The sequence below is a fragment of the Campylobacter sp. MIT 12-8780 genome, assembly GCF_006864535.1.
In the GTDB taxonomy this organism is placed as follows: Bacteria; Campylobacterota; Campylobacteria; order Campylobacterales; family Campylobacteraceae; genus Campylobacter_D.
In genome coordinates this window covers 1-55,550 of record NZ_QHLL01000011.1, presented here as the reverse complement: position 1 = coordinate 55,550, position 55,550 = coordinate 1, and the positions used below count along the sequence as shown (strand labels likewise).

Here is a 55,550-nt window from a genome sequence, read left to right as displayed (position 1 = left end):
TTTTATAGTGTGTTTTGAGCTCTTCTGTATAGGCTAAAGCTCTTTTTTTATAGATATTCATACAAGCTCTACCCAAAAAGCTTCAAGGAGTTTAAATGCTGCATTTTGCAAATCCTCATCAAAACTTGCTGTAGCATTTTTGTGTAAGACTAACTTAGTATTTAATCCAGCATTAAAAGCTAAGATGATATTGTGAAAGACGCAAATATGTGAGACAAGTCCGCCAAATTCGATTTGTTCGTATTGCCCTTCTTTTAAAAACTGCGCAAGTTCTAAGGAGCCAAAAGTATGCTTTTCAAAGATTTTTTTTGATCTTTGTTTAAAAGGCTCACAAAAACTTGGCACATTATGTCCTTGAGTGCCTTTTAAGCAGTGTTTTATAGGTAAATTTATACCTTCTTTTGTGTTAAGATAATTTTCATCGTGCGTATCAAGCGTGATGAGTATATCTCCATCAAAATTTTCAAGCAAACGCTTGATCTCATCTTTTAGCTTAGCTGCTTTTTCAAAGCCTAAAGCCCCATCGATAAAGTCATTTTGATAATCCACTAAAACAAAGGCTTTTTTCATTTTTACTCCTTAGCCTGCCAAAAGCTTTGATAATGCACATTTTCAAAGGCTTTTTTAAGACTTACAAAAAGCTTAGGATTTTCTTGTTCAAGTTTTGCTAAAAGGACTTTTGCTTCTTCTCTAGCATGCGGGTATTTGACATTTTTTTCACTAAGTTTTAAGCCCGGACAAAACTCATTGCCTATAACTTGCAAATCATTCATTGTGGCATTATCACGAAGTTGTCTTTCACGCACAAAAATCAAAGGACGGATCACACTAATACCTCTTTGAGCCTTGTAAATAGGACTAAGTGTCCTTAAAGCCCCATTATACATAAAGCTCATAAAAAAACTTTCAGCCGCATCATCAAGATGATGCGCAAGAGCAAGCTTATTAAAGCCTCTTTCTAAAGCATAAGTGTAAAGTGCGCCCCTACGCATACGTGAAAAATAACTACAAAAGCTTGAGTTTTTGCGTATGCTCTCGCCTGAAATTTCATAAATATTGCTTTCAATAATGCTGTGTTTGATGTCATGTTCTAAACAATGAGCGTGTAAATGTGAATAATCCTCGCCCATACCATAGCTCAAAGTCGCTGTTTCAAACTCAAACTTAAAAGGAGCGTGTTTTTGCATACGAGCTAAAAGATGAGCTAGAGCTAAAGAATCCTTGCCTCCACTAAGTCCAAGTAAAACCTTATCGCCTTCCTCGATGAGCTTAAATTTAGCATTAGCTTGTCCGACTTGGCGAATGAGTCTTTTGCTAAGATTGATCATAATTTATCGCAGATTTTAAGCACAAACTCAGCTGAAGTTTGAGCTGATTTAACCACAAATTCATCAAAATCAAACTCAGCCTTTTCTCCAGCCTCATCACTCATCGCCCTTAAGATAAAGCAAGGCACTTTTAAAGCTTCACATACTAAAGCAACACTTGCTCCTTCCATCTCGCAAGCATCAGCATTGAAAATCTCTCTAATCTTGTTTTTTTTCACTTCATCGCAGATAAACTCATCTCCAGTGGCGATAATGCCTTCATGAAGCTTTATACCAAGCTCTTTTGCTACTTCTTTGGCTAAGGCATTTAGTTTTGCATCGGTTTTTACAAAGACTTCATTACCCGGCACAAAGCCTAAAGGATGTCCAAAAGCTGTGATGTCAAGATCGTATTGACAAAGCTTGTTTGCAACGAGCAAATCGCCTATTTTAAGCTCAGGATTAAAAGCTCCTGCAACGCCTGTAAAAAGCAAAGTTTCAGCCTTAAATTTTTCTATCATCACGCTTGCTGAAAGAGTGGAATTAACCTTGCCTATCTTTGAATACGCTAAAATGAGCTCATGATTTTTGTATTGTGCAAGATAGTAGCTATTGTTTGCATAATCAATCTTTTCATAATTTTGAAGTTTTTCTAAAAGCGGACTAATCTCTTCTGGCATAGCCCCTAAAATAGCAATTTTCATCGTCCTATCACCTTTATGATTTCATCAAGTTCGTTTAAATTTGTAAAAGAATACGTCTCTTTACTTGTATTTTTTTTGTTTAAGCCTTTTAAAATAGCGCTTGAAAACTCTATAAAAAAGTCCGTATTTGCCTCGACATTTTTTATACTTTGTTTATACAGCACCGGTTTTATAAGCTGCTCGCTCAGTAAAGTTGAAGCCTCATCTTCGCTTGTGTAAGGCTTGGCATTTGCATTTGAGATTACTGGTTTAAAGCTTGATGAAAGGCTATTTTCAAGCAAGGCTTTAAATTTCACACTAGCTTCTTTTAAAAGCGGACAATGACTTGCCACGCTCATATTTAAAAGCATAACCCTTTTTGCCCCAGCTTTTTTAAACTCAACCTCATAAGCTTGTAAATGTGCTTTCATACCAGCTACGACGATTTGTCCGTCGCAATTGTAATTTGCTGCATAAATTTGCTTGTTTTTTGCCAAGGCATCTTGACAAAGCTCTTCAACTTTTTCATCACTCAGCCCTAAAACTACAAGCATACCAGCTTCTATCTTATCACAATCTTCTTGCATAAATAAAGCTCTATTTCTTACCAAAGAAAGCGCATTAAGAAAATTAATGCCACCTTGAACGCTAAGGGCTGAAATTTCGCCCAAAGAATGCCCCAAAGCACATTCGCACTCTAAATCAAGTCTTTCTTTAAAAGCAAGATACGCCATTAAAGAGCTTAAAACTATAGCTGGCTGGGTAAATTCGCTTTTATTTAAATCCTCATTTGGCTCAAAAAGCAAGTGTTTAAAATCAAGCTTACAATGATCGCTTGCATTTTGCAAAAGCTCTTTAGCTTGAGCGCAATTTTCATAAAAATCCTTAGCCATGCCAAGAGTTTGTGAGCCTTGTCCTGCAAAGATAAAAACAGCTTTCATCAAACTACCTCAGTGGCAACCACAACCACCGCCATGTCCGCCGCAGCATCCTCCACCGCCGTGATGATGATCATGATCATGTCCCCCACAACCACAACTTCCGCTACCTGCTATAATACCAGTTAAAATTTCATCTTCGCTAGCTTCGCGCACATCAAGTATATTAAGACTAAAAAGCAAATCCCTGCCTGCATAAGCGTGATTATAATCAATCACAACCTCATCATCTTTAATATCTTTTACTATAACCCGCACGGTGCCACCATCTTCGCTTTCACCAAAAAGTTCCATACCTACTTTTAAATCAATGCCAGCAAATTGCTCTTTTGGTAAGGTTTGCACTGCACTTTGATCATACTCGCCTAAAGCCTTATCTTTTTTAATGATAACATCAGCCTCACTAGGACAATCAAGCTTAGCAATTTCTTCTTCTAAGCCCTCTAAAATTTGTCCCTTTCCAAGTATAAAAGAAACTGGGGCTGAATGTAAGTTTGACTCTAAAAGTTCTCCTGTGTTGGCGTCTTTAAGTTCATAAAACATTGAAACTACGCTATTTTTAGCTATTGACATTTTTTCTCCTTTTGATTTTATTTTCTATTTGGTGCGGCTTTAGCTTCTTTGCTTTGTGGATAGTCCTTTTTCAAAGCCTGATAAAAGCCATTTGCTGCTTTTGTATCGCCCACTTTATCAAGGCTAATGGCTGTATGATAAAGCAAGGTTGGCATATATTTTGCTTTTGAATATAACTGAGCACTTTTTTTATAATAATTTATCGCGTTTGCGTAACGTTTTTTCTTGTATTCTATCTCGCCTATATGAAAATTTGATAAGGCTGGCTTGTAATTTTTTTCGATTAAATACTCAAATTTTACTTTTGAGTTTTCATAATTGTTTTTATTGTTAAATTCTTTTAAAGCAAGTTCTAAAAGCTCGTCTAATTCTTTTTTCTTCCAAGATTCATCATCTTGTTTTTTTTGTGTAGTTGGTATTACTTGTTTGCTTTTATTTTCATCTGTTGATGAAGTTATTTGCGGTGTTTGACTTAAATTTTGATCCTGTGTGTTTTGGTTGATATAAGTATCCATAAGCTGACTGAGTTCGCTTAGAACTTGTTTGATTTGTTTGTTATTTGCTTCTTGAATTTTTCGGCTTTCTTCAGCATAAACTCGAAGTTTTTGGAGTTCTTTGCTGAGATTTTGTTCAAGTTGAGTGATTTTGGTATTTGTTTTGCTGTATTGTGAGTTAATACCTTCTAGAGTGCTTTGTATGCCTTCTATTTGTTCATTGACTGAATTTATCCTTGCGTTGTTTTGCAGATAATTGTTATTGAGTGTATCAAGCTTGTCTTTTAGAATTTTTTCGTTTTGTGTAAGTCCATAGCCAGAATTATTATTAATGTTTCCTGCGTCAAAAGCTGAAGTTTCAGCTAAGGCAGCACTAAAAAGAGCTGCCAAAGTTAGTAGTATTTTTTTCATTGTGGTTTAAAGATTAGAGTCCAACTTTAATCTCTGCACGACGATTTAGTGCGTCACATTCTGCTGTTCTTTCAGTACAAACTGGGTTAGTTTCGCCATAGCTTTTTACTGCAATTTGTTTTGAATCAAGACCTAGAGTAACTAAAGCTCTTTTTACAGCATTTGCTCTTCTTAAACCAAGAGCTTGGTTGTATTCATCAGTTCCCCACTCATCGCAGTTTCCTTCAACTGTAATTTGAGCACCACCTGCTTGACCTTTAAGTAAATCAGCACCTGCATTTACAACAGCTTGCATATCTGATCTGATGTTGTATTTGTCAAAATCAAAATAGATTTTTCCAAGTCCGCTCGCAAGAGAACCAACACCACCAAAAGTATCGTTACCACCAGAAGCAGCACCGCTAGTACCTTGTGTGCTACCTGTTTGGGTAACTGAAGGTGATTTTTTAGTTGCTTGGCAACCACTAAGAATCATTGCAAAAACTGCAACTGAGATTAAGAGAATTTTCTTCATCTTTTACCTTTCATAAAGTTTTGTTAAGTGCGTTAATTATAACTAAAAAATATTAAATTTGAATAAAATTTACCAATCAATCGATTGAATTTTCCCAACCTTGAGTGGAAAATGAAAGGATTTGTTGGCATTTACGCGGATTATCCCTAAAGCTGTTTGATTACCAAGATATTTGATAAACACTATACTTCCACCATCGCTTGAAAAACGAGGGAATAAATTCTTGCCATTTGCTGTAAGTTGGCGGATATAATCACTTTCTGTACTCATTAAATAGATATTAAACACGCCTCTTTGTTCCATCTCACGACTTGAATACACGATATAGTTTTTGTAGGTTGAAACAGCTGTATTGTTACGCCCGTGAAAAACAACTTGCTCGGCATTTGATCCGCCTATTTTTTGCATAAAAAGGTTTGGATAACCCAAGCGATCGCTTACAAAAATTACTTTTTGATCATTTTCGATGAAATTTCCATTTACATCAACGCCTGAATAATTTGTGATTTTAATCAAACTCTTTTTTTTAAGATCGTAAAGATATACATCGGGCTGATCTTGTGGTGCCATAGTAACAAGGATTTTATTTTCATCTTCACTCACATCGCTTGCGACGATCATACCTCCGCTTGAAAGTATCCTTGTGGCTTTGTTTGTGTTAAGATCATAACGATAAAGTGTAGGGATATTATGATCATAAGCAGTGTAGTAAAATGCAGTTTGAGCTTTGTTTGCCCATTTTGGAAAGAGGTTTAATCCGCCTGCTACAACGACTTTTTGATAAGTAAGTGTATAATCAGCCATGATGATTTGGCTTCTTTTTGAGCTTGAAGTTTTAGCAATCAAAATTTTATGATCCATCCATTCAACCGGAGCTAAGCCTAAGGTATTAACCGAGTCTTTAATGCTTGTGTGAGCTAGGAAAGGATAGAGCTCAAGACTTGGCACTGAGTAGCTTTTGTTACTTTTTTCTGTGCCATCAGCTTTAATCTTTACTCTTAAATTTAAAGTATTGCCACCTTCTTTGTTTAGTTCGTATTCAAGCAGGTAATTGCCTTGTTCATTACCTCTTTCAAGTACTTCAAAATTTGAGCTGATTTTTAAATCATTTAAGATGAGATTGTAAAAATTTCTTTTTAAGCTTGTGTCACTAAGTGTTGAGTTATCTTTGATGATGATTTTTGGTAAAACAGTGCCTTTATTGACGATAGAAATAGAGGCTTCATCAGCTGCAAAAAGAGCTGATAAGATCAAAAAGAAAAGTCCAAAGATTTTTTTCATTTTTTCTCCTTAATGTTGCTGCATACTGATTTCATCGCTTATAGAAGCTGTATCTTCGTATCTTTTTGAATTTGGTGGATACGCGATAAACTTACCTTTTAAATCTTCTAAAAAAAGTTCAACCTTTGCGTCAAATTCAGCATTGCCACTTTTTGAAACTGAAGTATATCCAAAAATTCCGTTACTATCTATAAAAAAATGCACGATCACGCTAAAATTTCCGCTCCTTGGATAAAGTAACCAATTTTCTTGCATTCTTCTTGCGATCTTACCCAAAAACTCATCATATACTCCTGTCATCTGCTTTTGTGAGCTTTGTCCTATCTTGTCGCTTTGATTGATGAGTGAGTCATTGAGTTGCTTTACGATATTTGAAGCGCTTGTGCTTGTAGTGGTTGTCTTGCTTTGAGATTTGCTAGATGATTGCACCTTAGAGCTTTGCTCTTCTTGATAATCTTTGACATTGCCAAACAAAGAGCTAATATCACTTGCTTTTTGGGTATCTTCTTTTGTCTCAACGGCTTTATTTGTCGTTTCTTTAAGTTGTTCTTCTTCTATTTTGGCTTGTTTCTCGGGATTTGATTGTGTGTTTTGTGCGGGTGTAGCTTGGTATTCGCCAAGTTCTACATCAACAAAGCTATTTGCTATATCAGTGTATTTTACACTTTGTTTGGCTTCTTCACTGAGTTTAAAAGCGATAAAAAAAACAAGAGCCATATAAACGATTAAAGCGAGCAAAAAAGCGTTAAATGATCCTACACCATAATCTTTCAAAAGCTACTCCGTTTGTAAAGAAACCTTGTTAAAGCCTAAATTTTTTACCACCCTTAAAACAAAAATCACATCATCGTATTTAAGTTCTTTATCAGCTCGTATAAAAACAGGCTCATCAAGTTTAAATTGTGGTTTGAGTATGGCTAGGTTATCTGCAAAACTTACAAAGTTAAATTTTTTTTCATTGATAAAAATTTCTCTTTTGCTATTTACAGCGATGATAAGACTTTTAAGCGTTGCTGTTGAATTTGTCTTTTGCGAGCCTTTTGGGAGATTGATGTTTTCTTCATAAGTAATACTTGGTGCAGTTACCATTAAAATGGCAAGTAAAACAAGCATAATATCAACCAAAGGCGTGATATTGAGTTCTGGTTTTTCATCAAGAAATGACAAAGTTATGCCTTCGTAAGAATTTTTATTTCGCTATCAATGACACTCATAAGTTCAAATGCTTTTCTTTTTATGCTTAAGTGAAAGCTATAAGCTGGTATAGCCACGAGTATCCCGCAACCTGTAGCAACGAGTGCTTCGCTTATCTTTGGAGCGATGATACTTAAAGAGTTTTGAGTGCCAAGTCCACCAAAGGTTTCAAGTATAGATACAACCGTTCCAAAAAGCCCTATAAAAGGAGAAGTTGAAGCGATGATAGAAAGCCAAGTTAGTCCTACACTTGCTCTTTTTTCAGCTAAATTTTTATAAATTTCAAGGCGATTTTTTTCATTTTCCGGACATTTTCTGAGTATAGATTCGGTTTGAGAAATATCTTTGTTTCCCATAAGTAAGTATTCTAAACTTCCTTTTTCTTTGTTGATCCAAACGCCTAAAAAAGTCGATCGAGCAAATAAAATAGCAAAGCTTAAAATAAAATAAAAAGAAAGCCAAATTAATACTATGTAAGTGATAAGGCTTGATTCATTAAAAAAATGTATGATGGACGCCGTATTGATCACTTACTTTATCCCTGCTTTGCTGTCTATATTTGCAAAAGTAGAAGCTAGAGCCACGCTATCAGAACTTGCTGATCGAAGAAGTTCTTTAGCTGCATTTAAATTTTGTGCGATTTCGCTGTTTTCATCTGCATTAATGGCTACTGCACCTTTGGCTAAAACAGTGGTTTTAAACTCATTCACTTCTGCATAACCTGAATCAACAGCGATTAATTCATGCTTAGAATCAGCTTTTTCTATATCAATCACCCCAGCTTTTAAAGATGAAATGAGTGAAGCATGCCCTTTAAGCACGCCAAACTCACCCTCGCTTCCGGGCAAAACTACACAACGCACTTCACCCTCATAAATCATACCCATAGGTGTTACCACCTCTAAATGCATTAAATCACTCATGCTTAGCCTTTAGCTTTTTCAGCCTTTTCAATGGCTTCATTGATGTTACCTACCATGTAAAATGCATTTTCTGGTAAGTGATCGTATTTACCTTCTAAAATTCCTTTAAAGCCAGCTATAGTATCTTCAAGGCTGATATATTTACCAGGGCTACCTGTGAACACTTCAGCCACAAAGAAAGGTTGAGAAAGGAATTTTTCTATCTTTCTTGCTCTTTCAACCACAAGTTTATCTTCTTCGCTAAGCTCGTCCATACCTAAGATAGCGATGATATCTTGCAAGTCCTTATACTTTTGAAGCACAGATTGCACTCCACGAGCGACTTTATAATGTTCTTCACCGATGATATGTGGATCAAGCACACGAGAAGTTGAATCAAGTGGATCAACAGCTGGATAAATTCCTTTTTCAGCTATAGCTCTATTAAGAACAGTTGTAGCATCAAGGTGAGCAAAAACGGTTGCTGGGGCTGGGTCAGTTAAGTCATCAGCTGGCACATAAACAGCTTGAACTGAAGTGATAGAGCCCTTTTTGGTTGAAGTAATTCTTTCTTGGAATTTACCCATTTCACTTGCTAAGGTTGGTTGATAACCCACAGCTGAAGGGATACGTCCAAGAAGCGCTGACATTTCAGAGCCTGATTGAGAAAATCTAAAGATATTATCGATAAACATAAGCACATCAAGTCCCATTTCATCTCTAAAATACTCCGCCATAGTAAGCCCTGTTAAAGCGATACGATTTCTAGCTCCTGGTGGTTCATTCATTTGTCCGTAGCAAAGGGCAACCTTATCTAAAACATTACTTTCTTTCATTTCATTATAAAGGTCATTTCCCTCACGAGTTCGCTCACCCACGCCTGCAAATACTGAATATCCACTATGCTTAAACGCAACATTATGGATAAGCTCCATGATAATAACGGTCTTTCCAACACCAGCACCACCAAAAAGTCCGACTTTTCCACCCTTAGCGTAAGGAGCGAGCAAATCCACAACCTTAATGCCTGTTTCAAAAATTTCACTTTTTGTGCTTTGTTCTTCAAAAGGAGGTGGGTCTCTATGTATGCTCCAATGCTTATCAAAGCTTAATTCTTCGCCCTCATCTATAAGATCACCAGTTACATTGAAAATTCTGCCTAAAACTTTTTCACCAACTGGCACGCTAATAGGTGCTCCTGTAGCTTCTACTTCAAGTCCTCTTACAAGCCCTTCTGTCATATCCATAGCGATGGTTCTTACCCTTTCATCACCAAGATGAGCAGCGACTTCTAAGACGAGTTTGTGTTTTTTGCCACCTAATTCATAATTTACAATCAAAGCTTCATTAAGCTGTGGCAGATAATCACTAAAATCAACATCAACCACCGGTCCTAAAATTTGTGAAATCAATCCTTGCTTACTCATTCATTTCTCCTTATTTCATTGATTCAACACCACTGATAATTTCTATAAGTTCAGTAGTGATACTTTCTTGTCTTGCTTTATTATAGGCTAAATTTAAGTTTTTAACCATTTCTTTGGCATTTTTACTCGCATTATCCATAGCCTGCATTCTTGCACTATGCTCAGCGGCTAAAGAGTCAATTAAGGCAAAATACATATTGTATTCAAAATAGGTTTTCATCAACTCTTGCATTAATTCATCACCTTCTGGCTCAAGCTCTAGGGCTGAGTTTGAAATTTGACTTTCATCTTGCACTTTTAAAGGCTCAACTGGAAGCAAATGAAGCTCTTTAAGCTCTTGAGAGATCATATTTTTATAGCCATTATGCACGATGATGACTTGATCGGTTTCTTTGTTTAAGAAGTCATTTACCGCTTCATTAATCACCTCGCAAGCCCTTTCATAACTTGGATTTGAGCTTAAATGTTCATAAGTTTTTAAAAGTTCAATGCCTTGAAAGCGAAAAAATTCAATACCTGTTTTTCCAACAGCTCGCAAACGAACTTCTACACCTTTAGCGCTGTATTCTTTCATCAGCTCATTCACACTTTTAATGGTTCTTGAATTAAAGCCACCACAAAGCCCTTTATCTGCTGTGATAAAGATGATATCCAGCTTTTTCACAGCCCTTTCTTGAAAGAATATAAAACGTTCATCATCTTTTGAAATTTTGCTGAAATTTAAAGAAATTTCAGCTAAAACTTCATCGATTTTTTGTGCATAAAACTTACTGCGTCTAGCCGCTTCTTCTGCTCTTTTAAGCTTAGCTGAAGAAACAAGCTTCATCGCTTTAGTTGTTTTTTGCGTGTTATTGACGCTTTTTATCTTTCTTTTTATCTCTTTAAGACTAGCCATAAAATGCCTTTATATATGACTTGATTTGTATTCATTAAGTGCTGTGCTAATCTTTTCTTCAAGTTCTTTATCCAAAGCTTTTTTAGAGCGAATTTGCTCAAAAATTTCAGGATATTTTGCCTCTATGAAAGAATAAAGCCCAGCCTCAAATTCATTGATTTTGTTTACCGGAATAGAATCAAGTATGCCTCTTGTTCCAGCAAAAATTAATACTACTTGTTTTTCAACAGCCAAAGGAGAATATGGAGCTTGCTTAAGAATTTCAACCATTCTTTGCCCTCTTTCAAGCTGTTTGCGGCTTGATTCATCCAAATCACTTGCAAACTGAGCAAAAGCTTGAAGCTCTCTATATTGAGCTAGATCAAGTCTTAAGGTTCCTGCAACTTGCTTGATAGCCTTAATCTGAGCTGCCCCACCCACACGAGAAACTGATAAGCCTACATTTATCGCCGGACGCACACCTGAATTAAAGAGGTCTGTTTCAAGGAAAATTTGTCCATCAGTGATTGAAATAACATTGGTAGGAATATAGGCTGAAACATCTCCGGCTTGAGTTTCAATGATAGGTAAAGCTGTTAAACTACCAGCACCAAGTGCGTCACTAAGCTTTGAAGCCCTTTCAAGCAATCTTGAATGTAGGTAAAAAACATCGCCTGGATACGCTTCACGACCTGGAGGACGGCGTAAAATCAAAGACATTTCACGATAAGCCACAGCGTGTTTTGAAAGATCATCATAAATGATTAAAGCATGACGAGCATTATCTCTAAAATACTCACCCATAGTCACACCAGCATAAGGAGCGATGTATTGTAAAGCCGCAGAATCAGAAGCACCAGCACTTACAACTATAGTATAATCCATAGCCCCATGCTCTTCTAAACGTTTTACCACTTGAGCAACATTGCTTTGTTTTTGTCCTATAGCAACATAGATACAAATAACATCTTGTCCTTTTTGGTTGATGATGGTGTCAATGGCAACGGTTGTTTTTCCAGTTTGTCTATCACCGATGATAAGCTCTCTTTGTCCTCTACCGATTGGCACAAGAGCATCTATAGCTTTAAGTCCAGTTTGTAAAGGCTCATGAACGCTTTTTCTTGCCATAATGCCTTTGGCTTTTTCTTCGATAAAGCGGAACTCACTTGCTCCAATCGCGCCTTTTGCGTCTATTGGCTCGCCTAAAGCATTCACTACGCGTCCTATCATCGCATCGCCAACTGGCACACTTAAAAGTTTTTTAAGACGTTTTACAGAAGAACCTTCTTTTAAGCCCTCGCCCTTACCAAGTATAACCACACCAACGCTTGCTTCTTCAAGATTAAGTGCCATACCTTTTTCGCCATTTTCAAATTCAACCATTTCGCTTGCCATGACATTTTTAAGTCCATATACTTTTGCCACACCATCGGCTATTGAAATGATCTTACCTGTTTCTTCAATTTCAAGATTTAAATCAAAATTCTCAATCTTTTCTTTGATGATAGAGCTAATTTCATCAGCTTTAAGTTTCATACACATTCTCCTTTATAGTGTTTTGAGTATATAATCACTCATTTTTGTTTGCAAACTCTGTATAGAAAAAGAAATTTCATATCCTAATTCTTCAAGACTTATTTTTATCCCTTGAGTTTTAGTGATTTGATTTTCTAGTTTTATACTTACCTTAAATTTTTCGCTTAATTTTTTTTCCAAATCGTTAATTTTGTTTTGTTCTAAAGCTTGTTCAGAATACACTATACCTGTATAAATTTGAGCTTTCAAAGCTTCTTGTTTTCGCAGTTCTTCAACTATTTTTGGGATAAGTGTAAGTCTTGAATTTTGTGTTAAAAGGCGGATAAAATTTTCAAAACTTGGTTTCACGCTTTGAAAAAAAGACATTATAATTTCTAGCTTTTGACCTTTTTTATATTCGCTTGATTCTAAAATCATTTTAAATTTAGGTAGAGCAAAAGCTGGACTAAGCTGTGATAAAAGCTCGTAAAATTCCTTAGAATCTTTTCGTTCTAATATGGCTTTGGCGTATTTTTTTGCAATTAGATTTTCCATTGTTAAGACACCTTTTTAAGCATGATATCTAAAATTTCATCTTGCTTTAGTTTGCATTCGCTAAACATTTGATTTAAAGTTTTAGCAATAACTTCTTTTTGCATTCTTCTTTGCTCATACACTTTTTGTTCTTCAAAATGCTTTTCAAGCAAAGCTATATCATTTTTTGTATCATTTTTTAGTTTGATTGCTAAAAGTTCGGCTTCTTTTTTAGCTGTGTTAATAGCCACAATAGCTTCTTTTTTTGCATCTTCAAGTTTTTTGATCGTTTCAAGCTTTTTGTTTTTACTTTCTAGAACTTTGTTTTGAATTTCTTCTAGTCTTGTTGCGATTTTAGCGATTCTATTGTTATAAAATTCTTTTGCTGGGCGAGCGAGAAAATAAAACAAAATAGCCGCAAAGATCAAAAAGTTAATTGTTCGAGGAATTATATCATATTCCCCACTTCCGCTTGGCGCAGCAAAAAGGGCAAGGGGTAAAAAAGCCAATGCAAAACCTATCTTTTTCATCATTTTTCCTTAGTGTTTATATATTTTTTAAATTATTCTTCAAAGCTTCTTGCCATGCTGGAAGACTAATTTTTAACTCTTGTTCGAAATTTGCTCTATCTTGAGCAAGCTGAGCGTAAAAAATTTGCATTTTTTGTTCAAGTTCTTGCTTTTTATTTTCAAGTTCTTTTTCAGCTTCTTGCTTTGCTTCATTGAGTGCTTTTTGTTTTATAGCATTAATTTCTTCTCGTGTGCTTTGTTTGATTTTATCAAATTCATCGTTGAAATTTGACATTTCTTCTGAGTTTTGCTTGACTTTTTTTTCATCGCTTTCTATAGACTTATTTCTTTGATCAATAAATTCAAGCAAAGGCTTATAAAGTAGGCTGTTGAGTATTATAATCATAGCCAAAAAAATGATAAAAGTAGCGAGCATTATGGATAAACGAACATCATCAAACATCTTTTGCCTTTTTAAAATTTTGAGTTAATTTTAACATTGTATCTAAAAAATATTAAATTTTATGTAAATTTATTGTAATAATTTGTTTAATTGTTTAATTTTTTCAAGATCGCTTAAATAAAGTGTGATTTGTTCGTGCTTTGCTTTGTGTGAGATATTTAGCTTTTTAAGTTTGATTTTGAATTTTTCAAGTTCTTGGTTAAGCTCTTGATCTATTTCGTGATTTGTTTCATTTTTTTTCATTTTTTGTGCTATTTTTTCAGCATCTCTTACGCTTAATTTTTGTCCTAAAATTGTATCAATAAGTAGTTTCTCGTCTTTATTATCAAGTCCAACCATGATTTTGGCATGTCCTTGAGAAATTTTGCCTTCAGCGATAAGCTTTTGAGTATCTTTACTAAGCTGAAGCAATCTCAAAGTGTTTGTGATCTGTGAGCGTGATTTATGCACCTTATTTGAAAGCTCTTCTTGGGTGATCTTATAATGTTCGATTAAATCTTTGTAAGAATTTGCGAGTTCTATAGGATTTAAATCTTCTCTTTGTATGTTTTCGATTAAGGCAAGTTCTCTTAATTTTTCTTCTTCTACTTCAGCAACCAAAGCCTTAATTGTAGGCATTTTTAGTCTTTGACATGCCCTAAAACGGCGCTCTCCAGCGATTAAAACATAGTTTTCGTTTTCTTTTTTAAAAACGATGATGGGTTGAAGCAGCCCGTAAGTTTGTATGGATTTGGCTAAATCATCTAAGGCATCTTCATCAAAATGCTTTCTTGGCTGGTAAGGATTTGCGCTGATAAGTTCAAGGCTGATTTCTTCAACTCTGCTACGATCAAGTCCGAGTTCTTTGCTATAAGCTTCATCAACATCACCTAAAATACTGCTTAAACCTCTACCTAAAGCACTTCTTTTTGCCATTTTTTATCCTAATATAGAATACGCTAAGTTTTGATACGCAAGCGAGCCGGGTGATTTGATATCATAAAGTATGATAGGTTTGCCAAAACTTGGGCTTTCAGCTAATTTAACATTGCGTGGAATGATGATAAAATCATTCTCATCACCATTAATCGTAAAAAGCTGCTCTTTGAAATTTTGTTTTAAGTCCTCAACTGTATCCTTAGAAAGGTTGTTTTGAGAGCTATACATAGTCGGTAAAAAGCCTCTGATTTTAAGCTTTGGATTGATACTTTTTTTGATGATTTTAATGGTATTAAGCACCATAGCCACGCCCTCAAGAGCATAAAATTCACATTGTATAGGTATGATCACGCTATCACTTGCTGCAAAAGCATTCACGGTGATGCTTCCAAGTGCCGGGGGAGAGTCAATGATGATAAAATCATACGCATCAACGACTTCTTTAAGTTGATTTTTAAGCACGATTTTACGTTCTATGCTTTCATCTTTGGCAAGTTCTTGTTCTATGCCTACAAGTCCTATATTTGAAGGAGCTAGATCAAGTTTTGGAAGTTCAGTTTTTAAGATAATATCACTGATTTTTTTGCGTCCTGTAAAAACATGATAAATATTGTATTCGTAATTATTTCTATTAAATCCAAGTCCTGTTGTAGCATTTGCTTGAGGATCAACATCAACTAAAAGCACCTTTTTTTCGGCTACTGCTAAACTTGCTGCTAAATTTATCGCTGTTGTGGTTTTGCCTACGCCACCTTTTTGATTGGCTATGGTAATGATCTCACTCATCTTAAACTATATATCCTTTTATTGTCAAGTAAAATGCTTCCGTCTTCATAAAGCAAAGCCTCTTTTAAAGGGAGTTTTTTGCCTTCATGATGAACGCTAAATGGTTTTGATTTTTCAAATTCTATCACATACTTGCTAAAAATTTGCTTCCATAAAATTTTTTTTTGAATTTCTTTGATAAAAAGTTCTATAAAGTCCTTTAAATCAATATCTATATCCAAAAGTCCAGCCCCAGCTGGAGCAGTTTTGATATTTATACCCACACCAACAACGATGAAGTCTCTTATCCTTGCACTCATCATACCGCCGATTTTTTTATCAGCTATATAAAGATCATTTGGCCACTTCAGCCAAATTTTTGAGCCTTGCTCGCTTAAAAGCTCTTTTAAAATAAAGCTAAAATAAATACTTACTGAAGATAAAGGCAAATCCTGAGGTAAATCCTCTAAGCTCAAGCAAAAATTTAAGTGCAAATTGCCTTTTGTGCTATGCCATTCATTTTCCCTGCTGCCTATGCCTCCGGTTTGCTCTAAAGCATAAAGGGCTAAGTTTTTATTGATTGTAGCATTTCGCACCGCTTCACACATATAAAGATGTGTTGAAGCTATACTTTCAATACAAATAATCTCCACTTTTCAACCTTTTTCCATTAAGATAAGTTCTTGCATCAAGCACTTTTTTACCAGCTTCTTGAAGTTTTTTTATCCTTAAAACTCCATTTTTACATGCTAATAAAAAAGCATCTTTTTCTAGGCTTAAAATTTGAGCGCCTTGGTGCTTTTCATCTTCGCTAACAAGCTCTATTTCAACGAGCTTTAAGCCATTGTTTAAAAAAATTTGAGGCCAGTTATAAAAGGCAAGATATTGTTGATAAATATCCCTTGCTGTTTGCTCTTTTATATCAATAAGTCCATCTTCTTTTTTGATTTTCGTGCAAAAGCTAGCCTTGCTTTCATCTTGAATTTGTGGGTGAAGGCTTTGAAATTCATTTAAGGTTTTTACACAAAGCTTTGCGGCAAGTTCGCCTAGCTCTTCAAAGACAAGCAAGGCATTTTTATCTTTAATATCACACTCAAGGCTTTGTAAAATAGCACCTGTATCAAGTCCTTCGTCCATAAGCATAGTGCAAACCCCGCTTTTTTCATCGCCGTTTAAAATTGCACTTTGTATAGGACTTGCCCCGCGGTATTTTGGTAAAAGCGAGGCGTGTAGATTGATACAAGGTGCAAGCTCTAAAATGCTTTTTGGCAAGATTTTTCCATATGCAGCCACAACGATAAAATCAATATCTAACTTTCTTAACAGCTCTTGAAAAATCTCATCTTTAAGACTTTTTGGGGTTAAAACCTTTAAATTATGCTTTAAAGCAAGTGTTTTTACCGCACTTTGAGTAAGAATTTGCTTTCTGCCTACAGCCTTATCTTGCTGAGTAATAACAGTTAGTATATTAAAACCGGTTTGAATAAGTTCTTCTAAAATCCTTGCTGCATACTCTGGAGTTCCCATAAATACTATGTTTTTACTCATTTTTTTCCTTTATAATCCACACCCCAAATTCGCATCGCTTCAATGATAGGTTCAAGCGATAAACCAAGTTTGGTAAGCTTGTATTCAACCTTTGGTGGAATTTGAGCATAAATTTTTCTTGTGATGAGTTTATCTTTTTCTAAGTCTCTAAGTTGCAAGGTTAAAGTTCTGTGCGTAACACTTGGCATTAGACGCTTAAGCTCATTAAAACGTTTTTTTCCTCCAAAAAGATAAAAAAGTATCACGGCTTTATATTTTCCACTGATTAAGCTTAAAGTTGTCTCAACAGGGCAGGTTAAAGTATCGCATAATAATTCTGTGTTTTTCATCATTTTCTTTGACATTTTTAGCCTTTTTTAAAAAGAGTTTATTTTAGCATAAGTTCCTTAAAATAAGCCTTTAATAAGATATAAATTTTATACCTAAATAAAATTTATATCCTTGTGTATCTTTTTTGTGCGTTCTTGTTTTTTATATCTTTGCTTGTTATAATTAAAAACTTAAAATATTTAGTTTCACAAAGGAGAAATAATGCGTTTTTTAGACAATGAAAAAATCATTGAGTTTTCAAATTTTCGCCACGCATGCAATAGCAACGGCTTTGATGGCACAAAAAAACTCAGTGAAAAAGATTTAAACACTCTTTTAGAGGTGGCTCGTTTAAGTCCGAGTTCTTTTGGTTTTGAGCCTTGGAAATTTCTTGTGATTAAAGATAAGGCTTTAAGAGAAAAGCTTGAACCTATAGTTTGGGGTGGGGTTGATGCCTTAAAAAATGCAAGTGATTTTATCATTATCTTAGCACGAAAAAATATCGATATGAAGCCAGATGGCGAGCATGTTAGACATATGATGCAAGATGTGCAAAAATTACCTGATGAAATTCAAAAGATTAAAAGCGAATTTTGCACGAATTTCCAAAAAAATAATTTTCGTATCTTTGGTAATGAAAAGGCGGTGTTTGATTGGGCATGCAAACAATGTTATATCGCCCTTGGTAATGTAATGAGTGCAGCAGCTTTGCTTGGGCTTGATAGCCTTGCCATAGAGGGCTTTGATCAAGAAGGCGTTGAAAAGCTTTTAGCTGATGAAAAGCTCATTGATAGCACGCATTTTGGGGTAGCTGTTTGCCTTGCTTTAGGTTATAGGGCAAATCCTCCAAAACGAGCAAAAACAAGACAAGATTTTGAGGCTGTCGTGCAGTTTATTTAAGTAAGGCTTGAATTTCAAAGAAGTTTTTTCGGCTTCTTTGAATTTTGCTTTAAAAAGTTTAAATTTATGATATGAACCCACTTGCAAGAACTCTGTCCTTATCGTAAAAAACAGCCATTTGTCCGCTTGCAAGCCCATATACTTCTTCTTTAAGTTCTATTTTTGCACTGCCATCATCTGCTATTTTTACCACACAAGGCGTGGCTTTACTTCGGTAGCGGATTTTTACTTCACAATCAAGCTCTTTTGCGTCTAAGAAAAGATTGATTTTATCAAGCTCAAATTCCTTGATTTTAAGCTCTTCTTTCTTGCCGACTACGATTTGATTTTTATCTGCGTTGATTTTTAAGACAAAGTGTGGCTCATGCGCGCCCTTTACTTCAAAACCACGTCTTTTGCCTATAGTATAGTGCATATAGCCTTCATGCTTACCTACGACTTTACCGCTGCTATCAAGCACTTCGCCGGGAATTTTTGTATCCATGAATTGCTCTAAAACCTGCACATAAGTATCCTCAACAAAGCAAATTTCAGCACTTTCTTTTTGTGTCGCAAAGCTTTGAAGCTCTTTTATGCTTGCTGCATAAGCTTTAACTTGTTCTTTTCTTTGCTCTCCTAAAGGAAAGATAAGATAAGGCAGGGCGTCTTTATCAGCTGAAGCAAGAAAATAACTTTGATCTTTGCTCTCATCAACAGCTACTTTTATAAAACCATCTTCAATGCGCGCATAATGTCCTGTAGCAAGTTTTTCACAGCCTAAGCTTTTTGCAAATTCTAAAAGCTTACCAAGTTTGATAAAGCGGTTACACCACGCACAAGGATTAGGTGTTTTACCTTCTTTATAGGTATTAACAAAGGGCATATACACGGCCTTTTTAAAGTCTTCTTGTAAGTCTAAAATGTGGTGTTTTATACCTAAAAATTTCGCTACTCTTTCGACTTTGGCGATATTTTCTTCATGATAACCGGGCTTGCCATGCAGTTTCATATAACAGCCCTCAACCTCATGCCCTTGTTTAAGAAGTGTGTAAGCGGTTATGGTGCTATCAACTCCTCCGCTCATGGCGACTAAAATTTTCATCATTTTCCTTTAATTTTTTGATAATCAAATCCAAGTCGTCAAGTATCTCATACTGAAAAATATCATCATTTGAAATCATTTCGTTTTTAAGTAAAGAATGCCTGACAAACTCATCAAAACCCTGCCAAAATTCTTTCCCAACAACAAAAATAGGAACTTCTTTAAAACCAAGTTGCTTTAAGGTTAGCACTTCAAGAAGCTCATCAAGTGTTCCATAGCCGCCGGGGAAGATCACAAAAGCAATGCTCTTTTCAATAAGAGCCATTTTGCGAATGGCTAAGCTTTTAAAAGTCATATTATATCCTAAAAAGTCGTTTAACTTTTGCTCAAATGGTAAAAAAATATTAAAACCTATGGATTTTTCGCCCTCTAAGCCAAGTTTGTTTTTAGCATAAAATGCCCCTTCATTAGCACCCATCATTATGCCACCACCTCCTCCAGTAATGACACTAAAACCTTCTTCAACGCATTTAAAAGCTAAATTTTTAGCCTGCTCGTAGTAAAAACTGCCTTTTTTCAGACGCGCTGAACCAAAGAAAGTTATGGGCTTGTGAAGTTTTATGATAGAGTTGAATTGCTCTAAATCATCATTGATATAATCTGTCATTTTTTACCTCTTGCGTTAAAAAATAAGCGTTGATTGTAGCTAAAAAATTTATAAAAAATCATTAAAGGGCTTTTTGAATTTTAAAATAAAAATTTATAAGCAAGAAAATAAATCTTTAAGTTTTAATCATTTAATATTTATTTATAAGTTATTTTTTAAGTTTAATTGTCTATAATCTACATTTTAAATTTTTCACAATAAAGGCGATAAATAATGCTTTGGGCGATATTTAGGGCAAATTCAAGAGTTCTAAAAGCTATTTTTGAGTTTTACAAACAAGGTTTTGCAAACCTTACTCTTGGAAAAATTTTGTGGAAAATCATTTTTGTCAAGCTTTTTGTTATCTTTTTTGTCTTTGAAATGTTTGTCTTTGATGATAATTTCAAAGCTTTGTATAAAAGCGATGAGGAAAAAACACATTTTGTGCTTAAAAATTTACTGCAAGAGGAGTAGTGATGGCTGAATTATCAAGTGTGGATTGGAGTAGGGCTCAGTTTGCTCTTACTGCTTTATATCATTTCATCTTTGTGCCTTTGACTTTGGGGCTAAGCTTTATTTTAGCGATTATGGAGACTATTTATGTTAAAACGAGTGATGAAAAATGGAAAAAAATCACTCAATTTTGGATGGCTTTATTTGCCATAAATTTTGCTATAGGCGTGGCTACTGGCATTATTATGGAGTTTGAGTTTGGCACGAACTGGGCAAATTATAGCTGGTTTGTGGGTGATATTTTTGGTGCGCCTTTGGCAGTTGAGGGCATAATGGCGTTTTTCTTAGAGGCGACTTTTTTTGCGGTGATGTTTTTTGGCTGGAACAAGGTTTCAAAGGGCTTTCACTTGCTTTCTACTTGGTGTGTGGCTATAGGTTCAAATTTATCAGCCTTTTGGATACTTGTGGCAAATGGTTGGATGCAATACCCTGTAGGCATGGCTTTTAATCCAGATACAGCAAGAAATGAAATGCAAAATTTCTTTGAAGTGGCTTTAAGTCCAGTTGCTATAGCTAAGTTTTTACACACTATAGGCAGTGGTTTTGTTATAGCTGCTTTGTTTGTTATGGGTGTTTCTGCGTGGTTTTTGCTTAAAAAACGTTTTATAAGCGAGGCTAAAAAAAGCCTTGTAGTAGGGGCTAGCTTTGGTTTTGTGTGTTCTATATTTTTATTTTTTAGTGGCGATGAGAGTGCGTATAGGGTAACTCAAACTCAGCCTATGAAGCTTGCGGCTATGGAAGGTATTTATAAGGGCGAGCACAGAGCTGGGCTTGTGCCTTTTGGGATTTTAAATCCAAACAAAACATTGGGCGATAATGAAAATGTCTTTTTGTTTGGCTTAGAAATTCCTTATGCGCTTTCCATCTTAGGAAATCGTGATCCAAATTCTTTTGTGCCGGGTATTGAAGACTTAGTTTATGGCAATAGTGAAAAAGGCGTGGTGCCTATGCAAGAGCGAATTGACAATGGCAAACTTGCTTTAAATGCTCTTAAAAATTATCAGCTTGCTAAAGAAAATAACGATACTAAGGCTATGAGTGAGCATAGAAGCATTTTAGAAAAGAATTTTAAAGACTTTGGCTATGGCTATTTTGATGATGCTAAAGAACTTGTGCCTCCTGTGGCACTTACCTTTTATAGCTTTCACTTAATGGTAGCTTTAGGAAGCTTATTTTTCTTGCTTTTTATCGTAGTGCTTTATCTTTCAATGGCAAATAATATAGAAAAATTCCGCAAGATTTTATGGGTTTGCGTGTTTTTTGTTCCGCTTGGTTTTGTCGCAGCTGAGGCTGGCTGGATAGTTGCTGAGGTAGGACGTCAGCCTTGGGCTATACAAGATCTCATGCCAGTTGGTGTTGCGGCTACAAATTTGGGCGCTGTAAATGTACAAATTTCATTTTGGCTTTTTGCTGTGCTTTTCACAGCCTTGCTTGTGGCTGAACTTAAAATCATGCTTACTTATATCAAAAAGGGGTTTTAAATGTTTTTTGGCTTAGAACTTAGCGGACTTCAGATGTATTGGTGGCTTATAGTAAGCTTGCTTGGTGGGCTTTTGGTGTTTATGTTTTTTGTGCAAGGTGGGCAAACTTTGATAGACAGCCTTAGCAAAAATGAACTTGAAAAAAGTATGCTTGTGAATTCTTTGGGGCGTAAATGGGAGCTTGGTTTTACTACCTTAGTCATGTTTGGTGGGGCTTGTTTTGCAGCTTTTCCGCTTTTTTATAGCACGAGTTTTGGTGGGGCGTATTGGGCTTGGCTGGCGATTTTGTTTTGCTTTATTTTGCAAGCTGTAAGTTACGAATACCGCAAAAAAGAAGGCAATGTCTATGGCTCAAAAACTTATGAAATTTTCCTTAAAATCAATGGCTTTTTAGGCGTTTTCCTCATAGGCATAGCCCTTTCTAGTTTTTATAGTGGCTCACATTTTAGCTTAAATGAACATAATTTCGTGCAGTGGCAAAGCCCTTTTAGAGGACTTGAATTGCTTTTAAATCCTTATAATTATCTCTTAGCTTTAGCTTTGGTATTTTTAAGCAGGGTTTTAGGGGCAAGTTATTTTATGAATAATATCTTAGATGAAGAGTTAAAACTTAGAGCAAGTAAGGCTGTGCTTGTGAATGCTCTGCCTTTTTTGCTTTTTTTTGTGGCTTTTTTGGGCTGGATTTTTACTAAAGATGCTTTTTTTATGGCTGAAAATAATGAGATTGTGATGAAGCCTTTTGGGTATTTTTTAAGCTTTATCTCATGTTATGGGCTTTTTGCGGTGTTATTTTTAGTAGGACTTGTTTTTGTCGTGCTTGGACTTTGGCTTAATATCTTTATCAAAGCAAGATGTGGGGTGTGGAATTTAGGTATAGGCGTGGTTTTAGTTGTCTTTGCGCTTTTAGCCAGTCTTGGAGTGCAAAATGCCTTTTATCCGTCCTTAAGCGAGCTTCAAAGCTCATTAAGCATTAAAAATGCAAGCTCAAGTTATTATACACTTAGCGTTATGGCTTATGTGTCTTTGCTTGTGCCTTTTGTTTTAGCTTATATCTTTTATGTGTGGCGCGCTATGGATAGGGTGAAAATCACAAAAGAAGAAATAGCAAACGATCATCATACGTATTGAAAGGAAAAATTATGGAAGGCTTATTTTTACTAGCTTGGCCCCTTGTGATATATCTAAGTTATAAATTCATAAGGCTCAATTTAAATCAACTAGATAAAATGGAAAAGCTTGAAAAGCTTGAAAACAAAAAAGAGGCTTGAAAATATCTATTTTCAAGCTTTGACTTAGGGCTTGATTTGATATTTGATTGATTTATGCAATTTAAGCTTTACTTGTGTAGAGCTTAAATTTTTTGTTTATATTTTTTTGATCTTATCTTACACTCCTTCAAAAAATTCTTGTATATCAACTTCTAAAATTCTGGCGATTTTAAGCAGATGTTTTATATTAAAATGCTGATTTTTATGATAAATCTCAGCTTCAAAGGTAGCAAAAACCACCTTTGAATTTTTTAATTTCAGTGCAAGGCTTCATTGAGCTTTACAGCTTTTTTGTTTAAAGCGACTACGATTTGTCCTGTTTGAGAGTTCATTCTAAAATGAAGCCCGTTAAGATTGGCTAGTTCTGAGCCTTTGTAAAGTTCTTTGTCAAAGCTAAAATTTGGGTTGAGTTTGGCAAGTTCATCTTTATCTTTTAGGGCGATTTTTGTGCCTTCAAGCACGGCTATGCCAGCATCGACTATACAATTATCCCCCAAAGGTATGCCTGTAACTGAGTTTGCTCCAAGTAAGCATGCCTTTCCTACGCTGATAGCATTGCCACTTGTGCCACTTAGCACGCCTAAGATAGACGCTCCACCGCCCACATCAGAGCCTTCGCCCACAACTACGCTTGAGCTAACGCGTCCTTCAACCATGCACGCTCCTGTGGTGCCAGCGTTAAAATTCACATAAGCAGCTCCTGGCATGATAGTTGTGCCAGCTGCTAAAGCCGCTCCCATTCGCACTTTGGCTGTGTCAAGTACTCTAGTGTTATCTTCTGGGATAATATGAGCTAAAAATCTTGGGAATTTATCTACAAAATCGATCTTTGGATACGTTTTACTAAATTTCAACTCAAGTTCATTTTTACGCAAATACTCAAGCTCTATAGGCTTATCATTACTCCACGCCACATTAGCTAAAAGTCCAAAAGCTCCGTTTAAATTCAAGCTTCTTAAAGGGGCTTTTTTGCCTGAAAGCAAATAAAGCTTTAAATACACACTTTCAACACTGCGAGGCTCTTTATCCTCAAACAAGCACACAAAGGCAAACTCGTTGGGTTTGAAATGTTTTTTTGCAGCTTTAAGCACATCGATATTTAAATGCCCTTCTTCATCTTTAAAAGGTTCAAAGCAAGCTAGAGCAAAGTCAATATCCTTTTCCTCAAGCACGCCTACAAATTCACTTGAGTTAAAGTCTATTTCTTGTCCTTTTTGCATAAAGCTTTCAAGTAAAATCGCAGCTGAGCCATAATTTTGCTCAAAATTTATATGTGCAAAGCGAGCTTGCAAGGTTTTTTCAGTATTAAGCTGTCCTTTATCAAGCACGGCTATACCAAAGGCTATAGGCTTTTTATAAGCTTTTTTTTGTTCGATTTGTTTTACGAATTGTAAAAAATCTTCTTTTGTTTTGATATCCATAATTTTTCCTTTTTTAAAAATTTATTGTGAGCACGCTGGTGCTGCATTTGGCACAGGTTGCACGGCAGTATTATCTGCTAAGCCTTCTTTTTGCACCTTTTCTAAAAAGTCCCAAAGCTTGTGAGCTGCTTCATCGTAACGCTTTGCGCTTAAACTATCGCTTTGATAAAAGCTTACTGGTTTGCCACTATCTCCGCCTTCTCTTACGCTCATTTCAAGCGGAATTTGAGCTAAAACTTCACAATTGTGTTCTTTAGCAAGTGCTTGTGTGCCTCCTTTGCCAAAAATTTCATAGATTTTGCCATTATCAGGGCATAAAAAGCCACTCATATTTTCGATGATACCAGCGATTGGAATGTGAAGTTTTTCAAACATATCTAAGGTTCTTTTACTATCATCAATCGAGACAAGCTGAGGGGTAGAAACACAAATTCCAGCGCTAACAGGCACGCTTTGAGCGAGGCTGATTTGTGCATCACCGGTTCCGGGTGGCATATCAAATAAAAGCACATCAAGCTCGCCCCAAAGCACATCAGTTAAAAGCTGTTCAACTGCTTTCATAATCATCGCTCCACGCCAGATAAGCCCTTGTTCCTTAGCAACAAGCACGCCCATACTCATCATTTCTACCCCATAAGCAAGTATAGGCTTGATTTTATTGCCAACAAGCTCGACTTTCGCGTCATCTTGCCCCATCATTCTAGGGATATTTGGACCATAGATATCAAGATCAAGCAAGCCTACTTTTTTACCCATTTTGGCTAGATTAATGGCTAAATTTAAAGTTGTGGTTGATTTGCCAACTCCACCTTTTCCGCTTGAAATCATCACGAAATTTTGAATTTGTGGGGCTATGTTTTTGCCACTTTGGGTGTTTGACTTCTCTTTAGGTGGTGCTGGGTGCTTGATCTCAAGCTTAAGCTCTTTTAAATTTAAGTCTTTTAAAGCGGCTTTGATATTTGTATCAAGTTCTTTGACAAAGTCTTCATTGGCTGAAAAAATTTCTACTACAAGGTTTAAGATACCATCTTCATAGTCGATTTTTTTCACACAATTAAACGCTAAAATATCCTTAGAAAAACCCGGATATTTCACGCTTTTGAGTTTTTCTTTAATCTTTTCTACCATTTTTTTCTCCTCATTTTACATTTGAAATTTTACTCAAAAAAAATAAAATTTAGCTTTGTAATAGTGTATAATATAGTAACATAAAAATTTCTTCAAGGATAAAGTGTGTTAGAACTTTCTTTGATAATGCTTGCTGCTGGAGATTCTACGAGGTTTAACCTCCCTACAAAAAAGCAGTTTTTACGCATAAAAAGTGATCCTTTGTGGCTGTATGCGACAAAAAGACTCAGTTCTTTTTATACTTTTAAGAATATAATTGTTACTTCTGGTAATATTTCTTATATGAAAAAATTTGCTCCTCATTATGACTTTGTTCAAGGTGGAGCAACAAGAGCGCAGTCTTTAAAAAATGCACTTGAAAAGGTGCAAACACCTTGGGTTATGGTTAGTGATGTCGCAAGGGTTGATATCCCACATAGCCTTTTTTTAAGGCTTGTTGAAAATGCTTTGCATGCTGATTGTATCACACCTGCTTTAAAGGTGGCTGATACAGCCTTGTATGCAAACGATGAGGCTTTGCAAAGAGAAAAGATCAAACTCATCCAAACCCCACAACTCTCACGCACAAGTTTGCTTCAAAAGGCTTTAAATTTAAACGCCGATTTTAGTGATGATAGCACAGCGATGAGTGCTGTGGGCGCTAAGGTTTGGTTTGTTGGGGGTGATGAAAGGGCAAGAAAGCTAACCTATAAAGAGGATTTAGCTAGCTTTAAGCTCCCTGCGCCTAGTGCTGAAGTCTTTAGTGGAAATGGCTTTGATGTGCATGAATTTGGCGAAAATAGGGCTTTGATCTTAGGTGGGATAAAAGTGCATGAGAGTATGGGCTTAAAGGCACATTCAGACGGCGATGCTGTCGCTCATGCTTTAACAGATGCTTTGCTTGGAGCAGCGAGTTTAGGCGATATAGGAGAACATTTTCCAGATACAGATGAGGCGTATAAAAATGCTGATTCTATGCAACTTTTAAGTAAGGTTTATACTCTTGTGAAACAATACGGCTTTGAGCTTGTAAATGCTGATATTAGCGTCATCGCTCAAGCTCCAAAACTTGGCGAGTTTAAGGCTTTAATCGCAAAAAATATCGCCTCTTGCTTGGGCGTGAGTGAATTTAGAGTAAATGTTAAAGCCACCACCACAGAAGGGCTAGGCTTTGTAGGGCGAAAAGAAGGAATCGCCGTTTTAGCAAGTGTGAATTTAAAATATTTTGATTGGACGCAACTATGAAAGTTTTGATTGTTGAAAATGAGCTTTATCTGGCTCAAAGTATCTCAAATAAGCTCAGTGATATAGGTTATATTTGTGATATTGTCGCTCAAATAAAACAAGTGGATACAAATGCACATTATGATGTGATCTTACTCTCCACAAATATAGACGAATTTGAAAAAATAATCACGCATTTTAAGCAAAGCGTGATTGTGTTGCTGATCTCTTATATCAGTGTAGATACGGTTATAAGTCCTTTAAAAGCTGGGGCGAGTGATTATATACAAAAGCCTTTTATGATAGAAGAGTTGATTCGAAAGATCAAGCACCATCAAGAATACAAAGCCTTGCAACTTTTAAATAAATCCTTTTTAACGTATATCCAAACGCACCTAAAGAAAGCAAAAATTAAAAGTTTTGATTATAAAAAGCTTCAATTGCCTTTGATTTTAAAAACTTTTAAGCAAGTTAATGCTGATGCTTTTGTATTTCACTACCTTAAAACACACCAGCTTAAATTTTCTTGTATTGATTTAAGTGAAGTAAGTGGCGTGGATAAAATTTTGAAACACGCCAATGATAAAAATTTGCTCTTTTTAGTGAATTTTCAAAGTCTCAAAGCTGATGAAAAAGAAAAATTACTCGCTGAATGCAAAAATAAAAAAGTGATTATTTATACTAATTCTGAACTTGATCTTGATACGAGTATTCATACTATAGATCTTAATGATGGGGAAAAAAGCTTGGCAAATAATGAGATTTTAACCATAGATGAATATGTGAAATTTATCATCACTCAGTATCAAAATACCTTTCCGGATACTGATTTATCAAAAAGATTAGGCATTTCAAGAAAATCTCTTTGGGAAAAAAGGAAAAAATATGGACTCGCGAAGAAAAAATAAAAATCTTGTACTAACAAAAAGCGAATATGAAATTTTTTGCCTCATTAAAGCCGGAATGCTCGGCTCTTGCACACATTTAATGAATGAAAACGAAAGAGATGAGCTTATCAAAACAGGTGGAGTAAAAGGTGAAAAATTCCCTTACGCATTGACTTTTTCTTCAGCTAAAAACGATCAAATACTTCAGCAAGTTCAAATAGGACAAGTGCTTGATTTGTATTGTGAAAAAAAGCTCGTAGGACAGATCAAGGTTGAAAGCAAATTTAAAAACGATAAAAGCTTAAATAATATTTTCTCATCAAACACTTGCTCGCTTGAGGATTTGGGCGAAATTTGCATAGGTGGAGAATTTGAGCTTTTTGAATCAAAAATAGAACAATCAAAACAAGAATTTCTCCATATCAAAAAAACCTTAAATGCGAGAAGTATCACTGCCATAGTCTCAAGTTTTGATCCTTTACACAGAGGACATGAGCGCATTTTTCGCTGGACTATAGACAAAGCAGATTTAGTTGTGGTGTTTTTGATCGAATCTTATGAAGAAAATGGGCTTGATTTTGAGCTTAAACATAAATTTGTGCAAAGCTTTATCCAGCAATACATACCAAAAGAACGCGTTTTTGTCTTTCCTTTAAAGGATATTGCGATCTTTCACGCACACTTAAATCCTAAGCTTGAGGGCATTATCGCAAAGAGTTTAAATTGCACTAAAATCGTCGTCGGGCAAAATCATACCGGACTTGGAATGTTTTTTGATAATAATATCCCAAGAACTATGCTTGATGAATTTGCAAAAGATTATGGTATAGAAGTTGTTGTGTTACCTGAATTTGTGTTTTGCGAAAAATGTAAAGTTGCAGTGAGTATAAAATCCTGCCCGCACGGCTCTCATCATCATATCAAATTCAACTCTGCCTCGCTTAAAAGTCTTTTAAGACTTGGTATTATCCCGCCACCTGTGTTTATGAGACGTGAAATTTCTTTTATTATCCTAGCTCATCTTTTTCCAAATCGCTTTAAACATATGCAAAAGCTGTATAATGATCTTTTTGCGACACAAGGCATTATTGAAGAGCGAAAAGATGAGGAGTTTTATGCTCAACTTTTAAAACTCTATCAAATCACTTATATGGTGTAATGTATGCAAAAATGTTTTTTAACTTTTTTTTATGTAGGTTTAATCAAATTTGCACCCGGCACTTTTGGGAGTTTAGCTGCTTTGGTGCCTGCTTTTTTGATTTTAAGATATTTAAGTGTTGAAACTTTGTTTTTGCTTTCTTTTCTCATTTTTGTATTTTCCATAAATATCATTAATGATTATGAAAAAAAGACCAATACGCATGACTCAAAACATATAGTTATCGATGAAGTAGCCGGTGTATTTTTAGCAGCTTCACTTGCCGCTTGGGCTAAGAATTCGCTTTTCAGTCTTTTTTTAGCTTTTGTGTTATTTCGTTTTTTTGATATTACTAAGCCTTCTGTGATAGGTAAGCTTGATAAAAATGTCAAAGGCGGGCTTGGCGTGATGAGTGATGATATGCTTGCTGGGCTTTTTGCTGGGCTTTTAAGTGCTGTGATTTATGGCTTTGGTTTGAAATTTGAGCTTTTAAGCTGGGATATAGCTTTAAATGAAATTTTTAGATAAAAAGCATTTTTCTTTTGTTTTTTAATGAAAAATTCAATTTAAATAATGTAAAATAAAAGTTTTAATTTTTAGAAAGGACAAAAATAAATGGCAAATCACAAATCAGCCGAAAAAAGAGCAAGACAAACCATCAAAAGAACAGAAAGAAATAGATACTACCGAACAAGGCTTAAAAATATTACAAGAGCCGTAAGAGAAGCAGCTGAACAAAACGATAAGAATGCAGCTAATGAAGCTTTGAAAATAGCCAATAAAAGTATTCATTCTATGGTAAGTAGAGGCTTTTTGAAAAAACAAACTGCTTCACGCCGTGTAAGCAGACTTGCCCTTTTAGTGAATAAAATCGCTTAAGTTTTTATGCTCGCAAGCAAACTTCAACCCTTTCTTAAACGCTATGAAGAGCTTCAAAGCCTTCTTAGCGATGCAAGTGTGATGAATGATATCACTAAGGTAACAGCTCTTTCAAAAGAGCAAAAGGGTATTCAAGCTCTTGTTTTCAAAGCCAAAGAATACCTTGATACACTTAAAAATATAGATGAAAACAAAAATTTACTAAGTGACAATGAGCTTGGCGAACTTGCCAAAGAAGAACTTAAAAGCTTAGAACCTCTAAAAATCAAGCTTGAAGAAGAGCTTAAAATCTTACTTTTACCAAAAGATAAAAATGATGAAAAAAATATCTTTTTAGAAATCAGAGCTGGTACAGGTGGAGATGAAGCGGCTTTATTTGTGGGGGATTTGATTAAAGCGTATGCAAGATATGCTGAGCTAAGAGGCTATAAAATGGAAATTGTTAGCTCAAGCGAAGGAAGCGTTGGAGGCTTTAAAGAAATTATCGTCTTAATCAAAGGCGAAGGAGCTTTTTCTCGCCTTAAATACGAAGGTGGCACGCATAGAGTGCAAAGAGTGCCACAAACTGAGTCTCAAGGTAGAGTGCATACCTCAGCCATAACCGTAGCTGTTATGCCAGAACTTGATGAAATAGAGATTGAAATCAACGAAAAAGACTTAAAAATCGATGTTATGCGAAGTAGCGGGCACGGCGGACAAAGCGTAAATACTACAGATAGTGCAGTGCGTATCACGCATTTGCCAACAGGTTTGGTTGTGGTAAATCAAGACGGCAAATCCCAGCACAAAAACAAAGAAGCTGCGATGAAAGTGCTAAGAGCGAGGCTTTATGAGCTTCACGAGCAAGAAAGACTTGCAAAAGAAAGCCAAGACAGAAAATCCCAAGTTGGTAGCGGAGATAGAAGCGAACGCATACGAACTTATAATTTTCCGCAAAACAGAATCAGCGATCATCGTATCAATCTTACTCTTTATAGGCTTGATCAAATTATGGAAAATGGGACATTTGATGAGATCATAGAGCCTTTAATCACGCATTTTCAAGCCCTTGCTTTAGAAGAAAATGGACTTTAATCACAAAAAAGCATAAAAACTTAAATTTATTGAGCTTTTTTTCAACTATTGACTAAATAAATGTTATGATTAAAGCCAAGGAGTTTAAAATGAAAGTATTTTTAAGTGTAGTAAGTTTTATTTTCTTTTTTATAGCTTGCTCAGGCGAGAAAAACGCAGAACAAAGTGCCTTTACAAATCCTTTTACTCTTGAAAAAAATCAAGGAATTTTTTATTTTATGCAAGGTAAATTAGGCGAAAAGGAGCAAAAACTCTATCTGAGTATAGAGCAAAAAACTGAGGGAAATTTAAGCGTAAATGCTTCTTTACTTGGCGAAAAGGAATTGTATTTTTCAGGCTTTTTAAATGATGATAATACAAGTTTTGTGTTGCACGCTCAAAACGCACAAGAAAAAGACATCATCGAGGGGCAAATCAGCTTTGATACGCTTTTTATCCCTACAATAGAGGCGAATGTAACCCGAGCAAAACAGCAAACCCCAGCTCATTTTATACTCGCTCAAAATAAAGTCAATGTTTTGGATTTTGTTGAGAATGTAGCTCAAGAAAAAAAGAGTGTTGATGGGGCAAGTTTTACGAGCACTTTAAGCGATGAGGGCTTTTTAATTCCTTCAAATTCAAAACTCAGCCTTGAAGCAAGTGCAAGAATCAATCAAAAAATAGGCTTAAGCGCTCAAAGTATCAAAGAACTTCAAACAAAACTTATGAAAGTCCAGCAAGAAAAATTTGCCAAAGAAGAAAAATTTTCTTTTTATACTGAGCATATTAATTCGCTAAGTCCTTATTATATAGATGATGAAATTTTGGTATTTAGCTCTTTAGAATATGTGTATTTAGGCGGCGCTCATGGTATGCCTTATTTGAGTTCTTTAATCTTTTCTTTGCAAGATGGGAGCGAAATTTCAGGAAAAAGTAAGGATTTGTTTGAGAATGTTAATGATGAAGCTCTTTTAAATCTTGTGCTTGAGGCTTTAAGCGTATATAATGAAACAAGCTCTTTTAAAGACACACAAGGTGCAAAACGTTTTATAGAGTGGGACGATACAAACAAAAATGGTTTTGTAGCTTTGCCAGAAAACTTTTTCATTACCGAAAAAGGCGTTGAGTTTGTGTATCAGCCTTATGAGATCGCTTCTTTCGCAGAAGGACACATCAGCATTTATATCACTTTTGATAAACTTGCTCCTTTTGTGAAAAAAAGCTCACCTTTGGCGTATCTTTTTAAGCAAAAAAGCTAGTTTTACGGATAATATTTAGAATTTGTGATAAGCGTTTAGCCTTCTTCTTGTTTTGAGTTAGCATAGCTTGCTTATCAACAAGTGTTTTTATTTAAGGCTTTTGAGTAATTTGGGCTATAACAAAATGCCAAAATTAAAGCTTATCTTGCCTCAAGCTGATTTGAGCTTAGCAAGAGGCTGCTTAAAAGCTCTTTGCTAAAACTTAGAGCCTGAGTGTTAAGTTTATTTAAAAGCTTATCTAGTGCGTCTGGTTCTTTCCAGCTTGGATTTTCTACTTTTGCTAGCTCTTCTACTCTTTTTTTGGCTTTTTCAAGATTGCCTAACTCATCGATTAAGCCTAGTTTTGCAGCTTGATCTGATAAAAACACTCTTGCATTTGCCCATTTATCTTTTTCTTCAAGCTTTAAATTTCGCTCTTTGGCTACAAATTCAGTAAAAAGTTCATAACTTTGAGTGATGAGCTCTTGCAAATACGCTTTTTCTTGTCCGCTCCAAGCCCTTGTAAAAGTGCCTGCTTCTTTATATTCGCCAGCCTTTATCACTTGAGGCTTTATGCCAAGCTTGTTTGCAAGTTCGCTTAAATCAGCGCCTTGCATAATAACGCCTATAGAGCCGATAAAAGAAGCAGGATTTGCGATGATCTCATTTGCACTAACTCCAGCTAAATAGCTTCCACTTGCCATAGTTCCGCTTGCATATACCACCACAGGCTTTTTAGCTTGTAAGTCTTTTACTGCTAGAGCCAGTTCCATACTTGGAGCAAAAAGCCCACCCGGACTATCAATGATAAAAAGCACGCCTTTGATACTTTCATCATCTTTAAGTTTATTAAGCGCTTCAAGAGTGGTATTGACATTAATGATTTCACCACTTAACTCGACTTTGGCAAGATTGTTTAAAGAAGTTTTTGAATCGGAGTTTGGCACAAGGATGAGCGCAACGATAAATAAAAACACAAAGGTTTTAAAATAGGTATTTATATATCTTATGCACGCACCAAATGCCTTAAAAATAGACTTTAAAAACTGCATTCTTTTCCTTTAATAAAAATTTTTTCAACCTTTTTTGCATTTAAGACAAACTGCAAAGGAAGTTGTTTCAAATCACATTCTTGCACCTTAAATACGCTGATATCAGCTATCTTACCTGCTTTTAGCTCACCAAGCTCTAAATTTAGGGCTTTAGCTGGTTTTGAAGTCGCCATTAAAAGCAGCTCTTTAGCTAAATCTTGAGGCTTAAAGTCTTGATGGATAAGCAAATTTGCCCTCATTTCATCAAGCATAGATAAAGAGATATTTGAGCTTAGCCCATCAGTGCCAAGATGCACGTTCATACCAGCTTTTAAAGCCTTTTTAAGTGAAAATCTTGCTTTGCTTAGTAAGCGATTTGAAACAGCACAATGCGTGATAAAATGCAAGTTTTTATCAAAATGACTAAAATCTTTTACATACACACAATGTGTAAAAAGCGTTCTTACGCCCTTAAATAGCTCTAAAAAACTTTGAGGGCTAAATTTTGGCTTTGGATTTGGCTCAAAAAAACGCAACCATTTTTCAAAGCCCTTGCCCTTGTGATGAAGCCATTTAAACTCATGATCGCTTTCTAAAAAATGCGTGCTTACAAGTAGGTTGTATTTTTTAGCTAAATCAAGGGCAAATAAAGCTAAATCCTTGTTTAAAGAATAGGGCGAATGCAAAGAAATCGCTGGTATAAAATTCTCATTTTTATGCTCTAAACTTGAGTGAAATCGCTTCAAAAAATCTTGCTTTTTGGCTTCATTTGCGTTTTCATTGACACCTAAAATTTCATTAAAAAATACTACACGCATAGGGCTTTTTACGCAAGCTGTAAGATCGCTTGCAAAGCTTGAAATTTCGCCAATCGTTGCTGTGCCGCTTTCAAGCATAGAACGCATGGTATTTAAGATAAGCTTTTCTTTAGCTTTTTGGCTTAAATTTGAGCGAGCATTAATCACACTTTTAAGCCATACTAAAAAGTCTCCATAATGCAAAGTATAAGCATTTGCGCTAAATTCTAAATGTGTGTGAGGGTTGATAAAAGCAGGTAGGATAAGCGAATTTGGCGGGGTTTGAATGAGCTTTGCTTGAGGGTATTTTAACGCCAGCTTTTCAAATTCACCAAGCTCAATGATCTTTTCATCAAAGCACAAAGCTTTATTTTCAAGGATAGTAAAGGCTTCATCACAAACAAATATATATCTTGCTTTTATCAAAAACATTATTTAACCTTAATTTAAAAGTTAAATTCTAGCAAAAATTTGGTTTTCTTTTGCTATAATATAGACTAAAATTTTATAAATGATGAGGTAAATTTATGAAAATCATGGTGATTCAAGGTCCAAATCTTAATATGCTAGGGCTTCGTGAAACAGCGATTTATGGCGCGATGAAGATGGAAGAAATTCACGAGCAAATGAAAATCGCTGCTTCGCAAAATGGCGTAGAGATAGACTTTTTTCAAAGTAATTTTGAAGGCGAGATCGTCGATAAAATTCAAGAATGCTTAGGTACATTTGACGGCATAGTTTTAAACGCAGGAGCTTACACACATACTTCAGTAGCTATTCGTGATGCGATTTCAGCGGTGGCTTTGCCTGTGATTGAGGTGCATATCTCAAATGTTTATCGCAGAGAGGAATTTCGTCATAAAAGCCTAATCGCTCCTGTTTGTGCTGGTTCTATAGTGGGTTTTGGTGCTTTTGGTTATCATTTGGCTTTAATGGGTGTTTTACAAATTTGTGATCAGCTTGAAAAGCTTAAAGCCGCAAATAATAACTAAAAATGCTTAAGCTAAAGGGTGCAAAAAGTCTGCAAACAAGCGTTTTTTTCCCTTTTAGCTCGAAAGAAAGACTAGGATATGGGAGGTATTTTGCTCTTGTTGGCTTAGGAGCAAATATAAGTGATGAAAAAAAGCGTTTTGATCGTCTTTTTCGCCTTTTGATGAATGATAAAAGGATACGAGTTCTTCAAAGCTCGTCGTTGCTGATTAATAAAGCTTTTGGTTTTGAGGCACAAAAGGATTTTACAAATGCTGTGATGCTGGTGCAAACGCCACTTCACGCAAAGGCTTTGTTAAAAATTTTGTTGTATTATGAGTTTAAATTTAAACGAAAAAGAACTTTTAAAAACGCTCCTCGCACGCTTGATTTGGATTTGTTATATTTTAGCCAAAAAGTAGGAGCTAATGAGCGTTGCGTAGTGCCTCATAAAGGCGTGAAAGAAAGATTAAGCGTAATCTTGCCCTTGGGCGAATTAAACGAAAGGAGAGTTTGTGGGACAACTCATTCATACTTTTACCGTTGAAGATACTGATGAGATCATACCTAAGGTAAAACAAGACTTTGGCGATGAAGCGATGATCGTAACACATAAGCAAATCAAAGCCAAAACTTTAACTCAAAAGCCTTTGTATGAAGTTGTCGTAGCTGTTGATGAAAAAGACTATGAAGAACACCTTAAAAAACTTGGTAAAACGCCAGTTAAAAAAAGCCCAAGCGGAGCAAGCTCAAGCACCAAGCCTGCTGAAGTTAAACAAGAAAAGAATTTCAAACAACCAAAACTAGATGATGATGTGATTTTGGACTTTTCAAATAAAGCAGAATTGATGAAAAATAAAGCTTATACCGCTGCTTATAATGCTCCACAAAATAATAAAAACAAGCTTGAAAGCTTTAAAGAAAGACTTTCTGAGGTTAGCTCTGAAATTTCAAAAGTTGCAAATGTAGATGAGATACTAAAGCCAAGCTTTGATGCAAATTATGATAAAAAAATTCAAAGTTTTGAAAAGCAGATTAATAAACTCAGCGAAAAAGTAAGTCTCATCATCGATATGATGTGGGAAGATAAAGCTCAACTGCATAATAATATCATCATTCCACCTGAGTTTGCAAGCATTTATAAGCAAGCCAAAGAAAGTGGTATGAAAGAAGAGCATGTAGAAGCGATTATGAAAGCAACGGTTGAAAATATGCCAGCTTCGATGAAAACAAATCCAGAAGCCGTTTCAAGGTATTTTTACTCTTTGCTTAGAAATATGCTTCCAGTGCGTGCTGAAAAAGAGATCAAAAAACAAAAGATTATGATGCTTGTAGGACCAACTGGGGTTGGTAAAACGACGACTTTAGCAAAACTTGCTTTTCGTTATGCGTATGGAGATAAACGTTATAAAACAGGCATTATCACGCTTGATACTTATAGGATAGGCGCTGTAGAGCAGCTTTTTCAATATGCAAAGATGATGAAACTACCTATCATTGATAGCATAGAGCCAAAGGATTTAGATGAAGCGATTAAGAGCTTAAATTACTGCGAAGTGATTTTGGTAGATACCATAGGCAATTCACAATACGATCAAAGTAAGCTTGCTAAAACAAAAGAGTTTTTATCACATTCTAATGCTGATATTGATGTAAATTTAGTTATTTCAGCTAATACCAAGCTTGAGGATTTAATGGAAGTGTATAAAAACTTCTCAGAGTCTTTAAATGTCGATACGCTCATCATTACTAAATTTGATGAAACAAAAGTCTTTGGAAATATCTTTTCACTCATTTATGATACCAATATCCCAATGAGCTTTTTTTCGATAGGACAAGAAGTGCCTGATGATTTAGAGCCTGCAAGTGGGGAGTTTTTGGTAAAATGTGTTTTAGAAGGTTTTAAAAGGAAAAGCGATGAATAATCAAGCTGATAAATTAAAAAATTTGATGAATGAAAACAAATCCCAAAAGCACAAAGGCACGCATTTTATAGCTATAACAAGTGGTAAGGGTGGAGTTGGAAAAAGCACAATCAGTGCAAATTTGGCTAATGTCTTGAGTAAAAATGGCTATAAAGTAGGACTTTTTGATGCTGATATAGGTTTGGCGAATTTAGATGTGATTTTAAATGTTAGAGTAAGTAAAAATCTTCTTCATGTATTAAGAGGTGAATGCTCGCTTGAGGATATACTCATAGAAGTAAAACCAAATTTATGGCTTATACCGGGTGAAAGTGGCGATGAAATTTTAAAATACAATGATAAAAATATCTATGAAAGATTTTTAAATCAAGCTAGCATTTTAGATAGTCTTGACTTTCTTATCATCGATACGGGTGCTGGTATAGGTGGGACTATACAGCATTTTTTAGAAATGGCTGATGAAGTTATAGTCGTAACCGTGCCTGATCCAGCTGCTATCACAGATGCATACGCGACGATAAAAGCCACTTCAAAAACCAAAGAAAATTTACTCATGCTTTTTAATTCTGTCAAAAACGAAAATGAGGCTTTAAGGGTGTTTGAAAATATCAAAAAAGTAGCGGATTTAAATATCAAAAATCCTCTTAATTTAGAATTTATAGGCTCTTTAAATGCAAGTAAAGATGTGAGTAATAGCATTAAAAAAAGAACGCTTTTTACTGATGAAAATTCACTAGCTAGTGATGAGTTTAAAGCCCTAGCTTCTAAGCTTTTGTATAGGTTGGAACAAAAAGTGCTTGATAACACGCAAAATAGAAGTTTTTCAAATTTCTTTAAGAGGATAATTGAAAGATTTTGAGCTAAGATTGAAGGAAGACAATTATGAGACCAATGCCTGAGAATTTCGTAGCCTTTTTTACCGTTTGTGGATTTTTTATAGGGCTTGCTTTTAGTGTAGTGAGTATTGAAGGGGCTTTTGAGATTGTTATCTTTACTTGTTTGATTACTTTTGCTTTTTATGTGCTTGTGCATATTTCTATTATGAATTTTATCGATGTTACAAAAATAGGCGGCAGGGTTTTTAACAAAGCTCAATACGAAGAGACAAGCAATACTATCATCAACGATCTTGCCATTCGTGAAAAGAAAATGGAACACTTGCTTGAAAAGCTTAATGAAGAACGTGTAGAGCTTAAGAAAAACGAAGCCAAAGAAAGACGCAAGAATGCTAAAAAACGCCCAGCCTAATCCTTATGCTGCTTTGCTGAAAAAAGAGCAAGATGAGCTTGTCGTAGCGTATATGCCAGCTCTTCGTGCTATGGCGTTTCGTCTTAAAGAACGTTTGCCAAGCAGTATTGATGTGAATGATCTTATTAGCATAGGCGTTGAAGAGATGATTAAGCTTTCGCGTCGCTATGACAAAGATCAAAACGACAGCTTTTGGGGCTATGTTAAAAAACGTGTGAATGGGGCTATGCTTGATTATCTAAGAAGTCTTGATGTGATGAGTCGTAATAACCGCAAGATTATTAAGGAAATGGATGCATTAATCGATGAGTATTATCAAGAACACGAAGAAGAGCCAGATGATGCATATCTTGCAAAGAAACTTGATCTTGATCTAGAAAGGATAAAAGACGCAAGAGCAGCCCATGCGATCAGTTATGTTTTGCCTCTTGATGAGCAGATAAATTGTTATAGTGAAGATGATACTCTTGAAAAGATAGAAAAAGATGTTTTACTTGAAAAGATTAGCGAAATTTTAGAAGGCTTAAAGGAAAGAGAGCAACTTATCATTCAGCTTTATTACTATGAAGAGTTAAATTTAAAAGAGATTAGCGAGGTTTTGCAAATCAGCGAAAGTAGAATTTCTCAAATTCATAAAAAACTTCTAAAAAAGCTTAGAGAAAGGCTAGGAAATGGCTGAGATATTATCCCAAGAAGAAATTGATGCCCTGCTTGAAGTCGTTGATGATAGCGATTCAAGCATAGGCACTCATAGTGGGAGCGAAAAAGATGAGCGAAACATTGTCGTTTATGATTTTAAACGTCCAAACAGAGTCTCAAAAGAACAGCTTCGTTCCATAAAAGGCATACACGATAAGCTTGCAAGAAATCTTGCTTCTCAAATTTCATCGATGATGAGAAGTATAGTTGAGATCAAGCTTCACTCAGTCGATCAAATGACTTATGGTGAGTTTTTAATGTCCTTGCCAAGCCCAACAAGCTTTAATGTTTTTTCCATAAAGCCACTTGATGGAAACTGCGTTTTAGAGATCAATCCAAGCATAGCTTTTCCTATGATAGATAGGCTTTTGGGCGGACAAGGCGATAGTTATGAAACCCAAAGAGAACTTACTGATATAGAGCTTAATTTGCTTGATAGCATTTTGCGTATCATTATGCAAAGGCTTAAAGAAAGCTGGGCAACGGTAACTGAAATTTATCCAAGCGTTGAAGCTAAAGAAAGTAGCCCAAATGTCGTGCAAATCGTAGCACAAAATGAAATCGTTATCATGGTGGTTATGGAGATCATCATTGGAAATTCAAGCGGTATGGTAAATATTTGCTATCCGGTAGTGCATTTAGAAAGTATCTTAAGTCGTTTGGCAAATAGAGATATAATGATGGGTGAAACTTCAGCTAAAAAGTCAAGAAACAAAGAGCTAAAAACGCTCATAGGACGCGCTGAGGTAGTGTATGAGGCGATTTTGGGTAAAACCTTAATCAGCGTTGATGAGTTTTTAGAGCTTAAACAAGGCGATATTTTAAGGCTTGACAGGGAAGCTGATGATAAGGCTATCGTGTCTATAGATAAAAAAGATGTATTTTTAGCACAAATTGGCTTACACCGCTTTAGAAAAAGTATCAAGATCATCGAACTTATCCGCACCGATAAAGACGAGATTAAAGAACTTCTTGAAAAATATGAAGATGAAAGAAGGGCAAAAGCTAGCGTTTATGATGAGAGTGAAGCTACAGAAGAAGAAGAGGAAATACTATGATCAACGATTTTTTAAAATTTTTTACAAACGAAGCAACAAGCACGATTGAGGGGCTTACAGGCAAATCAGCCCAATTTAGCGAGTATCAAGAATTTGATGTTAATGCTCAAGATTCTATGAATCCACCTTTAGTGCGAGCGATTTTTAATGTTAGCACGGGCGGGAAATTCGGCATTTTAGCAAGTGCTGTTTTAATGAGTGCTATTGGCGAATGGATGATGGGCGAGGAAGAAATTTCTAAAAATGATCAGCTTAATTCTGATGAAATGGACGCTGCTAAAGAAGCCATACTTAACATCATCTCAGCTTTTTCAACCACACTTGGCGCACAAAAAGAGCTTACTAAAATGGAATTTGAGCTTGAAAGTTGTGATTTTGTAGCGGATAATTTGGATTTAAAAGACTTTTATAAGTTGTATTTTTTTGATGTTAAAATCGCTGATTTGGACGAAAAGATCGCCTTGATTATGGACGAAAAGCTTTACGCAAGCCTTGATAGAAAAGCCATCATAGAAAGCGTGAGTGAGGGTGCTAACCAAGAAGCGCAAAGCAAACTTGCAAGCGTAGCAGAAGAGCTTAAAAATATCAATCTCATAATGGATGTGCGTTTGCCAATCCGCGTTCGCATAGGCAACAAAAAAATGCTTTTAAAAGATGTTTTAACTATGGATATAGGCTCAGTTGTTGAGCTTAACCAGCTTGCTAATGATCCTTTAGAAATTCTCATCGGCGATAAAAGAGTGGCGTATGGAGAAGTTGTCATTGTAGATGGGAATTTTGGCGTGCAAATCACTGAAATAGGCACAAAAAAAGAAAGACTTGAGCAGCTAAGATAAGAAATTTCTTATCATATTAAAGTTTGTATAGTATGAGAGGTATTGTATTTTAGGCTTGCGTTTATTATAAGGTCAAGAAAATTTGTATAAATTGTTTCATTTTATCCTTGTTTTAGCAAGTTCTTTGTATTGAATTTTTGAAAGAAGATATTTTAAATTTCACAAATTCATTGTATAATCAAACTTCATTTTATCTTAAAAGGTGGATATGGATACGCAAAAAATCAGCGTTTGTATCTTAGTAAAAAATGCTCAAGATACAATTTTAGAATGCTTAAATTCGCTCAGTGAGTTTGGTGAGATTATTTTACTTGACAATGAAAGTAATGATGATACCTTAAACATCGCTAAAAACTTTAATCAAACTTATCAAAAATTACACATTTACAGCAGTAAATTTATAGGCTTTGGCAAGCTTAAAAATTTAGCCCTAAGCTATGCAAAAAACGAGTGGATTTTAAGTATTGACTCTGATGAAGTGCTTGAAAAAGAGGCTTTAGAAGAGCTAAAAGCTCTTGAGCTTACTTCAAATTCCATCATCGCTTTGCCACGCAAAAATCTTTATAGAGGCGAGTGGATCAAGGCTTGTGGCTGGTATCCAGATTTTGTTTGGCGTGTGTTTAACAAAAACTTTACTCGCTTTAATGATAATTTTGTGCATGAAAGCGTGCTAATACCCACAAATTCACAAAAGATCAAATTTAAAAATGGCTTTAAGCATTACGCTTTTAAAGATATGCAAGGCATAATCCATAAAATGAACACCTACACCAGCTATTCAGCCCAAGAAAAATTCAAAAATGGTAAGAAAACAAGCTTTTTCGCGGCATTTTGTCGTTTTCATTTGGTATTTTTTAAAGACTATTTTTTACGATCTGGTTTCAAATACGGCTACAAAGGTTTTATAGTCGCTTTGCTAAATGCTTTAGGAGCATTTTTTCGTTATGCTAAACTCTATGAACTTCAAAAGGATAAATAATAAAAGAAAATTTGCTATCTTTGTTATAAAGAGTCCTTTGCTCACCATTTCATAGCTTGTTTTGGATTTTTTCACAACAATATATATATTGTTTTAGCTTTTGTTTGAAAACCCACAGCTTATTTTAGGCAAATTGCTTTTTACGCCCAAGATTTTATATTTTTGTTTATTCATCTTTTAGGCTAATTTGTTATAATCTTTGTTTTCAAAGCTAAATTTAAGGATAAATGATGAAACTTTTTGGAACTGATGGCGTGCGTGGTAAGGCTGGTGAGTTTTTGGATAGCTTTTTAGCTATGCGACTTGCAATGGCTGCTGGGATTTATTTTAAGGATCAGGCTATAACAAACAATATCCTAGTTGGTAAAGACACACGCCGAAGTGGCTATATGATCGAAAATGCCATAGTTTCAGGACTTACTTCCATAGGCTATAATGTCATTCAAATAGGACCTATGCCAACACCTGCCATTGCTTTTTTAACTGAGGATATGCGTTGTGATGCGGGCATTATGATCTCAGCCTCTCATAATCCTTATTATGATAATGGCATTAAATTCTTTGATACGCATGGTAATAAGCTTAGTGAAGAGGCTGAAAGACAGATCGAAAAGATTTATTTTGATGATAAGCTTATACAAAATGCTAAAAATCAAGACGCTTACATAGGACAAAGCAAGAGGATTGATGATGTTATAGGACGCTATATAGTAAGCATAAAAAATTCTTTTCCAAAGAATTTAACGCTTAAAAACTTAAGAGTGGTGCTTGACGCGGCAAATGGTGCAGCTTATAAAGTCGCTCCTACTATCTTTAAAGAGCTTGGTGCTGAAGTTATAGTGCTTAATGATAAGCCAAATGGACTTAATATCAACGAAAATTGCGGTGCGCTTCACCCTGCAAATTTAGCTTTAGAGGTAAAAAAGTTGCGTGCTGATGTGGGTTTTGCTTTTGATGGGGACGCTGATAGGCTTGTGGTGGTTGATGAAAGGGGCGAGGTGGCAAATGGCGATAGTTTGCTTGGAGTTTTAGCGCTTTTTTTAAAAGAGCAAGGCAAGCTAAACTCAGCTGTAGTTGCTACTATAATGAGTAATGGGGCTTTAAAAGAGTTTTTAAACAAGCATAAAATTGACTTTGCAACTTGTGGGGTTGGCGATAAGCTTGTGCTTGAAAAACTCAAAGAACTTAATGGCAATTTTGGCGGAGAGCAAAGCGGACATATAGTTTTTACTGATTATGCTAAAACCGGAGATGGACTTATTGCTGCACTTCAATTTAGTGCTTTAATGCTCTCAAAAGATAAAAAAGCAAGTGCGATTTTAAATCAAATCAAGCCTTACCCGCAAAAACTTGTCAATCTTAAAATCAGCGAGAAAAAAGACTTAAGCAAGCTTAAAGGCTTAAAAGAGCTTGAAAAAAGCTTGCAGGATAAGGGCTTAAATAGCTTATTTAGATACTCAGGCACAGAAAATCTCATCCGTTTGCTTATAGAAGGCAAAAATGCCAGTGTGCTTGAAAAAGAGATGAAAAATGTAGTGGAGTTTTTTAAGAAAGCCTTGAATGCCTAAGAAAATTTGGCTTTTCACACTCATCTTTATCGCTGTTTTTGCACTTGATCAGCTGAGTAAATTTTTAGCTATTGAGTATCTAGGCATCAATAAAATGCCAAATTTTAACACTGCTTTTAAAAGCGAGTATATGGATTTGGTTTTAGTGTATAATGATGGCGTGGCTTTTTCAATGCTAAGCTTTTTAAAGGGCTACTTAAAATACTTACACCTTTTTTTACTCCTTGTTTTAAGTGGATATTTGCTTTGGCAAAAAAGCTTTTTAAAAGAGCATTTTATAGCCTTTGCGATGATTTTAGCGGCTGGAAGTTCAAATTTACTTGATCGCTTTGTGCATGTGGGTGTGGTAGATATGTTTTTTTGGCACAAATGGTTTGAATTTGCTGTGTTTAATGTCGCTGATGTGATGATTAATATTGGCGTAGCTTTGATTATCATTAAAGAATTATTTTTTAAAGCTAAAAAAGCACAGGCTTAATTTTTCTTATATTGGTATTTTTAAAAGTTTAAATTCCACTTAAAATTTAGCTTTTAACCTTCTTTGTGCTGAATTCATTCTTTTTTTGATATAATGAGGGTTTAAATTTTGATTTTAAGGAAAAATAATGCTTGAATTTATCTCACAACATTATCTTTGGGTGAAGGCTTTGCATTATGCTGGCTTTATCTCGTGGATGGCGGCTTTATTTTATCTACCTCGTTTGTTTGTATATCATAGCGAGCATAAGGATAATGCCGGTTTTCTCAGCGTAGTAAAAGTGCAAGAACGCAAGCTTTTCAAAGGCATAGCTATGCCAGCGATGATTGTTACTTTACTTACAGCTTTTTTAATGCTTGCCGCAAATCCCATTTTGATGAAACAGCCACATATCCATGCTAAACTTACTTTGGCTTTGCTTTTGCTTGTATATCATTTTGATAATTGGCGTTTTTTAAGACAGCTTCAAAATGATCGCTGTCAAAGAAGCGGGCGTTTTTTTCGTGCATACAATGAAATCCCAACGCTTTTTATGCTTGCTATACTAGTGGTGATGATAGTAAGAGTGTTTTAAATTTAAAAAAAAAGGATAACAAATGAACAAAGAACAAATCATCGCTGATTTAAATGAGCTTTTTAAGCAAAGGAAAGAATTTTACGCCTTTTTTGATGCAAAAATTCCAAAAAAAGAAGGTTTAAATATTTTTGATTTTGAAAAATTAGATGATGCAAATTTAAGGGATTTTCACAAGCTTTTTCATCGTTATGATTATGCTATTCGCAAGCTTTTGCCACGAATTTATAAGGCTTATGATATAGATATGGATAAGGATTTAAGCAAAGATTTTTAGCTCGCTTTAAGGTAATTTGAATTACAATTCAAAGCATTTTTTGTGAAAAATGCAAAAATACGAATTTAAACGACTAAGGATACAACCTTGAAAAAAATCACAAGCTGTATTTTTCTTGCGAGTGCTTTTTTGTATGCAAATGAAAATTTCAGCGCCAATCTCTCAATAGGCACAGGTATAAGGTCTATTCAAAGCAGGTTATCAACTTGGGCAGATCAAAGTTTTTTAGCTTCATATAGTGACAAACACAAAGATACAAAAGCGGCATTTTTTGTCAATGCTGAGCTTGCGTATAAGAATTTCTTAAGCGATGATAAGGTTTATCTCAAAAGCTTTAGTGGTAGGGATTTAAGCGGAATTTCTTTGGGCTATGAGCTGAGTTATCTTAATGATTATAAAACAAGTTTTGAGTTTTTAAGCTCTTTGCGTGAAAAAGCATATGCAAATCCTTACTTGCTTTCTTATAGAGATGAAATTAATGTTCAAAGACTTGGTTTTAAGCTTTCTCAAAATTATAAATTTAACGAACAATCAAATGCCTCGCTAAGCTACATATTTGCAAACAATGACTTTAAAAACGATGCGGTAAGCTTAAAAAGCTTAAAGCGAAGCGGCAATTTTCATCAATTTGAGTTTGCTTATAATTACAGCCTTTTAAGTGTAAATTTGCATTATGATTATAATGACGCTGAGGGTAGGGCTACGGCGTTTCAAAGATATGGCTTTAATTTGCAAGCTAAAATTCCTTTATCTCAAAGCTATATTTTTACTCCAAGCTTTGGTTATTCTTATCTTAAGGCTTTAAAACACAATGTGATTTTTAATGAGACGCAAAAAGCACACAATATAAAAGCAAATTTCAATCTTGTAAAATTAGGAATTTTAAGCTATAAAAAAGCTTATGCTTTTGCAAATTATGGCTTTGAGCTAAGAGACAATAATATCAACTTTTATGATGAGCAATTTCAGTTTTTACTTCTTGGCTTAGGGTATAGATTTTAGAGAGTAAAATTTACTCTCTAAAAGACATATCAAGTTTTGTCGCACTATCTTCAAGGTTGCGTTCGTAATTATCTGTGGCATTAAAACCTCCACCAAAGGCTTTTATCACATCAACAACAGAGCTTAAAAGCGTATAAACAGAGTTTTCATAGCTTAATTTGGCATTAAGATAATTACTTCTAGCACTCAAAAGATCGTTGAGCGAAATACTGCCATTATCATAGCGAATTTGAGAAAGTTCAAAGATTTTTTCTTGAGAAGAAAGCAAATCAGCATAATTTTTCTCATTCATAAAAGCACTTTGTCTTTCAACAAGAGCTGTTCTTACCTCTCCAAAAGCTGTTTTTAAAGTGCTTTCGTAGTTTAAAAAAGCTTCATCTTTAGAAAGCTTAGCTAAATTTACATTTGCATTAATCTCACCCCAATGGAAAATCGGCATCAAAGCACTTGCCCCACCATTCCAAGTTACACTAGGATTTTCGACAAGGTTGTTAAGCTGTGTGCTTTGAAATCCTAAAAGTCCGGTTAAAGAAATGTTTGGCAAAAATGCTGTTCTTGCAACGCCTACAAGATAGTTTCTTTGCTCAAGTCTGGCTAAAGCTGCTTGAATATCTGGTCTTTGCAGCAAAATTTCGCTACTTATGCCTTGAGGAAGCTCAACTTTGAAATTTTCGATTTTATTTTGCGTTGAAGTTGCGTATAAAATATCATCAAGATTTGCTGAAACAAGTATCATTAAAGCTTTGTCATTATTATCTTTGTTTGCTTTGGCACTGACAAGTTGAGCCCTTGCGCTTTCAAGCTGGGCTTTAAAGCTTAAAAGCTCATATTCACCGATAGCTCCGACTTTAAATTGCTCATTTCTTAGCTCATAACTTGTTGTGTAATCTTGCACGCCTTCTTCTAAAATCTGCACCTGATTTGTCAAATTTATAGCGTTAAAATAAAGCTTAACAACATTTGAAACAAGGCTAAGTCTTGCTGTTTCAAAATCATATGCTGAAGCTTCATAAGCTTTACTTGCTGCAAAATACCCATCTCTGTATTTGCCCCACAAATCAAGTTCATAGCTTAAATTTAAGCCCATATTAAAGTTATTTCCAGTCTGTCTTGCACCAAAAGAATTCGCATTTTTACCTGTGCTTGAACGCGTTACACCAGCACTTGCGTCAAGTTTTGGAAACAAATCGCTTCTATCAATACCTAAAGTTTGCGCCGCTTGTTCAAAGCGAAGAAAAGAAATTCTTAAGTCTGTGTTATTTGCAAGGGCTTTTTCGACAAGTTCATTAAGTTTAACATCGTTAAAAAGTCTCCACCATTGCTTATCAAAACGCACTTGATTGTTTGCGTTTTGGCTACATTTTAACCCTTGATCTTCCATACATTCAAGCATATTTGCACTTGCATTAAAACGAGCTTGAGGAGCTTCATAAAAAGGCTTTAAAGAACAACCCGCCAGCACAAGGCAAGTTGCAAGAGATATAAAATTACGCATGAGTTTTTCCTCTCTTTCTATCAAGCCAAACATTAAAGCTTTCAAGCAAGTAAAAGAACAAAGGCACAAATAAAAGTGCTAGTGTTGAAGCAGCGATCATTCCGCCTAAAAGTCCTGTGCCTAGTGAATGTCTGCTCGCACTTCCAGCTCCTGAAGCAAGAGCCAAAGGCAAAATTCCTAAACAAAATGCAAGAGAAGTCATACAAATTGGGCGAAATCTCAGTTTTGCTGCCTCAACCGCAGAGTCAAATATACTTTTACCTTGTTTAAGGTGTGTTTCCATAGCAAATTCAACGATTAAGATCGCATTTTTTGCTGAAAGCCCTATGAGGAGCAAAAGTCCGGTTTGAAAATATATGTCATTGCTTACAGCCGGATTTACAAAGCCTCTAAGCCACACAAAAAGCAAGGAGCCAAATACAGCAAATGGCACAGCCGTAACAACAGCTAGAGGCATAAGCCATCTTTCATACTGAGCAGCAAGGATTAAGAACACAAATATAAGCCCAAAACTCATAGAAACAAGTCCAGAATTTGAACTGCTTACTTCTTGATATGCCGAACCACTCCAAGCTATGGTATAATCATCACCTAAAGTTTGAGCTGCTACCTCGCTGATAGCTTGTATAGCTTGTCCTGAGGTAAAGCCGGGTGCTGGATCGCCTTGCACTTGTGCGGCTGGGAAGAGGTTAAAACGTTTAACATCATCAGGTCCTATACTTCTTTGAAGTGTAAGCACAGAGTCTAAAGATATCATTGCTCCGGTTGAAGAACGCACAAAGATATTTTTAAGTGCTTCTTGAGTATTTCTAAAATCCCCTAAAGCCCTAACATTGACTTGAAAAGTTTTACCAAGCATAGAAAAATCATTGACATAATAGCTTCCAACCGTTGCTGCAAGTGTGCCAAAAACATCACTCATAGTAAGATTGTAGAATTTAAGCTTATCTCTATCAATCTCGGCTTTAAACTGCGGAAAGTTTGTATCAAGTGTAGTTCGCACATTTTGCAAATCCGGTCTTTTTCGAGCCTCTGCAACAAGCATATTCACATCTTTTTGAATTTCTTCATAGCTTTTTCCGCTTCTGTTTTGCACATACATATCAAAGCCACCTGTTAAGCTTAGTCCTTGAATAGGTGGTGGATTGACAAAGAAAGTTTGTCCAACTGGATTCATAAAGTATTTTTGATTATAATAGCCTGAAAGCTGTGCTGAGGTAATATCTCTTTCACTCCAATCCTTCATAATCACAAAGGACACGCCAGCATTTTCTTTCAAAGAGCTTGTGAAAAGATCAAAACCGATCATAGACATATTACTTTGAATATCAGAGTTTGCATTAAAATCTTTACTTAAATCATCAATATAATCAACCGTTCTATGTAAAGCTGAAGCAGGTGGTAAATTTGTAATGGCGATCATAATGCCTTGATCTTCAGCAGGCACTAGTGATTTTGGCACGATACTATATAGTCCAAGAGTAAGCAAAATCATTCCCACAAAAAGTGCCACAAAAAGCCATGCTTTTTTGAGTATAAATGCTACACAAGCAGTAAAAATTCGTGTCGAATAGTCAAAAAAGTCATTGAATTTTTGCACTATCTTGAAAGGCTCGCCCATATTGCGTTTTAAAAATAAAGCACACATTGAAGGTGTAAGCGTTAAAGCTACAAAGCCAGAAATTGCTACTGAGATGGCTAAAGTAAGGGCAAATTGTCTTTGAATTTGTCCGGTAAAACCGCCCATAAAAGAAACCGGGATAAACACCGCACAAAGCACCAAAACGATAGAAATAACCGGAGAAGTAATCTCTTTCATAGATTCAATGGCAGCATCTTTTATACTGATATCTTTATCTTCATGTATGATTCTGTCGATATTTTCAACCACGATAATAGCATCATCAACCACTATACCAATAGCCAAGATCAGAGCAAAAAGTGTGAGTAAATTTATAGAAAAGCCCAACACATAAAGTCCAGCAAAGGTTCCAAGCAAAGAAACTGGAATGGCAACCATAGGGATAAAGGTTGATCTGAAATTCTTAAGGAATAAATACATGATCAAAATAACCAAAATAAAAGCTTCGACAAAGGTTTTGCTCACCTCATAGATAGAAGCATTCACAAAGGTTGTTGTATCATAAGGAACGCTGTATTGTAAGCCTTGAGGAAAACTTTTAGAAAGCTCTTCCATTTTAGCTGCGACGAGTTTGGCTGTTTCTACAGCATTTGCTCCAGATTGTAGGTTAATCATAATAGGCACAGCATCATTACCATTTAAACGCCCTTGAGAAGAGTATTGCTGAGAGCCTATCTCAACATCAGCGACATCTTTAATACGGATAAAAGAGCCGTCTTCATTTGCTCTTAAGGTGATATTTTCAAATTCAGCTGGTGTTTTAAGCCTTCCTTGCATAGTGATAGAATACACAAAAGGCGATTTTTCAGCAACCGGCTCTTCGCCTATCTTACCAGTAGCGTATTGTTCGTTTTGATCGTTTATCGCCGCGATAACTTCTGTGGCTGTTATACCAAATTTATTCAACAAATCCGGTTTGAGCCAAATACGCATTGAATAGTTTTTATTCCCAATAGCCGTAGCATCGCCCACGCCTTTAACTCTTTTTATATCATCTAAGACATTTACGATGATATAATTATAAATTTCAGTTGCATCCATCGAGCCATCGTTTGAGTTTATCGTAATAACTTCAAGCATAGATGATGAAGCTTTTCTTACAGTTACACCCAAACGACGCACGCTTTCAGGAAGCTTTGCAGTAGCAGCTGAAATTCTGTTATTTACATCAATGGTTGCTTGATCAGGATCAGTGCCTATTTCAAAATACGCTGTTAGTCTCATAGTGCCAGCTGATGATGAGGTTGATTCTACATAGATCATATTTTCAACCCCATTGATCGCATCTTCTATAGGCGTAGCGATAACTTCAGCTATGGTTTTAGCGTCCGCTCCTGTATAAGTCGCACTTACACTAACGGTTGGCGGAGTAAGGCTTGGGTATTGCTCTATAGGCAAAAAATACATACTCACAGCTCCAGCTAATGAGATGATAATCGCCACAACTGAAGCAAATACAGGTCGTTCGATAAAGAATTTAGAAAACATTATCTACTCCCAGCTTCTTGCACGCTTGAGCCTACTGAAATTTTCTTGAAATTATCCAAGATGATTTTATCGCCGTCTTTTAAGCCACTTGAAGCGATAACGAATTGATTATCTTGATAGGCTATTTGTATAGGTATTTTTTTCACTTTTGCATTATCTATCGTATAAACAAAGGCTTCTCTTTGATCTTGCATAACGGCAATTTGTGGAATTTTATATGCCTTTTTTTGTAAAAAGCCATTCATAGAAATGGTTGTGATAGTGCCGGGTATGAGTTTGCTTTCGTTATTGTCAAAGATCGCTTTTGCTTTGACATTTGCACTGCTATTTTCAATCACCGAAGAGATAAAATACACCTTACCTTTGAAATTCTGTCCTAATATAGTGATATTTGCTTCTGGGCTTGCAAATTCAAGAGTGTTATCACTTAAGCCTTGATCAAGCTTCATTTTGTCTTTATCTGAGATATAAAAATCAGCATAGATTGGATTTAAATTTGTAATCCTTACAAGCTCGCTTGCGGTGGCATTAACATACTCACCAACATTGACTAAAGCATCACCTACCACACCATCAAATGGGGCTGAAACACTAGAATAATTCAGATCAATTTGAGCGCTTTTATAACTTGCAGCAGCAGCTTCTAAATTCGCCGTTGCACTTCTAAAAGCAGCCAAAGAAGTATCGTATTCTTTTTTAGAAATAGCTTGCTTGGCGATTAAAGCTTCGTTTCTTTCATGTTCTTGTTGGGCATTATAAAAATTTGCTCTAGCAACGAGCCATTCGCCTTTAGCGATCTCATTGGCTGCTTGATATTTGTCTTGTTCGATGATAAAAAGCACTTGATCTTTTTTAACTCTATCACCAGCCTTAAACAGCTTTTGAGTGATCGCACCGCTTACTTTTGGTTTAAGCACTACATCTTCTTCACTTACAAGCTTGGCTGGATAAGAATAACTTGTGCTTATATCTTCTCCTAAGGCAAGCATAGTTTGCACAGGCATAGCAGGCATACCTTGTTGCTGTGGCTTTTCACCACTACAACCCAGCCAAAATAAAGCCAAACCTAAAGCTAGAAATACTCGTATTGTAGTAATTTGCATGTATTTTCCTTTATCAAATCAGTTTTTGTAAATTTTATTTTTGTGTAATTTTTATTACAAAATAGCAAATTAAAATTATAAACAAATTTTGGTAAATGAGGTTAAATATTATACGAGTTTTTTTAAGAAAAAATCCACACAAAATTCAATATGTTTTTGTTGTTCTTGCTCGCTCATAGTCGTGTTGCCAAATACACAACTTTCAAATGGTGCTTTAATCAAGGTGCAAAAAAGCGTGCCAAGTTGCTCAGCATTTTCTTTAAGATAAGGATTTTTTTCTCTTTTAAAACGTTTGATGACTATGGTATCAGCAAAAAAGTCTTGATTGACTTTAAACCACTCTTTCATCATACCTTGAAGATTATAAATTTGAGAATGGATAATCCTTGCTAATGCTATAGTCGTATAATCATTAAATTTTTTTAAAAAAATTTGTGAAAAATGAAGTAAAAAATCTCTTAAATCCGTAGCAGTGTCATTTTCTAAATTTTTAAAAAAATCAAAATGCCTTTTAATTTCATCGCTTAAAACTTCCAAAAGCAAGCCTTCTTTGCTCTCAAAATAAGTATAAATGCTCGAAAAAGAACCCCCACTTTTTTTGATAATCTCATTTAAACTTGTATCTTCATAACCTTTTTCTAAAAAGCATTCTAAAGCTACAGCTTTGATTTTATTTTGCCTTGCTATCGCCTTTTGGGTCAGTTTTTTAGCCATTGCTATCCTTTGAAATTTTTATGATAAAAAATTTAAACGTCTTAAGTATAATATAAATTACTACAAATAAAGATAAAAAAACTTAAAAATTATAAAATTTATGAATGATTTGTAAATAAAAGAATTTATAATTTTTATTATGTAAATTGAGTTATAATAAGCACATTTTGCAAAAAGTTGGTTGATGAAGATGAAAGAAAAAAAAGATAAGCTGATCGTAAAAACAAAGACTTGGATAGAAAATGCTGATAATGAGCTTTTGTTTGGTAAGGGTAAAAGCGAACTTTTAGAGTTTATAGAGCAAAGCGGAAGCATACTTAAAGCCTCAAAACTTATGGGGATCAATTACAAAAAAGCATGGACACACCTTCAAGCCTTGCAAAAAAATACAGAAGAAGAACTTGTCATCACCAAACAAGGACGTAGCAAAGAATCAGGCACAAAGCTTACTCCAAGGGCGTTAGAGCTTATGAAAAATTATCAAATTCTTTGTAAAGATATAGAAGAGTTTGCAAACAAACGTTTTGAAGAGCTTTTTAAAAGTAGTAAATAATCTTATTTTCTGCATCATTTTACTTTAAAGTTGGAAGAAATTCATTTTTTTGCTATAATATAAGTGTGAATTTCACAAGTATTGACTAGGAGGATATATGCGTTTTAACATCAAAACTAAAATGGCGATTTTAGGAATGGGTATTTTCATCATCGTTGCAGTAATTTTCGCACAATTTTATTATAATAATTCTAAAGCCGGCGCTTTTCTAACAGAGCAAACTTATGAAGTGTTTAAACACCAAACCGAAGAAAAGGTAAAACTTCTTGATCTTTCTATGGCTCAAGCTATAGGAGATTTGCTTAAAAATGTTTCAAGCGAAGAAGAAAAGATACAAATCATCGCTGATGCGATTGAAAATTTTCGTTATGAAGATGATAAAAGCGGATATTATTTCGTATATCAACGCACCAAAGTTGTAGCTCATCCGGTGCGTAAAGACTTGCTTGGTAAGGATTTAACAGGAGCAAAAGACGCTAATGGCATAGCTTATGTTGATGAGTTATATAAGGCAGCAAAAGCAGGAGGTGGCTTTGTGAAGTTTTATTTTACTAAGCCTTTGCCAGATGGCACAAATGTGATTGCTGAAAAAACAAGCTATTCAGTGATGATACCAAACACTGATGAAATTTGGATTTCAACGGGAATTTATACAGATACCTTGCAAGATGAGGCAAATAAAGAAACAGCTCATATTATCGATTGGCTTGATCATACGTTTTTGATTACCTTTGCTGTTTCTGTAATACTTTTTTTGATACTTGTTCCTTTTGCACTAGGCTTTTACATAAATATCGCTCGTTCTATCGCGACTATTTCTCAAAATTTGAAATCATTTTTTGAATTTATCAACCACAAAATCGATAGTGTTAGCATTAAAATAACTAAAAGTAAAGATGAGTTCCACGATATGTGCAAAATGCTTGAAAGTGATGTTACAAACACCATTCATAACTTAAATGCTGACAAAACAATGGTAACTCAAGTGATGGAAGTAGCAAGGCAGATCGAAGATGGAAACCTAACAACAAGGCTTGATAAAATTCCTTCAAACCCTCAGCTTTCAAAGCTTAAAGATGTTTTAAATACCCTGTTTGATGATTTGCAAGAAAAGATCGGCTCTGATACGAACGAAATCAAACGGGTATTTGAGGCATACAAAAGTTTGGATTTTACAACTGAGATTAAAAATGCTCAAGGAAATATTGAAGTAACTACAAATATCTTAGGCAAAGAGATCAAAAATATGCTTAGCACTTCATCAAATTTCGCACATAATTTGGCTCGCTCATCTGATGAGCTTAAAGAACTTATGCTTAAGCTTGTCGAAGAAAACAAAGCGCAAATGCACTCGCTTGAAGATTCAGCTGCAGCCGTAGAGCAAATCAGCTCATCTATGCATAGTGCAAGCGAAAAAACCGGTGAGGCAAGCTTAAAGGCTGAAGATATTAAAAATATCGTTGTTGTGATCAAAGATATAGCTGAGCAAACCAATCTCTTAGCCCTCAATGCAGCTATTGAAGCTGCAAGAGCTGGCGAACATGGCAGGGGGGGCTTTGCGGTGGTAGCTGATGAGGTGCGAAATTTGGCTGAGAGAACAGGAAAATCCTTAAGTGAAATCGAAGTAAATATCAATATACTCACTCAAAGCATTAATGAAATGTCTGATTCAGTAAAAGAACAAGCCCAAGGACTTGATATCATCAATGATAGCATAGCTTCTTTAAAAACAATGATGCAAGAAAGTCTTGAAGTAGTGAATCAAACCAATGATCTTTCTCAAAAAGTAGATGATATCGCTAATGAAATCATCGTTGATGTGCAAAGAAAGAAATTTTAAAGAAAAAGAGTTAAAAAGCTTGATTTGCAGTTAAATGCTTTGTGTGTTTAGCGCAAATCAAGTATTGATAAATATCGGCATTTTTTCAAAACAAAGAGTGTTTAATTATCCAACTCCTCACACATTTTTTCAAATTCATTATAATACTTCCAAGAAGCGATGATATCAGGGCGAGTTTGTTTTATAAAATCAGCTTCTTTATCTAAAGTTTCTTTCAGTAAAAGTCTTAATTCTTGATCTTTGCTTGCTAAATCAATAATTTTTCTTTCTGTTGTTTTTAAATTTTCATTGGTATAGTCAATAACATTTTTCAAAGCAAGGATAAAGTTTTGAATTTGTTCTTTAAATAAAGCTTTTTCTTTTTTTATGATGGTTATGTTTTCTTCTTTTGTATAGATATGAATCTTTCTTTCAAAAAAATCTTTTTTTAAGCCTAAAAGCTCACTTATCTCAACGCCTCCATCTTTATAAGCACTGATGAGAACTTCTGTATTTTTTATTGTATAACGCAAAGGTAAAATACCATGAAAAAGCTGAATATGTGTAGTATGAGAAAAATCATCTTTGTTTTGAGGCGTATTAAAATCAAATTTTTGAGCAAGATTAGAAAAAGTATCAAAAAGTTTGTTTTCATCAAGTTCTTTAAAGTCAAGAAAAGAAATGTGAGAAAAACCTAATTTTTGGCTATATTCAAATAATGGTGCGTAAGCAAGGGTATTGATACTTAAAGAAATTTTAATGCGTTCTTTTAAATTTTTATTTATATCTATAGGAAAATAAAGTCTATTATCAAGGGCAGATAAATCACTATTTTCATCAAAAGTATAAGCTAAATTTGCCTTAGCCCAAGAATTGTTTAGGCTTGATTTAAGTCTTGATATAGGATCACGCACCACCCATAAAATAGGGCTTGTATGATGAGTGAATGAAAGCATTCTTTGGGCATTTAACAATCCACGAGCAACATTATATAAAGTAATGTTTATGGCTACAGCAGCTTTATTTTCTAGGCTTTGTGTGTAATCATAAATAAAATGCCTTTTTATATCATCAATGACATGATCGTTCATAATATGCACATCGCACTTTTTTAAGCTTCGTATAACAGCAGAATGTGCAGTAAAAGAAGCGGTGATAATTATAAACTTATAGCCTTTTGGCAACCCCAAATTCAACTCCCAAGCAATATCAGCTTCTATATCAGCATAAGATAAGCTTTTATTAACTTTATCCTCATCTTCTACACTCTTTTGTCTTTGTTCTAAATTCTCATTTAAAACATCACAATCAAGCAAAGCAGGATAAGGATGTTTAGTCTCAAGATATTTTTCTTTAAATT

At 35.2% G+C, this 55,550-nt stretch carries 61 protein-coding genes and 2 pseudogenes (1 of these 63 running past the window's edge); 28 read left to right on the top strand and 35 right to left on the bottom strand.

Annotation, left to right across the window (positions count from 1 at the left end):
- The 24 genes from DMB95_RS08470 to DMB95_RS08355 form a co-directional block, all read right to left on the bottom strand.
- On the bottom strand, window positions 1–61 hold the 5' portion of the coding sequence (locus tag DMB95_RS08470) for a hypothetical protein (RefSeq protein WP_142931706.1). The gene continues 587 nt to the left of window position 1, outside the view; the window shows 61 of its 648 coding nt (coding positions 1–61); the start codon lies at window positions 59–61; its stop codon lies beyond the left edge, outside the window.
- Window positions 58–570 carry a cysteine hydrolase family protein gene (locus tag DMB95_RS08465; protein ID WP_142931705.1) on the bottom strand — a complete coding sequence of 171 codons (513 nt, stop codon included), beginning with the start codon at window positions 568–570 and terminating at the stop codon, window positions 58–60. The genes DMB95_RS08470 and DMB95_RS08465 overlap by 4 nt, the downstream gene beginning before the upstream one ends.
- A 2-nt stretch (window positions 571–572) precedes the next feature.
- A complete protein-coding gene (locus DMB95_RS08460; RefSeq protein WP_142931704.1) occupies window positions 573–1,328 on the bottom strand; it encodes a tRNA 2-thiocytidine biosynthesis TtcA family protein in 756 nt (251 codons plus the stop codon).
- Window positions 1,325–2,011: a 5'-methylthioadenosine/adenosylhomocysteine nucleosidase gene (locus tag DMB95_RS08455; protein WP_137633356.1), complete on the bottom strand. Its 687-nt coding sequence runs from the start codon at window positions 2,009–2,011 to the stop codon at window positions 1,325–1,327. Before DMB95_RS08455 ends, DMB95_RS08460 begins: the two co-directional genes overlap by 4 nt.
- Window positions 2,008–2,931 (bottom strand): ACP S-malonyltransferase, encoded by a 924-nt coding sequence (gene fabD, locus DMB95_RS08450; RefSeq protein ID WP_142931703.1) that lies wholly within the window; start codon window positions 2,929–2,931, stop codon window positions 2,008–2,010. Before fabD ends, DMB95_RS08455 begins: the two co-directional genes overlap by 4 nt.
- A gap of 9 nt (window positions 2,932–2,940) precedes the next feature.
- On the bottom strand, window positions 2,941–3,501 hold the full coding sequence (locus DMB95_RS08445) for an FKBP-type peptidyl-prolyl cis-trans isomerase (protein WP_142931702.1): 561 nt from the start codon (window positions 3,499–3,501) through the stop codon (window positions 2,941–2,943).
- 17 nt (window positions 3,502–3,518) lie between these two features.
- Window positions 3,519–4,406, bottom strand: coding sequence for a tetratricopeptide repeat protein (locus tag DMB95_RS08440; RefSeq protein WP_137633359.1), 888 nt, complete (start codon window positions 4,404–4,406; stop codon window positions 3,519–3,521).
- A gap of 13 nt (window positions 4,407–4,419) precedes the next feature.
- Complete coding sequence (locus tag DMB95_RS08435; RefSeq protein ID WP_137633360.1) at window positions 4,420–4,920, bottom strand: OmpA family protein; 501 nt, start codon at window positions 4,918–4,920, stop codon at window positions 4,420–4,422.
- 69 nt (window positions 4,921–4,989) lie between these two features.
- Window positions 4,990–6,201, bottom strand: coding sequence for a Tol-Pal system protein TolB (tolB, locus tag DMB95_RS08430; RefSeq protein ID WP_137633361.1), 1,212 nt, complete (start codon window positions 6,199–6,201; stop codon window positions 4,990–4,992).
- A 9-nt stretch (window positions 6,202–6,210) separates the two neighbouring features.
- Window positions 6,211–6,975 carry a TonB C-terminal domain-containing protein gene (locus tag DMB95_RS08425; protein ID WP_137633362.1) on the bottom strand — a complete coding sequence of 255 codons (765 nt, stop codon included), beginning with the start codon at window positions 6,973–6,975 and terminating at the stop codon, window positions 6,211–6,213.
- A gap of 3 nt (window positions 6,976–6,978) precedes the next feature.
- Entirely contained in the window at window positions 6,979–7,368 is a 390-nt protein-coding gene (locus tag DMB95_RS08420; protein ID WP_142931701.1) for an ExbD/TolR family protein, read from the bottom strand.
- A 2-nt stretch (window positions 7,369–7,370) separates the two neighbouring features.
- Window positions 7,371–7,922 carry a MotA/TolQ/ExbB proton channel family protein gene (locus DMB95_RS08415; RefSeq protein ID WP_142931720.1) on the bottom strand — a complete coding sequence of 184 codons (552 nt, stop codon included), beginning with the start codon at window positions 7,920–7,922 and terminating at the stop codon, window positions 7,371–7,373.
- Window positions 7,923–7,925: 3 nt separating this feature from the next.
- Complete coding sequence (gene atpC / locus DMB95_RS08410) at window positions 7,926–8,318, bottom strand: ATP synthase F1 subunit epsilon (RefSeq protein WP_142931700.1); 393 nt, start codon at window positions 8,316–8,318, stop codon at window positions 7,926–7,928.
- Window positions 8,319–8,320: 2 nt separating this feature from the next.
- A complete protein-coding gene (gene atpD / locus DMB95_RS08405; protein WP_142931699.1) occupies window positions 8,321–9,724 on the bottom strand; it encodes a F0F1 ATP synthase subunit beta in 1,404 nt (467 codons plus the stop codon).
- 10 nt (window positions 9,725–9,734) lie between these two features.
- Window positions 9,735–10,619 (bottom strand): ATP synthase F1 subunit gamma, encoded by an 885-nt coding sequence (gene atpG / locus DMB95_RS08400; protein ID WP_142931698.1) that lies wholly within the window; start codon window positions 10,617–10,619, stop codon window positions 9,735–9,737.
- Window positions 10,620–10,628: 9 nt separating this feature from the next.
- Entirely contained in the window at window positions 10,629–12,134 is a 1,506-nt protein-coding gene (atpA, locus tag DMB95_RS08395; protein ID WP_137633367.1) for a F0F1 ATP synthase subunit alpha, read from the bottom strand.
- Between the two features lie 12 nt (window positions 12,135–12,146).
- Window positions 12,147–12,668, bottom strand: a complete 522-nt coding sequence (locus DMB95_RS08390) for a F0F1 ATP synthase subunit delta (RefSeq protein WP_137633368.1) — start codon at window positions 12,666–12,668, stop codon at window positions 12,147–12,149.
- Window positions 12,669–12,670: 2 nt separating this feature from the next.
- Window positions 12,671–13,177, bottom strand: a complete 507-nt coding sequence (locus DMB95_RS08385) for a F0F1 ATP synthase subunit B (protein WP_142931697.1) — start codon at window positions 13,175–13,177, stop codon at window positions 12,671–12,673.
- Between the two features lie 16 nt (window positions 13,178–13,193).
- Complete coding sequence (locus DMB95_RS08380; protein ID WP_137633370.1) at window positions 13,194–13,619, bottom strand: F0F1 ATP synthase subunit B family protein; 426 nt, start codon at window positions 13,617–13,619, stop codon at window positions 13,194–13,196.
- Between the two features lie 69 nt (window positions 13,620–13,688).
- Window positions 13,689–14,534 carry a ParB/RepB/Spo0J family partition protein gene (locus tag DMB95_RS08375; protein WP_137633371.1) on the bottom strand — a complete coding sequence of 282 codons (846 nt, stop codon included), beginning with the start codon at window positions 14,532–14,534 and terminating at the stop codon, window positions 13,689–13,691.
- A 3-nt stretch (window positions 14,535–14,537) separates the two neighbouring features.
- Entirely contained in the window at window positions 14,538–15,323 is a 786-nt protein-coding gene (locus tag DMB95_RS08370; protein ID WP_142931696.1) for a ParA family protein, read from the bottom strand.
- Window positions 15,320–15,955 (bottom strand): biotin--[acetyl-CoA-carboxylase] ligase, encoded by a 636-nt coding sequence (locus DMB95_RS08365; RefSeq protein WP_142931695.1) that lies wholly within the window; start codon window positions 15,953–15,955, stop codon window positions 15,320–15,322. The genes DMB95_RS08370 and DMB95_RS08365 overlap by 4 nt, the downstream gene beginning before the upstream one ends.
- Window positions 15,936–16,850 carry a methionyl-tRNA formyltransferase gene (gene fmt, locus DMB95_RS08360; RefSeq protein WP_142931694.1) on the bottom strand — a complete coding sequence of 305 codons (915 nt, stop codon included), beginning with the start codon at window positions 16,848–16,850 and terminating at the stop codon, window positions 15,936–15,938. The genes DMB95_RS08365 and fmt overlap by 20 nt, the downstream gene beginning before the upstream one ends.
- Window positions 16,847–17,194, bottom strand: a complete 348-nt coding sequence (locus tag DMB95_RS08355; RefSeq protein WP_142931693.1) for a winged helix-turn-helix transcriptional regulator — start codon at window positions 17,192–17,194, stop codon at window positions 16,847–16,849. The genes fmt and DMB95_RS08355 overlap by 4 nt, the downstream gene beginning before the upstream one ends.
- A gap of 187 nt (window positions 17,195–17,381) precedes the next feature.
- Here DMB95_RS08355 and DMB95_RS08350 point away from each other — a divergent pair, with 187 nt between their 5' ends.
- The gene (locus tag DMB95_RS08350; RefSeq protein WP_142931692.1) at window positions 17,382–18,059 is read left to right on the top strand and encodes an NAD(P)H-dependent oxidoreductase; all 678 of its coding nucleotides are present in this window, start codon (window positions 17,382–17,384) and stop codon (window positions 18,057–18,059) included.
- 64 nt (window positions 18,060–18,123) lie between these two features.
- Here DMB95_RS08350 and mnmA read toward each other — a convergent pair whose 3' ends face one another.
- Window positions 18,124–19,140: a tRNA 2-thiouridine(34) synthase MnmA gene (gene mnmA, locus DMB95_RS08345; RefSeq protein ID WP_142931691.1), complete on the bottom strand. Its 1,017-nt coding sequence runs from the start codon at window positions 19,138–19,140 to the stop codon at window positions 18,124–18,126.
- Window positions 19,106–19,747, bottom strand: a complete 642-nt coding sequence (locus DMB95_RS08340; RefSeq protein WP_137633377.1) for a TIGR00730 family Rossman fold protein — start codon at window positions 19,745–19,747, stop codon at window positions 19,106–19,108. The genes mnmA and DMB95_RS08340 overlap by 35 nt, the downstream gene beginning before the upstream one ends.
- 213 nt (window positions 19,748–19,960) lie before the next feature.
- Between DMB95_RS08340 and DMB95_RS08335 the strand changes: the two genes are divergently transcribed.
- The 4 genes from DMB95_RS08335 to DMB95_RS09785 are packed head-to-tail and all read left to right on the top strand — an operon-like array spanning window position 19,961 to window position 22,988.
- Complete coding sequence (locus tag DMB95_RS08335) at window positions 19,961–20,200, top strand: DUF4492 domain-containing protein (protein ID WP_137633378.1); 240 nt, start codon at window positions 19,961–19,963, stop codon at window positions 20,198–20,200.
- A 2-nt stretch (window positions 20,201–20,202) separates the two neighbouring features.
- Complete coding sequence (locus tag DMB95_RS08330) at window positions 20,203–21,720, top strand: cytochrome ubiquinol oxidase subunit I (RefSeq protein ID WP_142931690.1); 1,518 nt, start codon at window positions 20,203–20,205, stop codon at window positions 21,718–21,720.
- Window positions 21,721–22,848: a cytochrome d ubiquinol oxidase subunit II gene (locus DMB95_RS08325; RefSeq protein ID WP_142931689.1), complete on the top strand. Its 1,128-nt coding sequence runs from the start codon at window positions 21,721–21,723 to the stop codon at window positions 22,846–22,848.
- Window positions 22,849–22,859: 11 nt separating this feature from the next.
- Complete coding sequence (locus DMB95_RS09785; protein ID WP_260604842.1) at window positions 22,860–22,988, top strand: hypothetical protein; 129 nt, start codon at window positions 22,860–22,862, stop codon at window positions 22,986–22,988.
- A gap of 257 nt (window positions 22,989–23,245) precedes the next feature.
- On the opposite strand, the gene DMB95_RS08320 is transcribed toward DMB95_RS09785, so the two are convergent.
- Both DMB95_RS08320 and DMB95_RS08315 read right to left on the bottom strand, forming a co-directional pair.
- The gene (locus tag DMB95_RS08320; RefSeq protein WP_142931688.1) at window positions 23,246–24,409 is read right to left on the bottom strand and encodes a tetrahydrodipicolinate N-succinyltransferase N-terminal domain-containing protein; all 1,164 of its coding nucleotides are present in this window, start codon (window positions 24,407–24,409) and stop codon (window positions 23,246–23,248) included.
- A 21-nt stretch (window positions 24,410–24,430) separates the two neighbouring features.
- Window positions 24,431–25,537, bottom strand: coding sequence for an Mrp/NBP35 family ATP-binding protein (locus DMB95_RS08315; RefSeq protein WP_142931687.1), 1,107 nt, complete (start codon window positions 25,535–25,537; stop codon window positions 24,431–24,433).
- A gap of 105 nt (window positions 25,538–25,642) precedes the next feature.
- On the opposite strand from DMB95_RS08315, the gene DMB95_RS08310 reads away from it, so the two are divergent.
- From DMB95_RS08310 to DMB95_RS08280, 7 genes are all read left to right on the top strand, one after another.
- Window positions 25,643–26,761: a bifunctional 2-C-methyl-D-erythritol 4-phosphate cytidylyltransferase/2-C-methyl-D-erythritol 2,4-cyclodiphosphate synthase gene (locus DMB95_RS08310; protein ID WP_260604841.1), complete on the top strand. Its 1,119-nt coding sequence runs from the start codon at window positions 25,643–25,645 to the stop codon at window positions 26,759–26,761.
- The gene (locus DMB95_RS08305; protein WP_142931686.1) at window positions 26,758–27,648 is read left to right on the top strand and encodes a response regulator; all 891 of its coding nucleotides are present in this window, start codon (window positions 26,758–26,760) and stop codon (window positions 27,646–27,648) included. Before DMB95_RS08310 ends, DMB95_RS08305 begins: the two co-directional genes overlap by 4 nt.
- Complete coding sequence (locus tag DMB95_RS08300) at window positions 27,626–28,786, top strand: sulfate adenylyltransferase (protein ID WP_142931685.1); 1,161 nt, start codon at window positions 27,626–27,628, stop codon at window positions 28,784–28,786. Before DMB95_RS08305 ends, DMB95_RS08300 begins: the two co-directional genes overlap by 23 nt.
- 3 nt (window positions 28,787–28,789) lie before the next feature.
- Entirely contained in the window at window positions 28,790–29,293 is a 504-nt protein-coding gene (locus DMB95_RS08295) for a phosphatidylglycerophosphatase A family protein (protein ID WP_142931684.1), read from the top strand.
- 87 nt (window positions 29,294–29,380) lie between these two features.
- Complete coding sequence (gene rpsT / locus DMB95_RS08290; protein WP_142931683.1) at window positions 29,381–29,644, top strand: 30S ribosomal protein S20; 264 nt, start codon at window positions 29,381–29,383, stop codon at window positions 29,642–29,644.
- A 6-nt stretch (window positions 29,645–29,650) separates the two neighbouring features.
- Window positions 29,651–30,718, top strand: coding sequence for a peptide chain release factor 1 (prfA, locus tag DMB95_RS08285; protein WP_142931682.1), 1,068 nt, complete (start codon window positions 29,651–29,653; stop codon window positions 30,716–30,718).
- 89 nt (window positions 30,719–30,807) lie between these two features.
- A complete protein-coding gene (locus DMB95_RS08280; protein ID WP_162056819.1) occupies window positions 30,808–31,956 on the top strand; it encodes a DUF3298 and DUF4163 domain-containing protein in 1,149 nt (382 codons plus the stop codon).
- 140 nt (window positions 31,957–32,096) lie between these two features.
- On the opposite strand, the gene sppA is transcribed toward DMB95_RS08280, so the two are convergent.
- Together sppA and mqnF are read right to left on the bottom strand one after the other, a co-directional pair.
- Window positions 32,097–32,987: a signal peptide peptidase SppA gene (gene sppA / locus DMB95_RS08275; protein ID WP_142931680.1), complete on the bottom strand. Its 891-nt coding sequence runs from the start codon at window positions 32,985–32,987 to the stop codon at window positions 32,097–32,099.
- Window positions 32,975–34,195: an aminofutalosine deaminase family hydrolase gene (gene mqnF / locus DMB95_RS08270; RefSeq protein ID WP_142931679.1), complete on the bottom strand. Its 1,221-nt coding sequence runs from the start codon at window positions 34,193–34,195 to the stop codon at window positions 32,975–32,977. The genes sppA and mqnF overlap by 13 nt, the downstream gene beginning before the upstream one ends.
- A gap of 95 nt (window positions 34,196–34,290) precedes the next feature.
- Between mqnF and aroQ the strand changes: the two genes are divergently transcribed.
- The 14 genes and pseudogenes from aroQ to DMB95_RS08200 all read left to right on the top strand — a co-directional run bounded on the left by aroQ (window position 34,291) and on the right by DMB95_RS08200 (window position 45,376).
- The gene (aroQ, locus tag DMB95_RS08265) at window positions 34,291–34,755 is read left to right on the top strand and encodes a type II 3-dehydroquinate dehydratase (protein ID WP_142931678.1); all 465 of its coding nucleotides are present in this window, start codon (window positions 34,291–34,293) and stop codon (window positions 34,753–34,755) included.
- 2 nt (window positions 34,756–34,757) lie between these two features.
- The gene (folK, locus tag DMB95_RS08260; RefSeq protein ID WP_142931677.1) at window positions 34,758–35,279 is read left to right on the top strand and encodes a 2-amino-4-hydroxy-6-hydroxymethyldihydropteridine diphosphokinase; all 522 of its coding nucleotides are present in this window, start codon (window positions 34,758–34,760) and stop codon (window positions 35,277–35,279) included.
- The gene (gene flhF / locus DMB95_RS08255) at window positions 35,248–36,657 is read left to right on the top strand and encodes a flagellar biosynthesis protein FlhF (protein ID WP_142931676.1); all 1,410 of its coding nucleotides are present in this window, start codon (window positions 35,248–35,250) and stop codon (window positions 36,655–36,657) included. Before folK ends, flhF begins: the two co-directional genes overlap by 32 nt.
- Complete coding sequence (gene flhG / locus DMB95_RS08250; protein WP_137633400.1) at window positions 36,650–37,516, top strand: flagella biosynthesis ATPase FlhG; 867 nt, start codon at window positions 36,650–36,652, stop codon at window positions 37,514–37,516. Before flhF ends, flhG begins: the two co-directional genes overlap by 8 nt.
- Window positions 37,517–37,548: 32 nt before the next feature.
- Window positions 37,549–37,905, top strand: coding sequence for a hypothetical protein (locus DMB95_RS08245; RefSeq protein ID WP_442861452.1), 357 nt, complete (start codon window positions 37,549–37,551; stop codon window positions 37,903–37,905).
- On the top strand, window positions 37,883–38,584 hold the full coding sequence (locus DMB95_RS08240) for an RNA polymerase sigma factor FliA (protein ID WP_142931675.1): 702 nt from the start codon (window positions 37,883–37,885) through the stop codon (window positions 38,582–38,584). Before DMB95_RS08245 ends, DMB95_RS08240 begins: the two co-directional genes overlap by 23 nt.
- Window positions 38,577–39,662 carry a flagellar motor switch protein FliM gene (gene fliM, locus DMB95_RS08235; RefSeq protein ID WP_137633403.1) on the top strand — a complete coding sequence of 362 codons (1,086 nt, stop codon included), beginning with the start codon at window positions 38,577–38,579 and terminating at the stop codon, window positions 39,660–39,662. Before DMB95_RS08240 ends, fliM begins: the two co-directional genes overlap by 8 nt.
- Entirely contained in the window at window positions 39,659–40,498 is an 840-nt protein-coding gene (gene fliY / locus DMB95_RS08230; protein WP_142931674.1) for a flagellar motor switch protein FliY, read from the top strand. Before fliM ends, fliY begins: the two co-directional genes overlap by 4 nt.
- A gap of 208 nt (window positions 40,499–40,706) precedes the next feature.
- Window positions 40,707–41,474 (top strand): annotated as a pseudogene (locus tag DMB95_RS08225) (glycosyltransferase family 2 protein); the annotation flags it as partial.
- A 233-nt stretch (window positions 41,475–41,707) separates the two neighbouring features.
- A complete protein-coding gene (glmM, locus tag DMB95_RS08220; protein ID WP_142931672.1) occupies window positions 41,708–43,045 on the top strand; it encodes a phosphoglucosamine mutase in 1,338 nt (445 codons plus the stop codon).
- Window positions 43,038–43,523 (top strand): signal peptidase II, encoded by a 486-nt coding sequence (gene lspA, locus DMB95_RS08215; protein WP_142931671.1) that lies wholly within the window; start codon window positions 43,038–43,040, stop codon window positions 43,521–43,523. The genes glmM and lspA overlap by 8 nt, the downstream gene beginning before the upstream one ends.
- A gap of 127 nt (window positions 43,524–43,650) precedes the next feature.
- Window positions 43,651–44,097, top strand: a complete 447-nt coding sequence (gene hemJ / locus DMB95_RS08210; protein WP_142931670.1) for a protoporphyrinogen oxidase HemJ — start codon at window positions 43,651–43,653, stop codon at window positions 44,095–44,097.
- A 22-nt stretch (window positions 44,098–44,119) separates the two neighbouring features.
- Window positions 44,120–44,374 (top strand): CmeU family protein, encoded by a 255-nt coding sequence (gene cmeU / locus DMB95_RS08205; protein ID WP_137633409.1) that lies wholly within the window; start codon window positions 44,120–44,122, stop codon window positions 44,372–44,374.
- A gap of 87 nt (window positions 44,375–44,461) precedes the next feature.
- A complete protein-coding gene (locus DMB95_RS08200) occupies window positions 44,462–45,376 on the top strand; it encodes a DUF2860 family protein (RefSeq protein ID WP_142931669.1) in 915 nt (304 codons plus the stop codon).
- 10 nt (window positions 45,377–45,386) lie between these two features.
- On the opposite strand, the gene DMB95_RS08195 is transcribed toward DMB95_RS08200, so the two are convergent.
- The 4 genes from DMB95_RS08195 to DMB95_RS08180 all read right to left on the bottom strand — a co-directional run bounded on the left by DMB95_RS08195 (window position 45,387) and on the right by DMB95_RS08180 (window position 51,818).
- A complete protein-coding gene (locus DMB95_RS08195; RefSeq protein WP_142931668.1) occupies window positions 45,387–46,871 on the bottom strand; it encodes an efflux transporter outer membrane subunit in 1,485 nt (494 codons plus the stop codon).
- Window positions 46,864–50,001: an efflux RND transporter permease subunit gene (locus DMB95_RS08190; protein WP_142931667.1), complete on the bottom strand. Its 3,138-nt coding sequence runs from the start codon at window positions 49,999–50,001 to the stop codon at window positions 46,864–46,866. The genes DMB95_RS08195 and DMB95_RS08190 overlap by 8 nt, the downstream gene beginning before the upstream one ends.
- A complete protein-coding gene (locus tag DMB95_RS08185) occupies window positions 50,001–51,104 on the bottom strand; it encodes an efflux RND transporter periplasmic adaptor subunit (RefSeq protein WP_142931666.1) in 1,104 nt (367 codons plus the stop codon). The genes DMB95_RS08190 and DMB95_RS08185 overlap by 1 nt, the downstream gene beginning before the upstream one ends.
- A gap of 108 nt (window positions 51,105–51,212) precedes the next feature.
- The gene (locus DMB95_RS08180; protein WP_137633414.1) at window positions 51,213–51,818 is read right to left on the bottom strand and encodes a TetR/AcrR family transcriptional regulator; all 606 of its coding nucleotides are present in this window, start codon (window positions 51,816–51,818) and stop codon (window positions 51,213–51,215) included.
- A 193-nt stretch (window positions 51,819–52,011) separates the two neighbouring features.
- On the opposite strand from DMB95_RS08180, the pseudogene DMB95_RS08175 reads away from it, so the two are divergent.
- Window positions 52,012–52,371: pseudogene (locus tag DMB95_RS08175) on the top strand (winged helix-turn-helix domain-containing protein); the annotation flags it as partial.
- A 97-nt stretch (window positions 52,372–52,468) separates the two neighbouring features.
- Complete coding sequence (locus DMB95_RS08170; RefSeq protein WP_272482888.1) at window positions 52,469–54,211, top strand: methyl-accepting chemotaxis protein; 1,743 nt, start codon at window positions 52,469–52,471, stop codon at window positions 54,209–54,211.
- Window positions 54,212–54,312: 101 nt separating this feature from the next.
- On the opposite strand, the gene DMB95_RS08165 is transcribed toward DMB95_RS08170, so the two are convergent.
- Window positions 54,313–55,550, bottom strand: a 1,238-nt coding sequence (locus DMB95_RS08165; RefSeq protein ID WP_142931664.1) for a DUF2972 domain-containing protein, incomplete at its 5' end; no start/stop codon positions are given.

What these genes read in the sequence shown, in the direction of transcription:
- DMB95_RS08335 (WP_137633378.1), top strand. Translation starts at nt 19,961, where the DNA reads ATGCTTTGGGCGATATTTAGGGCAAATTCAAGAGTTCTAAAAGCTATT.
- DMB95_RS08280 (WP_162056819.1), top strand. Translation starts at nt 30,808, where the DNA reads ATGAAAGTATTTTTAAGTGTAGTAAGTTTTATTTTCTTTTTTATAGCT.
- atpD (WP_142931699.1), bottom strand. Translation starts at nt 9,724, where the DNA reads ATGAGTAAGCAAGGATTGATTTCACAAATTTTAGGACCGGTGGTTGAT.
- DMB95_RS08190 (WP_142931667.1), bottom strand. Translation starts at nt 50,001, where the DNA reads ATGTTTTCTAAATTCTTTATCGAACGACCTGTATTTGCTTCAGTTGTG.
- hemJ (WP_142931670.1), top strand. Translation starts at nt 43,651, where the DNA reads ATGCTTGAATTTATCTCACAACATTATCTTTGGGTGAAGGCTTTGCAT.
- DMB95_RS08375 (WP_137633371.1), bottom strand. Translation starts at nt 14,534, where the DNA reads ATGGCAAAAAGAAGTGCTTTAGGTAGAGGTTTAAGCAGTATTTTAGGT.
- rpsT (WP_142931683.1), top strand. Translation starts at nt 29,381, where the DNA reads ATGGCAAATCACAAATCAGCCGAAAAAAGAGCAAGACAAACCATCAAA.
- DMB95_RS08300 (WP_142931685.1), top strand. Translation starts at nt 27,626, where the DNA reads ATGGACTCGCGAAGAAAAAATAAAAATCTTGTACTAACAAAAAGCGAA.
- lspA (WP_142931671.1), top strand. Translation starts at nt 43,038, where the DNA reads ATGCCTAAGAAAATTTGGCTTTTCACACTCATCTTTATCGCTGTTTTT.
- DMB95_RS08240 (WP_142931675.1), top strand. Translation starts at nt 37,883, where the DNA reads ATGCTAAAAAACGCCCAGCCTAATCCTTATGCTGCTTTGCTGAAAAAA.
- DMB95_RS08330 (WP_142931690.1), top strand. Translation starts at nt 20,203, where the DNA reads ATGGCTGAATTATCAAGTGTGGATTGGAGTAGGGCTCAGTTTGCTCTT.
- glmM (WP_142931672.1), top strand. Translation starts at nt 41,708, where the DNA reads ATGAAACTTTTTGGAACTGATGGCGTGCGTGGTAAGGCTGGTGAGTTT.
- DMB95_RS08295 (WP_142931684.1), top strand. Translation starts at nt 28,790, where the DNA reads ATGCAAAAATGTTTTTTAACTTTTTTTTATGTAGGTTTAATCAAATTT.
- DMB95_RS08390 (WP_137633368.1), bottom strand. Translation starts at nt 12,668, where the DNA reads ATGGAAAATCTAATTGCAAAAAAATACGCCAAAGCCATATTAGAACGA.
- fliY (WP_142931674.1), top strand. Translation starts at nt 39,659, where the DNA reads ATGATCAACGATTTTTTAAAATTTTTTACAAACGAAGCAACAAGCACG.
- prfA (WP_142931682.1), top strand. Translation starts at nt 29,651, where the DNA reads ATGCTCGCAAGCAAACTTCAACCCTTTCTTAAACGCTATGAAGAGCTT.
- fabD (WP_142931703.1), bottom strand. Translation starts at nt 2,931, where the DNA reads ATGAAAGCTGTTTTTATCTTTGCAGGACAAGGCTCACAAACTCTTGGC.
- DMB95_RS08195 (WP_142931668.1), bottom strand. Translation starts at nt 46,871, where the DNA reads ATGCGTAATTTTATATCTCTTGCAACTTGCCTTGTGCTGGCGGGTTGT.
- DMB95_RS08170 (WP_272482888.1), top strand. Translation starts at nt 52,469, where the DNA reads ATGCGTTTTAACATCAAAACTAAAATGGCGATTTTAGGAATGGGTATT.
- tolB (WP_137633361.1), bottom strand. Translation starts at nt 6,201, where the DNA reads ATGAAAAAAATCTTTGGACTTTTCTTTTTGATCTTATCAGCTCTTTTT.
- DMB95_RS08465 (WP_142931705.1), bottom strand. Translation starts at nt 570, where the DNA reads ATGAAAAAAGCCTTTGTTTTAGTGGATTATCAAAATGACTTTATCGAT.
- DMB95_RS08325 (WP_142931689.1), top strand. Translation starts at nt 21,721, where the DNA reads ATGTTTTTTGGCTTAGAACTTAGCGGACTTCAGATGTATTGGTGGCTT.
- DMB95_RS08340 (WP_137633377.1), bottom strand. Translation starts at nt 19,747, where the DNA reads ATGACAGATTATATCAATGATGATTTAGAGCAATTCAACTCTATCATA.
- atpA (WP_137633367.1), bottom strand. Translation starts at nt 12,134, where the DNA reads ATGAAACTTAAAGCTGATGAAATTAGCTCTATCATCAAAGAAAAGATT.
- DMB95_RS08460 (WP_142931704.1), bottom strand. Translation starts at nt 1,328, where the DNA reads ATGATCAATCTTAGCAAAAGACTCATTCGCCAAGTCGGACAAGCTAAT.
- atpC (WP_142931700.1), bottom strand. Translation starts at nt 8,318, where the DNA reads ATGAGTGATTTAATGCATTTAGAGGTGGTAACACCTATGGGTATGATT.
- mqnF (WP_142931679.1), bottom strand. Translation starts at nt 34,195, where the DNA reads ATGTTTTTGATAAAAGCAAGATATATATTTGTTTGTGATGAAGCCTTT.
- cmeU (WP_137633409.1), top strand. Translation starts at nt 44,120, where the DNA reads ATGAACAAAGAACAAATCATCGCTGATTTAAATGAGCTTTTTAAGCAA.
- DMB95_RS08445 (WP_142931702.1), bottom strand. Translation starts at nt 3,501, where the DNA reads ATGTCAATAGCTAAAAATAGCGTAGTTTCAATGTTTTATGAACTTAAA.
- DMB95_RS08245 (WP_442861452.1), top strand. Translation starts at nt 37,549, where the DNA reads ATGCCTGAGAATTTCGTAGCCTTTTTTACCGTTTGTGGATTTTTTATA.
- fliM (WP_137633403.1), top strand. Translation starts at nt 38,577, where the DNA reads ATGGCTGAGATATTATCCCAAGAAGAAATTGATGCCCTGCTTGAAGTC.
- DMB95_RS08380 (WP_137633370.1), bottom strand. Translation starts at nt 13,619, where the DNA reads ATGTTTGATGATGTTCGTTTATCCATAATGCTCGCTACTTTTATCATT.
- folK (WP_142931677.1), top strand. Translation starts at nt 34,758, where the DNA reads ATGCTTAAGCTAAAGGGTGCAAAAAGTCTGCAAACAAGCGTTTTTTTC.
- DMB95_RS08435 (WP_137633360.1), bottom strand. Translation starts at nt 4,920, where the DNA reads ATGAAGAAAATTCTCTTAATCTCAGTTGCAGTTTTTGCAATGATTCTT.
- DMB95_RS08385 (WP_142931697.1), bottom strand. Translation starts at nt 13,177, where the DNA reads ATGAAAAAGATAGGTTTTGCATTGGCTTTTTTACCCCTTGCCCTTTTT.
- DMB95_RS08350 (WP_142931692.1), top strand. Translation starts at nt 17,382, where the DNA reads ATGCGTTTTTTAGACAATGAAAAAATCATTGAGTTTTCAAATTTTCGC.
- sppA (WP_142931680.1), bottom strand. Translation starts at nt 32,987, where the DNA reads ATGCAGTTTTTAAAGTCTATTTTTAAGGCATTTGGTGCGTGCATAAGA.
- aroQ (WP_142931678.1), top strand. Translation starts at nt 34,291, where the DNA reads ATGAAAATCATGGTGATTCAAGGTCCAAATCTTAATATGCTAGGGCTT.
- mnmA (WP_142931691.1), bottom strand. Translation starts at nt 19,140, where the DNA reads ATGAAAATTTTAGTCGCCATGAGCGGAGGAGTTGATAGCACCATAACC.
- DMB95_RS08320 (WP_142931688.1), bottom strand. Translation starts at nt 24,409, where the DNA reads ATGGATATCAAAACAAAAGAAGATTTTTTACAATTCGTAAAACAAATC.
- flhG (WP_137633400.1), top strand. Translation starts at nt 36,650, where the DNA reads ATGAATAATCAAGCTGATAAATTAAAAAATTTGATGAATGAAAACAAA.
- DMB95_RS08455 (WP_137633356.1), bottom strand. Translation starts at nt 2,011, where the DNA reads ATGAAAATTGCTATTTTAGGGGCTATGCCAGAAGAGATTAGTCCGCTT.
- DMB95_RS08180 (WP_137633414.1), bottom strand. Translation starts at nt 51,818, where the DNA reads ATGGCTAAAAAACTGACCCAAAAGGCGATAGCAAGGCAAAATAAAATC.
- fmt (WP_142931694.1), bottom strand. Translation starts at nt 16,850, where the DNA reads ATGAGTAAAAACATAGTATTTATGGGAACTCCAGAGTATGCAGCAAGG.
- DMB95_RS08355 (WP_142931693.1), bottom strand. Translation starts at nt 17,194, where the DNA reads ATGTCAAAGAAAATGATGAAAAACACAGAATTATTATGCGATACTTTA.
- DMB95_RS08370 (WP_142931696.1), bottom strand. Translation starts at nt 15,323, where the DNA reads ATGAGTGAGATCATTACCATAGCCAATCAAAAAGGTGGCGTAGGCAAA.
- atpG (WP_142931698.1), bottom strand. Translation starts at nt 10,619, where the DNA reads ATGGCTAGTCTTAAAGAGATAAAAAGAAAGATAAAAAGCGTCAATAAC.
- DMB95_RS08440 (WP_137633359.1), bottom strand. Translation starts at nt 4,406, where the DNA reads ATGAAAAAAATACTACTAACTTTGGCAGCTCTTTTTAGTGCTGCCTTA.
- DMB95_RS08305 (WP_142931686.1), top strand. Translation starts at nt 26,758, where the DNA reads ATGAAAGTTTTGATTGTTGAAAATGAGCTTTATCTGGCTCAAAGTATC.
- DMB95_RS09785 (WP_260604842.1), top strand. Translation starts at nt 22,860, where the DNA reads ATGGAAGGCTTATTTTTACTAGCTTGGCCCCTTGTGATATATCTAAGT.
- DMB95_RS08185 (WP_142931666.1), bottom strand. Translation starts at nt 51,104, where the DNA reads ATGCAAATTACTACAATACGAGTATTTCTAGCTTTAGGTTTGGCTTTA.
- DMB95_RS08315 (WP_142931687.1), bottom strand. Translation starts at nt 25,537, where the DNA reads ATGGTAGAAAAGATTAAAGAAAAACTCAAAAGCGTGAAATATCCGGGT.